A 57,671-nucleotide genomic window follows, 5' to 3' on the forward strand; every position below is an offset into this window, starting at 1 on the left:
GGCACGCCTCCGCCGGCGAACGGCCAGCGCGCACGAACGAACGAACCCGTTCCCGAAACTCCTCGGAATATTTCGGCACCAATCAGCCCTCCCTAATCAGTGCCCAAGTTTTCCACCGCACCCCCATGTAATTTTTTAAAAACAATCCACTTCTAGTTTTTTATGTGAATTCCATCGGTTTTCGAATCCATGGCCGAAGACCCTATTGAAAGAAAAGTTATGAGTGATGAACTATATACATGGTCGGCGTCCCGTCTTGCAAAGGCGATTACCGGCCGCGAGGTTTCGGCGCAGGAGGCTTTGGCGTCCTCTCTCGAGCGTATCGACGAGGTGAATCCCGCGCTCAACGCCGTGGTCGATGTGTACCGCGAGGAGGCTGTGCGGCAAGCCGAGGCCACTGACCAATATCTCGCTGCGGGATTCTCGCTCGGGCCGCTCGGCGGCGTGCCGACGCTCATCAAGGACAATGTCCGCACTGCGGGGCATCCCGCCACTAACGGCATTCCTTCCCGTGCCAATATCCTCTCGCCCGCAGACGACCCCGTGGTCGAGAATATCCGTCGCGGCGGCGCAAACGTCATCGGCCGCACCAACGTGCCGCCGTGGTGCTGGGAGTGGTTCTGCACCAACGAATTGTGGGGCACCACGTTCAATGCCCGCAACCACGACCTGACCCCCGGCGGCTCAAGCGGCGGCGCTGGCTCTGCTGTGGCAGCGGGCATCGTGCCGATCGCGCATGGGAACGACATCGCCGGCTCCGTTCGCTACCCTGCCTACGCCAATGGGATAGTGGGCCTGCGCCCCACTGTCGGTGCCGTGCCCGGGAAGGACTACACGCCTGAGGACCCCGCCCTGTCCGTCCAGCTTTTCGCTGTGCAGGGGCCGCTCGCCCGAACCGTGCAGGACGCGAAGCTTGGGTTTGACGTGATGCGCGGATACTCGTGGCGCGACCCGGTGACGGTGCCGCAAGTCGATCTTCCTGCCGGGGCGCGGCACGTGGGCGTCTATCGCGGCACGGAGATCGTCCCGTTGGCGCCCGAAGTGGGCCAAGCGCTGGACGCCGCGATCGCCGCGCTCGAATCTCGCGGCTATGTGGTGGAGGAGATCAAGACCGACGTCTTCCAGCAGATGTTCGAGCTGGAGATGCTGCTCACGTTCCAGGAGTTTGTGCAGTCCGGCTCGTCGCACATCATCGAAGGCGGCGAGATCATGCGCAAAGGCCTGGAGGGTTGGTCTGCGGTGGTCGAGGACCTGTTCGGCACGGGCTTCCAGCTTGATCTGAAGAGCTACGGCAGGACGCTCGCCAGGCGCGGCACCGTAATCCGCACCTTGCAGGGGCTGTTGGAGCGCACGCCGATCATTCTCACTCCATCTTCGGCGGAAGTGCCGTTCCTGCATGACGAAGACCAGGACACCCCGGTGAGCCGCAAGCATGACATCGTGCTCGCCCAATGGCCGATGTGCGGCACGCCAGTCGTAGGTTTCCCCGGTCTGGTCGTGCCTACGAATGTGGTTGCGAAGGATGTTCCGCTCGGTGTGCACCTCATATCACGCCGTTTTGGCGAGAACGACCTGTTTGCCGCCGGACAGGCGCTGGAGGATGCGTTCGGCCCCGCCAGCGTAAGCTGACCGATAATTAGGATCACCGATCTCTTGCAGTATCTTTTGCTCCCACTGTGGGCTCTGGGTGGTTGACTGGGGCCTACGATGAGGGCGAAAGGCGCATAAGCCGATTGACCAACCATCTAGGGTTAGGAAGAATCCCAATGAGTAGCACTGACAAGGAACGGGCTCTGCTTGTGCTGGTCACCGTGGTCTGGGGCGTCAACTTCGTATCGGCTAGGTTCGGGCTGGAGTCAATGACGCCGTGGGGCTTTCGAGCTGTCACATTCGGAGCGGGCGCACTGATCCTCGTCGCACTCGCTTCGATTCTGCACATCAGTCTGCGCTTGCCTCGCCGCATCGACTACCTGCACCTGCTTGTCGCCGGCACCTTCTCCATCGCGCTCTTCGGCGTGCTGACGGCGGTCTCGCTGCTGCACACGAGCGTCGGACAGACATCGATAGTGGTGTACACGATGCCGATCTGGGTGGCGCTGCTCAGCAGTGTGTTCCTGGGCGAGCGGTTGGGCGCACGCCGATGGGCGGCGGTTGGAATCGGAATCGTGGGTCTCGCCGTGCTCATGCTGCCTGTGATCGAGCAGGGATTCTCGCTCGGAGCCTTCGCTGCGCTCGGCTCGGCGCTGAGCTGGGCGGTTGGCACCGTCTATCTGAAGTGGGCGTGCGTCGCCGCAAAGCCGCTCGCAATCACCGCCTGGCAGCTGCTTGCCGGCACCGCTATATCGATTCTGGCGCTCGGCCTCACCGGTTGGCACATCCTCGTAGCCCCCATGACACCGGCCTCATGGGGCGGTGTCATCTACAACACTCTGGCGGGCACAGTACTGGCGTATCTGATCTGGTTCCAAGTGGTGCAGCGGTTGCCTGCGAGTATCGCGGGGCTTGGCACGCTGTTGGTACCCGTGTTCAGTATGATCGCCGGTGTCGTACTGGTCAGGGAACGGCCTGGGTTCTTCGATCTAGCCGGATTCGCAGCAATCCTCGTTGCTAGCGTGCTCGCACTCGGCGGCGAATCCAATTCAAAGGAAGAATGAGATTTACGAGGCTGATAAGGCGGGTTCGCTTCCAACGAACTCGGACGAATAATCGCGTCTGCGATTGACCGGCATTCGTACGGCGCAGTCACGTTCATACACAATGTGATGTAACGCCTTTGCTCAGTGGGTATCTAGTTCTATCTAATGATTCATAGACGGGAACTCTGCATGTTGAGATAGATTGCAGCGTTCCTCTGGAGCAATTTGCCGCGCGCTGTGGCGATTGAATAGGCCGGTACTATCTATCCGCTAGAAAGACTGGTATTCGGGTCAAATGCAGACGTGGCGTGATGACTTTGAGCTTGGTCATTGATGTCGCTTGAAACCGGCGGCGCATGCATAGTGGAAGTTTGGACGTGGTCGGGGGAGACCAAACACGACTCTGAAACTCGTATCAGTAATTACCGAGACAGTACACCTTCGTTCAGCGTGATAAAGACCATTTTAAGGTAAATTCTATGTTATCGGTTTTGTATCATATAGCGACTGAAAATATAAAGACCTTATATTCCTAGGCATTTGATTTCTTCGGATATGGCAGACAAGACGGGTAGTTTCATATTTCAACCATGCTGAAGCAAAGTGTTACCAACAATGGTCATCTAGATAATCTATCCAATTCGGCCGGACTTAATGGACTAATGGATATTGTCCGCGAACTCCTCGCTGAGGCATAGTCGTTGCAAGATTTCAAATATTCCAGATATGGAAAGAGCTCTTATGACAACGACCAAAGCCGATGAAACCATCAGTCTCAAGGATTACGAAGCATACCTCAGCCCTGCTGTCGCAAAGTCAACAGACCTTGTCGTGGATCACGCCTCTGGTCAATATCTCTGGGATGTGAATGGCAAACGCTACATCGACTGGGTTCAGGGTATTGCCGTGAACGCCCTTGGGCATGTCTATCCCAGTGTGGTGAATGCTGCGAAACAGCAGATCGAAAAGCTCATGACAGCCTCGTTCAATGTGGTGAGCTATCCCAGCACATTGAAACTTGCTAGGAGAATCGCGCAAATCACTCCTGGGAATTTGAACACAGTGATGTTCTCCAACGGCGGGGCTGAGGCGACTGACGGCGCCATTAAATTGGCGCGCGTCGCCACGAGCCGCCCCGCCGTCATTGCATTCAAAGGTTCTTTTCATGGGCGCACAATGGGTGCCATCAGCATCACTGCATCAAATGCAGCTTATCGAAAAGGACTGGAACCGATGATGGGCGGTGTGTACTTTGCGCCTTACCCGTCACGCGATTTGTGCCCAGAGGGATATGACGCCAAGCAGCGCGCAGATTGGTGCCTCGGCGAAATCAAGAAACTTTTCAAATATGTCGTCGTTCCGCAGGAGGTCGCATGCTTCTACGTGGAGCCGCTGCAGGGAGAAGGCGGGTACGTAGTGCCTGATCCGAGTTTCCTTAAAGGGCTTCGTGCGCTCGCTGATGAATACGGCATCATGTTGATCTTCGACGAGATACAGTCCGGCTACGGACGTACCGGGAAAATGTTCGCAGGTGAGCATGCAGGCGTTATCCCTGACATCATGACTCTTGGAAAGGCTATTGCGGGTGGATTGGCCATGAGCGCGGTTGTGTCTACTCCTGAAATCATGGAGAAGTGGCGTCCTGGCATGCACGGCACCACTTTTGGGGCCAACCCCGTGGCGAGCGCGACCGGGCTTGCAGTTCTTGATGAATTCGAGAAGCAGCACATCGTAGAAAACAGCGCTACGGTTGGAGCCTTCTTCAAATCCAAGCTTGTGGAATTACAGACAAAGTTCCCGTTTATTGCCGATGTGCGCGGGTTGGGCATGATGCTCGCCATCGAGTTTGGCACTGTGAACGGAAAGACCGGAGCTGACATTTTCTCAGAAGTCAGTGCAAAAGCTTTGGAGAAAGGACTTCTGCTGCTGGGATGTGGAGCTGACCATGACGCCATTCGGTTTGCCGCGCCTCTGAATTCAACGCAGGAAGACATCGAAGAAGGGCTTGCGATTTTCGAAGAGGTGCTTGCAACGGTATGAGCGACAAATCGTTCTGCTCAGAAATTACATCCTTACCTAGAAAGGAGAGAAAATGCTGAAATACATTTTTAAGCGGTTGCTTTCGGCAGTACCTGTGATTTTCATCGTAGGCATCCTTGCGTTCTTTTTGTCGCGTCTCAGCAAGGGTGACCCCGCTCGGGTCATTGCAGGAACAGATGCCACAGATAGCCAAGTCGCCGCAATTCGACAGCAGATGGGGCTCGATTTGCCGCTTCCTAATCAGTTGTGGGATTGGTTCATAGCTTTGCTTCATGGGAATTTCGGATATTCGTATATTCTCAATCAAAGTGTTTCATCGGCCATTGCATCTCATATTTTTCCCACTCTTTCCGTGGCGATTTTTGGTGAGATTCTGTCGTTGGCTATTGCAATTCCTCTAGGTATATTGGCGGCTGACAAGCAGGGTACCTTTACGGATAAACTGGTGCAGGGATTTGCCACATTGACTACTTCGATGCCAAGTTTTCTCGTTGGCTTGCTGCTCATGCTGTTGTTTGCGACTCGACTGAACCTGTTGCCCGTAAGCGGTTTCGTGAGTCCAACGGAGAGTTTCAGCCAGTACATTCTGCATCTGATTTTGCCTGCTGTTTCGGTTACTACCCTTCAAATTGCCATTGTCGCTCGAATGACACGATCTTCAATGATTGATGCGCTTTCCAGTGATTACATTCGTACTGCTGTCGCAAAAGGATTGCCTCGCTCCCAGCAGCTTTGGCATCATGGTTTTAAGAACGCTGCTATACCGGTGCTTACTGTTGTTGGGCAGTCTTTCGGAGAGCTCATTGCTGGTTCAATTATTGTGGAAACTGTTTTTGACATTCCAGGTTTGGGCCAACTGGTTGTCAACTCAATTTTACGGCGTGATTACCAGATGATTCAGGGAATCCTTATATTCGTTGCAATCGTCTTTATTTTTGTGAATCTTATAACAGACGTTCTGTATGCCGTTATTGATCCTCGTATAAGGCAGGAGAGTTTCTGACATGGTTTCGCAGATAGATAACAAGAATCAGCAGATTGACGATGTATCCGGGGCAGATCATGTTCCGAATTCAGTTGATATTGACGATGAAAACAAAACTGGAAAGAGGCAAAATCAAAATTCGCTGTGGGCTGCGATTAAGAGCTCTCCGTCGGCATTATATGGCGGAATCTTTTTACTGATCATAGTGTTTGCCTGTGTTGTTATCCCGCACGTCATGAAGATGGATCCATTTGCCACAAAGGCGAGTGACATCCTTATGGCACCAAGTTGGCAGCACGTGATGGGTGCCGATAATGTCGGTAGGGACGTATTCGCACGTGTTCTATTTGGCGGTGAGTCATCGTTGCTTGTCGGTGGTTCTGTAGCAGTGGTTTCAGGCGTACTTGGTTTCATCGTCGGCGCTTATTCCGCATTCTTTCCTAAAATCGGTTATTGGCTCATGCGTGTATGCGACGGATTGATGGCTTTCCCGGCCATTCTGTTCGGCATTGCACTGATTGGCGGCTTAGGGCAGAGCATAGGCAATGTTATCCTCGCCCTTTCTATTGTTTTTATTCCGTATGTTGCTCGAGTGGTGCGTTCTGCAACCATGTCGAACATGAATGAAAACTATGTGTCCGTGCTTGTGAGTCTGGGAGCATCAAGCACGCGAATCCTCTGGAGAAACATCGCTCTCAATGTTATTGCACCGTGGATTATCGAGGTCACATTTGTTTTTGCGGATGCCATACTCGTCGAGGCGGCAATGAGCTTTATCGGCACCGGCATTCCTCAACCCAGTCCTAGTTGGGGCAACATGCTCTATGACAGCCGTACGTATATATACCAAGCGTGGTGGCTTACTGTCTTCCCGGGAGTAGCACTGGCTTTGACGGTTTTTGTCATCAATATTTTCGGTGATGGGCTGCGAGAAGTCTTCGATCCGAAGAGGAGGAGGTAGCTGAAATGAGTAATCTACTGGAAATAGATAATTTGAAAGTTGGTTTTAAAAACTCAAGCAGCCAGTGGACGAATGCTGTAGATGGCGTTAGCATCGCTGTCCGGCCAGGAGAAATTCTAGGGATTGTTGGCGAATCGGGATGTGGCAAAAGCGTTACTATGTTTTCCGTGCTGAAGCTGCACGATCAGCGTAATACCCGATATGCGGGGGAAATTCGATTCGAAGATACTGAGCTGCTCACAGTTCCCGAGAAGGATATGCGACAGTTGAGAGGAAAGGATATTGGCTTCATTTTTCAAAACCCAATGTCAAGCCTCAATCCCTTGCTCACTATCGGGCAACAAATACGTGAGACAGTCACATCCCATCGTAAGCATCTGCCAAAGAAAGAGGTTGAAGCACTGTGCATCAAAGCTTTGGATGATGCAGGGGCGGATGACTCAGCCGTATGGATGTCCAAGTATCCCTATCAGCTTTCCGGGGGTATGTTGCAGCGCGTGGTGATAGCTATTGCTCTTGTCAATGAGCCGAAACTTCTCATTGCCGATGAACCTACGACGGCATTGGATGTCACGATACAGGCTCAATTATTGAAGGTACTGTGTCATATCCGTGATGAGCGGGGGATGAGCATTGTCTTGATTACCCATGATATGGGCGTTGTCGCTGAGACATGTGATCGCGTTGCTGTGATGTATCTTGGGCAGATCGTAGAGACGGCATCGGTCGATGAACTCTTTGCCAATCCTAGACACCCTTATACACAAGGCCTTCTTGCGGCCACTCCTCCAATGGTTGGTAAGATACCGGAACGCTTGAATACCATCAGCGGCTCGGTTCCACAGCTAAGTGAAGTGGCTAAGGGCTGTCGCTTTGCATCCCGATGCCCATTTGCCTCGCAAGAGTGCTTGTCAGGCGATATCCCGATGTTCGATGTTGATGAACAGCATCAATCGAGATGCATCAAGTTCAATACTATCCCGGACTTTAGGAAGGTGACAGCATGAAACATGAGACGGAGCCCATTCTCCAAGTCAATAATCTTGTCAAAGATTATGTGAGCAGAGGATTGCTCAATTCGAAAAGTCAGGTGTTTCATGCTGTGAACAACATCTCTCTTGAACTTTATCCGGGGAGTACATATGCGCTTGTCGGAGAGTCTGGCAGCGGCAAAAGCACGACTGGCAAAATCATTTGCGCTTTGGAGAAGGCGACTGCAGGAACGGTAACGCTTCTTGGAGAGAATTACACGAATGACTCTCCAAGTCAGCTGAGGAAAAATATCCGCGGCAACATTCAGATGGTGTTTCAGGATCCGTTTTCAGCGTTAAACCCTAGGAAAACCATCGGGGATGCTGTAATTGAGGCGTTGCAAATCAGAGATATTGGATCTTCTGGTCGGGAGCGTCGAAACATTGCGCGTGACACTTTGCAGCGAGTCGGCCTGTCAGTATGGCATATGGATCGCTATCCGCATCAGTTTTCTGGAGGGCAGCTGCAAAGGGTTAATATCGCCCGGGCTTTGGCAGTGCAACCTAAGATACTGATTCTTGATGAGTCTGTGTCGGCGCTTGACGTCTCGATACAGGCCCAAGTGCTGAACTTGCTGCAGGAAATCAAAGAAGAGTTTTCCCTGAGCTATCTCTTTATCACACATGATTTGAGCGTGGTTCGTTTTATTGCGGATTACGTGGGGGTTTTGTTTAAAGGACAGTTAGTAGAGGAAGGAGAAACCAAGGAAATTTTCGAGCACCCTGAAAACGAGTACACGATACGGCTACTCGACAGTGTGCCACGAACCGATCCACAACAGCGTCATTTGCTGGGGTGACAACATTCTTGTTACGCAAGATAAGGAAAGAAAAAGGAATATCATGAAGCTTTTTAAACGACGTGGAATTGCAGCATTGTCTGCTATTGCAATCACATTAGGGCTTGCAGCGTGTGGGAGCGGGGGTGGATCTTCATCTAGCGCAGCAGCCACTGCGAAAGATGGTGGAACGATTCACATTGCTCTTACGGCAAACGTTACTTCACTGGATCCGCTGATTAATGGTGCCTATGTAGGCAGGGACACCATGCGTAATATCTATGAAGGATTGGTTTCGCTCAAACAGAATGGTGAAGTAGGTCCTGTGCTTGCGAAAAGCTATAGCGTAAGCAAGGATAATAAAACATTCACCTTTAAGATTCGAAACGATGTCAAGTTCCAAAATGGGGAGACGATGAAGGCCGAAGATGTGGTTGCATCTCTGCAGCGCTGGGTCAATGTTTCGCAGTTTGGGCAGACTTGGTTTACTGGTTCGACGGTAACTTCGCCCGATCCAGATACCGTGGTGCTTCAGTCGCCTAAGCCGATGGCCGCAGGTCTTCATCTCATTGCGGATCCAGGAAGAATGGCTGCAATTATGCCTAAATCGGTGATTGATGCGGCAACCCCAACTGGTGTCAAGGAATATATTGGTACTGGTCCGTACAAAGTTAAAGAGTATGTTCAGGATCAGAAAATTGTCTTGACGAAGTGGGCAGGTTATAAGTCGCCTACAGGCAAGCCGGATGGGTATGTTGGCGAAAAGACGCCGCATGCTGACAATCTTGAGTTCGACATCGCCACCGATGGAAACACTCGCTTGGCAGGAACACTGAGCGGACAATATCATGTTGGCTATGCTCTTGCTGACTCGCTGTACAGCCAGATTAAATCTAACAATAGCGTGCATGTCGAAACCGATCCTATGATCGATGCAATGGTTTTCAATAAGAAGCAAGGAGTTTTTGCCAATAACCAAAAGCTGCGTCAAGCTGTGTTGGCTGCAATGGATATGACGGCTGTCGACAAGGCTGCGCATCTTAACAGCGATTTATATACTGTTGACGGCGGTTTGATGCCCAAGGGGAATCCGGCGCGCTCAAACGTGGATCTTGAGAAATATAATCATCCCGACCTCGCCAAGGCTAAGCAATTAGTCAAGGATTCAGGATACAACGGTGAAAAAATTACACTCATGACCACTAAAGACTATCAGTCAATGTATAACGCATCTGTCGAGTTCCAGAATCAGCTCAAGGCACTGGGGCTTAATATTGAATTGAAAGTTGTTGACTGGGGCACTGCAATGCAACAGTTCTTTGTTCCGGATCAGTGGGATATGGCTACTACAAGCTGGAGTGTGCCAGCCGACCCGCTAGGCTTCTCCTTCTTCCAAAAGACCGGTCAGGGATGGAATACCGATCCTGCGTTCTTTGAGATAGCGGATGAAATCAATGCCAGTACTTCTCCTGAGCAGCAGAAAGCCGGCTATGACAAGCTGCAGAAATGGTATCTCGATTATGTGCCTGGAATCATCATCACCCACTATAAGCAGATTAATGCTGTGTCGAATAAGGTCGCAGGATATCAAAATGGTATGCAGGGACCAGCTTACTATTCGATGCAGTTGAAACAGTAGGCTGCTCTTTGATTTACACAAGTTAACCAGTAAATAATATGATGAGGGTAGGTCTCCGGCTAAATTTTTAAAGCCGAAGACCTACCTGCACATTAATTTTTTTGTTCATATGCTTATTTAAATTATATTGAATTACCGTTTGCCATATGAAGATGGACGAAATTGTTTGACGGATCTTCCTATATATGAAACATGATTCGGTCTGGGATTAATCATCATTCAACGAATCGCCCTCGCTAGAAAATTTGATTAGAAAAGGAAACAAATATGTTTACGTTGGATACCATATTTGAAAATGGTCGTTTTCAAACGATGGATGATGATTATCCGTATGCCGGTCGCATCGGAGTCTACGACGGTAAGATAGTGGCGATTGACGATGAACTTGAAGGGCTTGACGCGTCTCACCATGTCGATTTGAGCGGAAGGTACGTTTGCCCGGGGTTCAACGATACTCATTTGCATTTTTCGATGCTTGGAGGAAACCTCAATCAAATTGATATGAGTAAAGAGTCCACTCCTAATTTGGAATGCATGTATGACAAAATTAAACAAGCGGTTAAACAGGCTACCGCGAATGATTGGATCGTTGGATGGGGATTTGATCAGTTTTCCTTAGGGGCATTTCCTGACATCAGGGTACTAGATGCAATTACGGACGGGCACCCTTTGCTAATCACGCATATCTCAAATCATGCCGCTGTTATTAATCATCAGGCTTTTAAAAGAGCGGGGTTCGAGAATCCTGATGACATCGACGAACCAGATCTTGTGATCAAGGAAGACGGAAAGGTCACTGGACTTATTAAAGATAAAATGTCCTTCCGTTTTGTGGGGCTGGCTAGTCGGGCGAGTGAGAGCGTCTTCCTTAAACAGCTTTCATTGGCTGCTCAGTTCTGTCTTGAAAGAGGTGTAACAAGCTTTACGGATGGAGGAACCGGCACGGATTCCAATTGGGAAGGCATTGGGAAAACTCCCTACGATATAGGACTTTATCAGAAGGCCTATGACCAGGACTTGATTGCGTTGCGCTGCACGATGATGCCATATTTTTCTGCGTTGCACGATCTTGGCGAGCTGACCAGCGACATCCAACATGGTTTTGGACTTGACTTGGGTATTCGCACAGGTCTGACTGGAGGGAAGCTCGATATTGGGCCGTTCAAGATCATTCTTGACGGTGCATTTGTAAGCTTGTCTGCATATCTTAATGATCCCTATACTTCCGAGAAGGACAATTATGGAGTATTCAGTTGGGACCCTGAAGAGTTCAGCAAGCAGGTATCCATATTGCATCGTGAAGGATGGCGTATGGCGGTACATGCAATTGGTGATCATGCGGTCGACATCGCTCTAGACGCCATAGAAAAAGCCCAGAAGAACTATCCTCGCAAAGATGTGCGGCATCGCCTTGAACATTGTGGTTTAGCGGATGATGCAACTGTCGAACGTGTGATTCGTGACGGTATTATAGCTAATCCGCAAGGCAGCTTCATGAAAACAAATGGTGATGGATACATATCGGTGCTCGGCAAGGAACGTGCTGACCGTGTGTATCGTATGGGTGCTTTCGTCCATCGCGGTGCGATTATTCCTGGAAGTACTGACGCGCCTTGCGCCCCAGTCGATCCCTTGATTGCCATCGAAGGAATGGTGACACGGGAAACTCCGTCTGGTGTCATCCTCGGAGAGGACGAACGCCTTAGCGTTGATGAGGCGTTAAGCGCATGGACTTACGGCAGTGCGTATGCTTCGCACAAAGAAGATGTGCTTGGAACGATTTCCCATCGAAAGTATGCAGATTTCACCGTTCTCGATGCAGATCCACATGAGGTGGATGTGCATGATCTTCATACCATACCGATTGCTCAGACCATTATTGGCGGAGAAGTCGAATACGATAATCCATCCCTTTGATTTGAGAGCCTACGAGTATGAATGCACCAAAAAAATGCCCGACTGAGCCGTTGAGCGCGGCTGAAGCTAGCGTGTCCAACGACATACTGCCGAATGCCCATGTGCTTGTGGTAGGCGGTACGAAAGGTATCGGAGCCAGCATTGTTCATCGATGCCAACAGCGGGGTGCCAAGGTATTGGTGGTGGGGCGCCATGTGCTGAACGAGTCTGCATCACCTACTGTCCACAGTCTTTCACTGGACATGGGCGAATCCGATGCTGTTCAGCGTATCCGTGATTCAGTATCTCAAACATTGGGTGGATTGGATGTTCTCGTATATTGCGCATCGCCTTTTATTCGTAACAGGATACCGATGTTGACTGATGAACAGTGGGACCAGATGATGACTATCAATGTCACTCGAATGTTCCAACTGGTTCGTGAACTCATACCCATGTTGAAAGAGTCTTCATATCCCCGCATAGTCGTTATCTCTTCAATTACAGGTCCGGTTACAGGTCTTCCTGCAATGAGCCATTATGGTGCTGCAAAGAGTGCTGTTGAAGGTTTTGTCCGTTCTGCAGCATTGGAATTCGCTGAATCTGGATATGCAATTACAATCAACACAGTGCGTCCCGGCTTGATTGGGACTGCGGAGTTGCATCGTAGTTATGGCGATGAACGAATCGAGTCCATGAATGCGCTCATCCCTAGAGGCAGATTGGGAACTCCAGACGAAGTCGCTTCGGCGGTTTGCTACTTGGCGAGTCCAGCGGCTTCCTTCATATCGGGAACCAGCCTTACTGTAGACGGCGCTCAGACACTCGTAGAGAATCCTTTCGCACCATGATTTGTGCGAGCGCATGATGATCCCGCTTTATTATTTCACGTTTTTACGAAAGGCTAACCACCATGAAAGCTGCCGTCTACCACGGTAACCATACGATAAGTCTCGATGAGGTGCTCGAACCGACGATCAAGCATCCGACCGATGCGATTGTCGACATCGAGTACGCCGGGGTGTGCGGCTCGGACTTGTGGACCTACCGCGATCAGGGCGCTGCTGCTCCTAACCGCATCGGCCATGAATTCGTGGGCGCCGTGCGCGAGGTCGGCGGCGGGGTTCGCTCCGTCAGACCCGGCGACTGGGTGATTGTGCCGTTCCGCTACAGTGACGGGACGTGCGGCTACTGCCGCAAAGGCTTGGAAACGAGCTGCGTCAACGGCGGATTCTGGGGGCGCGAGACTGCCGACGCCGGACAAGGCGAGGCGGCCTGCGTGCCCTTCGCTGATGGCACGCTGGTCAAGGCGCTGCCTGACGGTTCGCGGCCCGATGAACGACTGATACCCAGCCTGTTGACACTGAGCGACGTGTTCACCACCGGATATCATGCGGCCGTAAGCGCCCATGTGAGCAAAGGCGACGTGGTGACGGTCGTCGGCGACGGTGCGGTAGGCTTGTGCGCAATCATGGCGGCAAAAATGCTGGGAGCAAGCTGTGTCATCAATGCCGGCAGCTCCCACGCGGACCGCAATGCCTTGGCGCGGTCCTTCGGAGCCGACCAGATCATCACCGCACGCGGCGACGAGGCTGTGGATGCCGTGGCGAAGCTGACCAGCAGCGAAGGCAGCGACGTGGTGCTCGAATGCGTGGGCTCCGCGCAGTCCTTCGACACCGCGCTCCGTATGTGCACGGCTGGCGGAACCGTGGGCTACGTAGGGCTGCCGCACGGCGTGGCCATCGATGCCGGACTGCTGTTCCGTGGCAACATCACAGTTGCAGGCGGCATGTCGCCGGCGCACCATTACATTGCTGACACCATGCCAGCCGTGCTTTCTGGCGAGATCAATCCCGGCATGGTGTACACCAAGCAGTACCCGCTGAGCGATATCGCGCTCGCCTACGACGACATGGACCACCGGCGCACCATCAAGCCGTTGATTCGCGTGCGGTAGGGGGAGAGCCGGCTATGCACGACTTTGTAGGATACGAGATGCTGCGCGTTCCCCACGACGCGGTTTCGACGGCTGAGGCTTCTGAGTTCGCAGAGAACTGGTACGGGTTGCATGATGTGGCGACCCGACGCATCGCAACCGAGCGCGACGACACCTTTGCCATAAGCCTGCATGGTGAAGCAGAGCCGCGATGCATCCTCAAATTCGAGCATCCTGCGGAATCGCAAGACAGTGTGTTGTTGCGCGCCCAGGCTTTGACGCTGCTGCAGGAGACACAGCCGGACATACCTGCCACGCGGCTGATTCCCGCGCGCGGCAGGGAGCTGGTGACTCGTTTCAATCAGAACGACACCGTGCGCTGGGCCACGCTCACGACTTTTCTGCATGGGAATATGGTGTCGACGTTGCCGGGGCCGCTGTCTGAACCGCTGCTTGATGACATCGGCGTGCGGCTCGCGCAGCTGCAGCGTGTGCTCGCGCAACTGCAGTATCACGACGTCCCGGGGCGCGTGCTGTGGGATGTGCGGTTGCTGCCGCAATTAGCCGAGGATCTGCTGCCGATGCTTGAAGATGACGAGAGCCGCAGCCGAGTGACGCAAGCGGTGGATGACTATATGGCTGTCGAGCCCGAGATCGAACGGCTGCCGGCAACCCTATGCCATGGCGATTTTCATCCTGGCAATATGATGGTTGATCCCGATGCGCCGCAGCGCCTGTCTGGCATTCTGGATTTCGGTGATATGCATATGATGCCGCCCATCTGCGATTTGGGCACATGCCTGTTCTACCTCATCGAAGCTGCGTCCTACTACCCGGACGATCCGCTGGAGTCTTGCCGTAGTGCGCTGGAAAGCTACATGCAGGAAGTAGACAGTCGTGCCAGTCATGGCTCCGATTCTGGTTCTGATGGTGGCTATGATGACGATGGCTATAGTGATGGCAACCGTAACGATGGCAACAATAGCGGCTTTGACGTTCAGCAGCTCGATCTTCTTCCCGCGATCATGGAGGCACGAGGTGCCTTGGTGGTGCTCCTGCCGTTGATGGCCGAGCGCTTTTCGGGGGTGGAAGCCGGCCATTATCTTGTCGATCCGCAGCGGCGACTGGACAAGCTTCGATTGGTGCAGAATCTTGGTTGGCCGGCGATGACGGAGCAGCTTGGCATAACGCAAAACGCAATCACACAACATGCAAGCAAGGAGCTTCTATGAGCGCAACACAACTCGATGACGCAATAAACAGTGCAGCAAGTAACGCAAAAACCAAGCAAACCGGCAAAAAGGCGCTCGCCAACGGCTTCGACTTCTCCAAGGGCACGCAGGGGCTCGACGCCGATTCGGCTGTGCTGATCGAGCGGCGCAAGCGGGTGCTGGGCACGCTGGGGCCGTTGTTCTACAATCAGCCGATTCATGTCGTGCGTGGTCAGGGTGCTCATCTGTTTGACGCGCAGGGCAACGACTATCTTGACTGCTACAACAATGTCGCATGTGTGGGCCATGCCAATGCCCACGTGCGTGAGGCAGTGGCCGACCAGCTGACCAGACAGGACACGCATTCGCGCTATCTGCAGGACGAAGTGCTCGATTACGCCGAACGGCTGCTGGGCTACTTTCCGCAGGCGCTCGACCATGTGAGCTTCACCAATTCCGGCTCCGAATCCAACGATCTGGCACTGCGCATGGCCCGCGCCTACACTGGCAATCGCGGCGTGGTGGTTACGGCGAACGCCTATCACGGCATCACCGATCTTGTGGCTTCCATCTCGCCGAGCTTCGGCACTGGCATCCCGCTCGCGCCTTTCTTGGCGACGGTTGAAGTCGTGGACGTGCTCAAAAATCCTGGTCCGGATGCCGAGGAAATACTGCTGGGCAGGTTCGAAGCGGCCTTCCGCCAGCTGCACGATGCAGGATACGGTGTCAGCGCGGTGCTGCTCGACCAGATCTTCTCATCCGACGGCGTGCTGCCCGGTGCTCCCGGCTGGGTAGGCCGGGTCGCACAGGCGACGCATGGGGCAGGCGGACTGCTGATTGCCGACGAAGTCCAGTCCGGCTTCGCCCGCACCGGAGACGCCTTCTGGGGCTTCCGACGGCACCATGCCGATGCCGACATCGTGACTATGGGCAAGCCGATGGGCAACGGCATTCCCACCGGCGCCGTGGTGTACAAGACGCCGATCGGCGATCACTTCGCCGAATGCACGAGGTATTTCAACACTTTCGGTGGCAATCCCGTGTCGATGCGTGCAGCCGGCGCCGTTCTTGACGAGATCGAACAGCGCGAGCTGCTGCTCCATGCCGAAACGATCGGCGACCGCATCGCCGGCGAACTCGGATCGCTGCTCGGCGATACGCCTGGATTCGGCGGCATTCGCCACGCCGGGCTGTTCATCGGCCTCGACATCACATCCCGAGACAGTAGCGGCCTGCCCGATTCCGCCGCCACGCAGCGCATCGTCGACGAACTGTGCTCGCGTAAAGTCCTGATCTCTGCCTCCGGAGCCGACGCCAGCACCCTCAAACTCCGCCCCCCGCTGGTCTTCTCCGACGCCGACGCAGACCGACTGCTCGACGCCATGCAGCAGGTGAAATCCTTGGGCTTGCTGGGGTGATGGAGTGTTGCGAATGCATAGCGCGCGAAACTGATATGGAATCAAATAGCGCATAGAGAAATACGCTTGCCGGTCGCAAACCCTTATGTTTATACTATGTATAAACAAGATGAAATGGAGGCCGAATATGACTACCATGACCGTACGGAAATGGGGCAATAGCCAAGGTGTTAGGCTGAGCAGGACCCTGCTTGCGCAGACGGGTCTGCATGTGGGCGATGAGCTTGACGTTGAGATTCGCAACAATTCCATCGTCATATCTCCTAAGAGGCGGCGTGCTATCCATCCCAAGAATATCGACGCGCTTTTCGCCGGGTATGAAGGGGATTTCAAGTCAACTGAAGATGGCTTCGCCGGGGCCGTAGGCAGGGAGGCACTGTGACGCCGCGCTTTCGCTATGGGGATGTGCTCTGGGTTGATCTGGATCCAGCCGCGGGGCATGAGCAAACTAAAAGAAGGCCGGTTGTAGTCATCAGCAATGATGCGTTCAACCGTCGCAGCGGGTTGACGATGGTTGTCCCGATATCACATACCGACAATCATTACCCGCTTCATATTGAGGTGGGTGCTGTGCCTGATGAACGCATGACTGGTGAGCGAATTCGTGGCTGGGCACAGGCTGAGCAGCTCAAATCACTCGATTTGGAAGCGCGGAATGCTGTAAAAGTTTCGACTTTGGCTGACGATGCACTTACGCAAATCGTCGAAACGATTCTCGGCTGTCTGATACAGCCCGAGATGACGATTGTCAATTATTGATTTGCCCCTATGGCGGGACAAAATCAGGCGATGAATGGCGTTGAGATGAGATTCGTGAATGAAGAACGAAGGGAACGATTAACTATAATGGAGCGTGCAAAATGGATGCAAGCGGCTCGACCGGCTTGGTTATTCGCGACTAAAGAATTTTGCACCGTATGAAACGAGTCACTGCGATGAATAATGTCATATGCCCCAACTTGGGCCTCGATCTTGCCTTCGAGCGCGAGCTGCTTGCGCAGTGGGGGATTGATGATATCAATCTTATTGAGATCAACGATCCCAGACCGCTCGATGCGCATGTCAACGAATACCAGGCTTCCGGCGCGCTGCTGACGTATGAGCCTGCCACTGCTGATGTTCTCGCGCGGTGCCCGAGCCTGCGGATCATTTCCTTGGAAAGCATCGGCTACGACACGGTCGACATTCCCGCCGCCACCGCGCACGGCGTGCAGGTGACCAACGTGCCGGGGTACTGCCTAGAAGATGTGGCGTTGCATACGCTTGCGATGGCGCTTGATCTTACGCGGCAGATTACTTTCCAGGATCGGCAGGTGCGCGAAGGGCATTGGGACGCGCTGTCTGGGTATCCGATGCGTCGCATTGGCGGCCTCGTCTTCGGTCTGGTGTTCTTCGGCGGCATCGCCATGCGGCTGGCCGATATGCTCAGGCCCTTGGGATTCGATGTGCTGGTCTACGCGCCGCACGCCAGTGACGAGCTGCTGGCCGAACATGGATGCCGAAGGGCCGATGCGCTTGACGATCTGCTTGCCGAATCCGACTACGTATCGTTGCATTGTCCGCTTATAACCGGCGTCACCGATAATCTCATTGGCTCTCGCGAGCTCGACATCATGAAGGACAGCGCGTTCCTTATCAATACTGCGCGCGGCGGGGTCATCAATCAGCAGGCTCTCGTCGAAGCGCTAAGGCGACATGCGATTCGCGCGGCCGCACTCGATGTGGTCGAGGGCGAAGGAGCGGGTGTGGGCGAACTCGCTGAAATCGACAACTGCATTCTCACGCCGCATTCCGCCTTCCTGAGCGAGGATTCGTTCAACGAGTTGCGTGAGCGGGCGCTGAAGCACCTCGTGCAGGCATTGTCCAAACATTCGGACGGGCACGTTGACGATCTGGTGAACTGATGTGTTCCGGCTGACGAGGCCCATATCGGAAAACGTACGCTGAGCACGAGTTATCGTACGTTTTCCGATACGATCTTCATTGCGATGCGTGAAAACGTACGCTGCGAAAATGAAACACGGCAACACCGTCTGTAATCCCCATTCACAGCACGCCAAATGCGATGGAACCGGGCACATCTGGCGCCGAGGTGTCGCTTGGTGCGTGGTCTTGGGTACGATGGTGACTTGCATTGTAGTCAGGAAACTTAAGGATAAGAGAGATACATGCCCAGGATGTTCGGCACCGATGGTGTGCGAGGTTTGGCAAATAGGGTTCTGACGGCGCGGCTGGCGCTTGACTTGGGCGATGCAGCGGTGCGCGTCCTCGGCGATCCCGACACCAGAGACGACCGGCCGGAAGGACGGCGTCGTGCGCTGGTCGGCCGCGACACGCGCGTTTCCGGCGATTTTCTCGCCTCGGCCCTGTCGGCTGGCATGAGCGCCGGCGGTTTCGACGTGATTGACGCCGGCATCATTCCCACCCCTGGCGTGGCGTTCCTCACCTCGGTGCTCAACGTCGAAATGGGCGCGGTGATCTCGGCCTCGCACAACCCGATGCCCGACAATGGCATCAAGTTCTTCGCGCGTGGCGGCTTCAAACTCGCCGACACCAAGGAAGACGAGATCGAGGCGCTGCTCGGGCAGGACTGGAACAGGCCGACCGGGGCTGGCGTTGGCCGCGTGAGCCATGACACCGCCACCGCCACCAACCTGTATATCGACCATCTGGTGGACACCATAGCGCCTATCGGCCCGGACAAAACGCAGCCCAAGCCGCTCAAGGGCCTGAAAATCGTGGCCGACTGCGCCAATGGCGCTGCTTCGGTCGTCGCGCCGGAAGCTCTGAGAAGGGCCGGCGCTGAGGTCATGGTCATCAACGCCTCGCCGGATGGCTACAACATCAATAAGAACGCCGGCTCGACCCATCCTGAGCAGTTGCAGGCCATGGTCAAGGCCTCGGATGCGGTGATGGGCGTCGCCTTCGACGGGGACGCCGACCGGTGCCTTGCCGTGGACGAAAACGGTGACATGGTCAATGGCGATCAGATCATGGGCATTCTCGCGCGCGCCAAGAAGCACGCGGGCAAGCTCAACCATGACACCCTGGTCGTCACCGTGATGAGCAATCTGGGGCTGAAGCTCGCCTTGGCCGATATGGGCATTGCAACCGTGCAGACCGGCGTCGGCGACCGCTACGTGCTCGAAGAAATGCTGCGCGGTGATTATTCGCTCGGCGGCGAGCAGTCTGGCCATGTTATCAACCGCGCATTCGCCACGACTGGCGACGGCACGCTCACCGCACTGACACTGTGCAACGAAGTGGCTTCCTCTGGGCGCAGCCTGCGCCAGTTGGCCGCTGACTTCCCGCAGCTGCCGCAGCAATTGGTCAACGTGCCCAATGTGGACAAGGGCGCGGTCTCCGGCAACGCCGCAGTGCAGGCTGCTGTCGAGCGCGAATCGAAGCTGCTGGGCGACACTGGGCGCGTGCTGCTGCGGCCCAGCGGCACCGAGCCGCTCGTGCGCGTGATGGCCGAAGCCGGGACGCAAGCTCAAGCCGACGAGGTCTGCGCACGTCTCGCTGCAGTGGTCGCCGAAGAACTAGCGTTGTGATGTTCGGGCGCAACGCGAAAGTCGACGTCGAACTCAACCGTGACGTCGAAGGGCTCCTGCACGAGGCAGGCAAAGACCGCATCCTGCCCATCGTGCAAATGGGGGAGCCGGTGCTGCGCCAGCCGTCCGAACAATACGCGGGCCAGCTAAGCAAGCGCACGCTTGCCAAATTGCTCGACACCATGCGCGAGACCATGCTGGAAGCGCCCGGAGTCGGGCTGGCTGCGCCGCAGATCGGGCTGGGACTAGCCATCGCCGTAATCGAAGACCACCTGCGCGACGACGAGGACGATCCGCGCGAAATCGGCGAACTGCCGTTCCGGGTCATCATCAACCCGTCGTATGAGCCGGTCGGAGCCGAAACGCGCAGCTTCTACGAGGGCTGCCTGAGCTTCTCCGGCTATCAGGCCGTGCGTCGGCGTTGGCTCGACATCACCGCGCGCTGGCAGGACGAGGGCGGCAAGCGCCACGAAGAACGCATGCATGGCTGGCCGGCCCGCATCTTCCAGCACGAAACCGACCATCTGAGCGGCGAAGTGTACATCGACAAGGCCGAAATCCGTTCCTTAAGCAGCGACGACAACCTCAGCGACTTCTGGGCCGAGGATCCGGTGCCGACCGAGGCCGCCGAAGAGCTTGGGTTTACGATTTAGCGAAGTTTTTTTTGGGGGGGGGCTTGGCCTCTCTCGTACATCACAACACAAGGCCTACTGCCCCTTTTGGGCCTCTGGCTCAGGATAACCGTTACGAAAAGGGCATCGGAGAAGAGGCTCTGCCCCTTTCGTGACGCTCGTTGCGGTTTGGCGTCACAAAAGGGGCATTATCCCTGGAATCCAACGATGAGAGCGGGGCACCATCCGACCTTTAATCCTTAACCCTCCGCCTCAAGCAGCGCATGCAATGCCTGCGCGAGCTTGGCTCTGGCGGGGTAGTGCTCCACGAGCTTGCGTGCAATGGCTTGCGCTTCGTTCATGCTGAACACCGACGCATACTTCATCAGCGACTTGGCGATATGCTGATACGCGGCCTGCCGTGCCGGCATTTCGCCCTCGTAGCTGCCGTCCATGCCGATAGGACCTAGGATGATGTGTTTCGCTGTCTCTGGTTTTGCTAGTGCAATGGTTTTCGCCAGCTTCGTGCGAGACTTGGGGAACTGGCGTGCGTAGCGCCAGGCTCGTTCGCCGAGCTTTTCGCTGATGAGCAGATGCTCATAGGCCATATTGCGCGTGAAATGCTCGCGGCCATCGTCATATTCCTCAAGAATCAGCTCGACCTGACGAGGCCAATTGTCCCCGCTCACTGCACGCAGTCGTGAGACGTTGAAAATCTCGTCGGAATCGAAAGCCTCAACCACGCGCTCGCGATAGAGCTCGCACAGCTCCTCGCGCCGCCCCAAAGCCTGCAAAGCGGCCTCGTGTATGGACTCCCACTCGTAGGGTGCCGCATCGGAGGGGATGATCATAAGCTGCTGGTTCGGGTCGTCGCGCATCACTGACTCGCTGAAGTCCAGCAGCTCATGCCAGCGCTCCTGCGCGATGAGCCGGGCGGCATAGGAATCCGCGAAAGGCTCCATGTCGTGATGCTCGGCGAGGAAGCGGTCTGCGGCCTCGCCTTCGCCGCTCAAGCGCAGCAGATCGTGGCGCAGGAAGAGCATTGTCTGCTCGAAATGCATATGCACCAGTTCGATCGGGTAATCCACCAGATCGCCGTCCGCATTCTCCATCAGCCCGCTGTCCAGATCGGTCTGCACATCCGTTTTGGCCTGGTGCAGCATGCGGTCCATCGCGCCCGACGCCTTGTCCAGCGCATCATAAGCCAGTACGCGCGTGTCGTCCCAGCGAGCGAAGGGCAGCGCGCAGGAAAGCAGCTCGACCATCTGCGTGGGGTTGAGACGGAAATCCTCGCTGCAAACCACATCGAGTATCGCCTGCAGCGACGCGGTGCCAGCGATCGGATCGGCACTGCGCGCCAAGGACTCGAAATAGACGCGAATATCCTGAATCAGCCGTTTGAGGAAGACGAAGCCCTCGTCTTCACGATCAGCGATGCTGCCGATGAATTCCGCTGTGATTTCAAGCGCCGCCGCAAGATTCGCGGCCGCGTCCTGCCAATGGTCGCTCATCATCGCATTGCCCGCCACGGCCTGCACGCCGGACAAGGCCCGCGTTTCGATATGGAAGGTGGGCAGTGCGGCCTGACGCATCGCATACCCTTCCGGCGTGAGCTGCGTATCGGGCACGGATGCCGCGAGACTCTGGAAGTACCAGTCAATCGGCGCTCTCATGATGCTGCGCGCCTGATCGAGTGGCGCTACCGGTCCGGACAGTCGCGTGGCGTCGCATTCGGCTGCGAGATCGTCAAGGACTTCGTTCCACAGAAACGTGGGGCTGTCATCCTCGGTTCCGAGCGGCCAGCCGGTGGCGATGAAATCGCGCAGGATGTCGACCTCATCATGGGGTAGCATGCCGGTATCGCCTTTGGCGTCTGTGTTGGCGGAGGTATTGGGGGAGTGCCCATAATCGGCGTCGTGACGTGCGTTCCCGCGCTCGAGGGCACTGCCGCTCGGATGCGCCTGCGAAGCGTGATGCCGTTTGCTGTCGTCGGTACGGTCAGCATCGTGGCCGTCGCTGAATTCGGAAGGGTGGTATGTCATGATCGGTCATTCCTCCGTTCCGGTGGCTGATTGCCGATAATTGATTCCGTCCCTACCAGCCTACCGAATCCGCGTATCGTCCTGTATCGCTCCGGGCGCACTGCACGGAGTGTCACTGTGTAATGGAATAACACCGTGTAAAAGCACTATGTGGGAATCCACGTGAAAAGACTGACAGATAAGACCGCGGAATGCTTCAATCTATTCGAAGGGATACTTCAAACCCCACTGACTGCGAATCCGGTCCATGAGCCGCATGATGCGCATCGTGTCGGCGTAGGGCATTTCGGGGCATTCGCCTTTGCCATCGAGAATCGTGTTGGCGGCGGAGGCCACCTGATACTCGTAGCCGGTCAGCTGCTCGGGAACGTCGTGACGCTTGACGAGTCTGTGGTTGGGGTCATAAACGTCAATCGACGCCACGTTGTTGACGTTCTCGCACACGAGATATCCCTTGGTGCCCCAGACGGAGGCGCTGCGGTCAGAGACGGAGACCATCGAGCTGTCGGCGATGCCTATTGTGCCGTCCTGATAGATGATGGTGGTGGAGCTTTGCGCGTCGACGCCGCTTTCGTGGCGAATCATGGCGGTGTTGATTCGCTTGATCGGGCGCGGCCCCATGACCATATCGATGAAATTCAGCGGATATACGCCGACGTCGAGCAGCGCGCCGCCAGCCAGCGCCGGGTCGATCATGCGCGCCTTGCCGGACACTACATAGCCCAGATTCGCGCTCACTGTGCGGACTTCGCCAATCGCGCCCGAAGCTATGATGTCGTCGATGATGCCACGCGAGGGCATATACCGCGTCCAGATGGCCTCGGTGCACAGCAGCTCGATTTCGTGTGCGACATCCAGCAGTTCCTGCGCCTGCGAGGCGTTGGCGGTGAAAGATTTCTCAACCAGCACATTCTTGCCGGCTTTGAGACATTGGATTCCCTGCTCGGCATGCAGGCTGTGCGGCGTGGCGATATACACCAGATCGACTTCCGGGTCGGCCAGCAGCTCCTCGTATGAACCGTAGGAAACCGGGATATCGTATTGCTTGGCGAAGGTCGCCGCCCGCTCGCCATCCCTCGCGGCGACCGCATAAGGCGCGACGAGATTGGCATATCGGGGGTCTTCGGTCATGGCGTTGAGCGTTTCGGCCATATGATGCGCGATGCGCCCGGCACCGAGTATCGCGACATTCACCTTCAGGCCGTCTCGTTCGGCCTCGGTGCGCTTGCCATTGAGTCTGCTCATCATTCCTCCTTGAATAGTAGGGTCGTGATTCCATTCTAGGAATTTCGCTTTACGTTTTGATCCTGCGAGAGATAATGGGTGTCGTGAATGAAGCTGAGGAATCCATCGTGCAAGGCGAGACGCCAGATAGCGGGGGAGCGTTGTCATCAACTGAGGAAGTTGAAGCGATAAAGGCGGTTTCACCATCGCAATCGGCCAGCTTGTCAAAGCCTAGATCGGCCAAGCGCAAGAAGAATCGCAAGAAAAGCCTTAAGAAGGAACGCAAACCGAGGGAGCGTGCAGAAAAGTACGCACGAGGCACGCGCAGCTACACGATGTCGCATATCCACGGCAAGGATACAGCCATCGAAGTGGAGGTGCGCCGTTACCTGTTCTCGCGCGGATTGCGTTTCCGCAAAAACGACAAGCGCTACCCGGGCCATCCCGATGTGGTGCTGCCAAAATGGCATGTGATCGTTTTCGTAAACGGGTGCTTCTGGCACGCCCATGAGCACTGCGCCAAGCACACGATGCCCAAATCCAACGTGGAATATTGGAGCGCTAAACTGCTGCGCAATCGCGAGCGTGACCACGAACAGCATGCGAAGCTTGCTGCGATGGGCTGGCGCGTAATCGATGTCTGGGAGTGCGAGCTTGAGAAAAACGTACGCGAGGAGAGGCTTACACGGCTGTACGACGAGATAACGGAAGAAGCTACTACTCAGCTTCCAGCCGACTGATTTCGACGCGCAGCTTGTGCAGCTTGGCGTAGAGTTCGTTGCGCTGCGCCGGTTGCTTGGCCCGGGCGTGATCCTTGACGAGTTTGGCTTCGTCGGCGCGTAAGGATGCGAGGCTGTCGCGGTTTGCTATGCGTGCATCGAGGTCGTGGGCGTCAGTGCTGCCGAGGACGATTTGGGCGCTGAGACTTTCCCATACTTCATCGAGCGTGGTGCCGGCAATCGCGAGTTTGGCCTTGCTGCTTGGCTGATAGTCGCTGACGAATACCCTGTTGGTCCGGGGGCGCCCCGCCTTGCCGGGCATCGCGTGCTGCACCGCGAAAGCGCAGGATTCGCCATGGGACGCTGCGGATTGTGATTCTTGGTCTTCACCGCCATCAGACTGTGACTCTTGTGGCTGCGACTCCTGGGCTTCCGCTGGCACCTCGTCGCTCACGCAGACAAACACGATGCCAGAACGCCGCATCCCAGCGATATGCTCGATGACTTCTACCGGAGCATTTGCGCCCCGATGCTGAATCCCGATGACCATGACCTCTGCAGGCCCTCTGCCCTCTGGGGCCGCAGCGACGCCGATGGTATTCGGCCGCAGCAGAGCCAGTATGGTGATGCCCTCGACGTCGTTGGCGAAACGCTGCTTGAGCTTGGCTGAAACTGGCGTCCTTGCGGTGAACATCTGCTTGGGCAGCGTGCCCTTCGCCTCGGGAATGGCGCAGGAAACGGGCAGCCCAAGAGAGAGCGCCGAAACGGAACCACAATGTGCCACGGTCATCAGCGGCCTTCTTTCCAAGCTGTCTCACCGGTTTCAACCCGCGCCGGTCTTATTGCCCCATCGTATACGCGATCACAGCCCGCGCGATTCCCTTGGCGCGTCCCCAACGGTGGAAGAGCCCTACTGAGAACTAATTAATGCGCGCTAATAGGTCCTTGATACGCTGCTATGTTTCGTCCTGCTTGACTTTGTGCACGGTTCTACCAACCTTGTCAAATATCTTTGTCCACCGTTTTCACAACGTCGCCGACCTCTTGCAAATGCCGTTGCATAGCTTCTTCGGCACCTTGTGCGTCGCCTTTTCGGATACAGTTGAAAATTCTGACATGGCCGTCAAGCGACAGTTTGCGTCTGGACATGGTCTCGTGCGTCTTGCCACGTGTCTCCTCTGTGGCTTCGTTTACGAATTCCAGCAGTGCCGCAACCAGAGGGTTTCCAGTGCTTTTGGCGATGGCGAGATGGAATTCCATATCCATTTTGAGAGATTCGCGTGGTTGCATCCTTGGACTCGACCGTTCAAGGATGGTGCTCAGCGTAATCAAATCGGACGCCCCGGCCTTGCGTGCGGCCAAAGCAGCCACATGAGGCTCGACCATATTGCGCAATTCGATGATGTTGTCCCACTCAGGAAGCACTTCGCTGAACTTTGCCTCGATGGCCTTGGTTGTTTCGTCGGAGCCGAGCACAATCGTGCCAGCTCCCCATCGCGTGGCGACATGATTCTTCTCGGCCAAGATTGCGATTGCGTCGCGCAGGGTATTGCGGGATACATGGAAACCTGCAGCAAGTGTGCGCTCGCTGGGCAACCTCGAGCCTATTGGGTAATCTCCCTGCCATATACGTTGTTCGAGCAAGGCGGCGATTTCCGCAGACTTTCCCATGCCTGTCTTTAGGAAAACGTCGCCTCCTGCGTTGCCGGTCTCTTTCATGGCTGTCCCCTCCAATCAATCCATCATTATGCACTGACTGGAAAGTATAACCCAATTGGTTCAGACCACTTTGGCGAGAAACTCCCGCGTTCGTGCATTTGTCGGATTATCTAGCACCGCTGCGGGTGATCCCTGCTCTACGATATGACCGTCGGCCATAACCACAATCCGGTCCGCCACTTGGCGGGCGAACGCGATTTCATGGGTGACGATGACCATAGTCGTATTGCCTTCGGCGACGAGATTCTGCATAACTCCCAGAACTTCGCCGGTCATTTCAGGATCCAATGCGCTTGTCGGCTCGTCGAACAGCATAAGCGCAGGATGCATCGCCAAAGCACGCGCGATGGCCACACGCTGCTGCTGGCCGCCAGACAAGGAACGCGGATGCTGATCCATGCGGTCGCCAAGGCCAACCTTGTCGAGCAGCTGGGATGCCTCCGCTATGCTCTGTTCTTTGGGCCGCTTCATGATGCGAACCGGTGTGTGCCAAACGTTTTCCAGCGCCGTCATATGGGGGAACAAGTTGAAATGCTGGAACACGAAACCGATGTTGCGCCGCTGCTCAGCAAGATGCTTGTTGTCCTTGGTGTAGGCACCTGATTTCGTGCGCTTGTATCCCATGCGGTGTCCGTCGACATACATCTCTCCTGATTCGAAAGAATTCAGCAGATTGATGGTGCGTAGGAAGGATGTTTTCCCGGCACCCGAAGGACCCAGCAGCACCACGACCTCGCCTTTTTTCACGTCGAGCGAGACATCACGTAGAATAACATTGTTGCCGCGAGCCATAGAAATATTGCGTGCGCTGACGATGGTGTCGCCGTCAGGCAGCTTGCTGTCGGAAATCATCGTTACGCCTCTTTCGATTCAGATAATTCAGAACGTTTCACTGCAAGACCCGGCGCGTTTGTTGCGGACTTGCGTGAAAATACTGACAAGATAGAGGAGAAGGCCTTGTGCAGCATGCTTTGCGCGGGGATGCCGAGTTGTCTGCTCAAATGGCACTCTATTTCGTTCTGCACAATCGTCCAGACCGTGGTGAGCAGCAGATAGTAAACACCGGTGACCAAGAAGATTTCGAAGGTCTTGAAGGTCGCCGAGCTGACGGATTGTGTGACCAGGAACAACTCACTCACGCCAATAATGCTCAGCAGTGACGTGTTCTTCATCAGGGTGTTGAACTGGTTACCTAGCGGGGGGATCATGGTACGCACGGCCTGCGGCAGAATGATGTAGCGCATCGAGGAGAAGCCGGTGTGGCCCAGCGCCTTCGATGCCTCGGCTTGCCCTTCGGGAACGGCGGTTATCGCGGAGCGGATAATCTCCGAGACATACGCGCCGTTGTTCATCGTGAGTCCCACGATCGCAGCGCTGACTGAACCTGCCACGACTAAACCGAGGGCATGCACGTCCTGGAACTTGTAGATATTCGCCGCCGCGAGGCCCAGATAAATCACTACGAGAACTACCAACAGCGGTATACCTTGCATAATCCACACATACACAGCGGAAATTGTGCTCAGAACCCGGCTGTGGGACAGACGCATCAATGCAAGCACTAGACCGAGCACCACGCCAAGGGCCATCGCGAGGATGGAGATGACCACCGTCATCCCCAAGCCGGCAAGATACACCGGCGAGGGATGAAAGAGGCTTTGCCAGAGAAAGGCCCAATCAAAACGCATATTGTGATTCCTCTCGACTAGAACTTGTAGGCCAGGCTGGACATGTTCCACTTCTTGAGAATTGCGTTATAGTCGCCGGACTTGTTCATCGATGCAAACGATGCCTTGATGGCGTCGCCGAGCTTCGTGTTGCCCTTGGTGACAGCGGCACCGACTGTGATCGAGCCGAATTCCTTGCCGACCATTTCGAAGGCATCAGGCTGCTTCGACTGGTAATACAAGACCACTGGCGTCTCTCCGACGTAGGCATCCACTTGGCCGTTGACCAGCTGCTGCACGGCTGCGGTGGTCTGATCGGTCTGCACTACCGTGAGTTTGGACTTATTATCTGCAGTGCACTGCTTGGCCTGCGCTTCGGCCTGCAGCGTCGCTGTTTTGCCGACCGCGGCACTGACTTTCAGTCCGCACAGACTGTCATCCATACCGGTTACATTCTTTGGGTTGCCCTTTTTCACGGCGACTTCGGAGCCGGACATGAGATAAGGAATCATGTCAACGACTTTTTCGCGTTCCGGTTTGATATAGAGCGAAGACATGATGGTGTCGCATTTGCCCGCTTGCAATGCAGGAATTATTGAGGCGAAAGCGATATCTTGGAACTTGACTTGAAGACCAAGATCCTTGGCGATCCATTTCGCCATCTCGACTTCCGCGCCAACTGGGTTGTTGGCGGAATCATTGAAATAGGTTGGTGGATTGCCAGTGCTGAATGCAGCGCACACGGTGAGTACGCCGTTGGTCTGAATTGCCGGTGTCGAGACTTTCGCCTTTGCCGTACTTGAGGAAGAGGCTTCGGATGTTGACGAAGAGGAGCCGCAGCCCGCGACGAGTGTCAGCATAGTTGCGGCGGCGAGGATAGATCCCGCGATTGCCTTGAAATGGCTTTTCATGTTTTTCTCCCTTTACTGGTTCAATGAATGGACCACGGTCAGGGTGACATATCTATGTTTACAACAATGTTATGGAATGTTTCGAGAAGTTTTCGGGCAAGTGGTGCAATAAATATACCAATGAACCAATTTATGAGGTCGCGATTTTGCGCTGCTTCATCCTTGGAGCTTTGAAAAAGGGGATTTGAGAAGTGGGAGTTAAACGAAACAGGGACGCGGAGTGTGCGGGAAGTCGAGAAGAATCCAGGGACAAAAAAGTGGGGGAGGAGATAAATCTCCTCCCCCACAGGAACTGCATTGTTGCGGAAGAGCAAACGTCATGCCGCAAGCAGCTCCATGTTTCAGGCGGTCACAGCCGCTGCGGCACCTGCGTGCTCGGCTTCGGCCTCAGCCGAAGCACCCGCATTCTGCGCAATCCCGAGCTTGTCGTCGTGCTTGCGCCACCACGCCGAGAGCACGGAGCCGGAGATGTTGTGCCACACGCTGAAGAAGGTGGAGGGGATCGCTGTAATCGGGGCGGCGGCGAAGGAGGTCAGGGCCAGAGTGGCGCCCAAGCCGGAATCCTGCATGCCCACTTCGAAGGTGATTGCCTTCTGCTGCGCGTATCCGAAGCCCTTCGGATAGACCTTGTACATGAGTCGGGAGAAGCCATAACCGAGACTGTAACCGCATAGATTGTGCAGTATGACTACCGGAATCGCGAGCATGGTGGCGGCGCTGAAGAGCTTGGCCTGGTTTGCGGCGACCACGACGCCGATAATCAGCAGAATTGCGACTTGCGAGACGATGGGCAGTGCAACCGTGACCTTTGCGATTTTCTCCTTGAAGATCATATGGCAGATCACGCCCAGTGCAATCGGCAGCAGCACGACGGTCAGCGCGTTGATGAGCAGCGACTGCCACGGGATCGCGACGTACTTCGAGGCGAGCAGCTGCATGAGCAGTGGAATCATGAAGGGGGCGAGCAGCGTGGACAGCAAGCCGATGGAAACGTCGAGCGCGACATCGCCGCGTGACAGGAAGCTCATCACATTCGACGACGTGCCAGATGGGCAGCAGCCGACGAGGATGACGCCTACGGCCAGCGGTCCTTCAAGGCGGAAAATCCAGCACAGCAGCACGGCGACAAGCGGCATGATCACGTAATGGGCGACCGTGCCGACGATGACCATCAGCGGCTGCTTGAAAATGCGCGCAAAGTCCTCAAGCGACAGCGTCAGCCCCATGCCGAACAGCACGATGCCGAGCAGATATCCGGTGTAGCTTTTTGCCCACACACTGGTGGCGGGCACGAAATAATTGAATGCAGCCCATGCGATCACGATAAGCGTGAACCATGTGGTCAGCCAGTCGGCGACCTTCTTCACTGTTCCCATTTCTTGACATTCCTCTCTTGTGACATGTGTCACAAGGACATATCCTAAGGGCAGCCATGCCATTATGCCCGCGCGTCTCATGTTGTGAACGTTATGCGGGGCGATATTTGGGAAGGCATAAAAGAAAATAGGGTATGGGGCCGGGGGAGAAATTAGGGTGCCAGTTCCCAATCGTCTTCGCCCAGAAGCTTGGATTAGGTTTTCAGTGCGGTTTCTCATGAGTGCGCACTGTGTAATCATCGGAGTCCTTGGCTGCCGCTGTAGTGATTTGTCGACGCGCGATTCGTTCCTGTGCCTCGCGGTAGATTTCTCTGATCTTGTTTTCCAGGTCGGCTTTTGGCGGGAGAGCTGTCCAATATTCTGCGACAACGATGCCGTCCTTGTGCATCTCTAGAAGTTCGATCTGCTCGCGATTCGCTTCTGTGCATAGAATCAGACCAATCGGCGGCTCCTCGCCGGATTCACGCTCATTTTTGTCGAGCCACTTCAAATAGAAGTCCATTTGACCCTTGTAACTCGGCTTGAATTTCCCGATTTTCAATTCCACGGCAATCAGTCGTTTCAACGGGCGTGAGTAGAAGAGCAGATCGAGGTAGTAGTCATCACCGTCAAAGGTCATTCGTTTCTGTCGAGCCACAAATGTCCAACCACGCCCAGCTTCCAGCAGCACGGGTTCAAGTGCTCGAACGATTGCCTCTTCAAGATCCCGTTCAAGATAGGTGTCTTTGAGTCCGAGCATGTCCAGCAGCATCGGATCGCGGAACGTATCCAGAGGCACGTCCGACCCATCGGGAATCTGCGCGTCAGCTATCTTCCGACGTTCAAAAGCCTTACGGCTGATAGCATGACGTAGCTCGCGAACGCTGAGCTTGCGTTCAATGGTTTCCCGCTCATAAAAATTTCTTGCCTCGTCATCCGAAATTGGAAGTAATTCACGGAAGTGGGTCCAACTGATTTGTTGCGCCAGTGACGCAACAAATCGGGAATCTGGATAAACTTGGGAAAACCGAACCATTCTGTACAAATTTGTTCGGTCGAAGCCACGTCCAAATTTTGATGTCAATTGTTGCGCCAGTGACGCAACAAGTTCTGTAGCATGCTCTGCCCGACTCTCGTTAAGCACCTCGACATCAATCATTCGTCCGATGTGCCAATTCATCAAGGTGAGGGCAGCATTGGCTTGCCTGGCCACGATTGATTGAGTCTGTTCAATCAAGGACGATACGCGATCGACCAGGGCACCGTCTCTAAGAGGAACCTTCAAACCCGATATCTCTATTGACTGTAATTTCGTATCAACACTCGATGAGGGAACTGCGTGTTTTCGACTTTCTTTGCTGTTCGACAAGACACCTGCCGTATGCCGATTCTTGCTCTTTGAGTCATTCATCTCTATTCACTCCTCTTCATTGAAGTCGTATCCTTCTGGATAGAGATTTAGCCCGCTTCTAGCAGATGTTGAGACGAGCCAAACGATTGAGTAGAAGATTACCAGCAGGGGTGCGACGCCAATCCGTCTTTGCCGGATATACGAAACCCTTACATAGTTGTGGGCTGTAAGGGTTTGAAACTTTGTGCCCGAGAACGGATTCGAACCGTCGACACCCGCTTTAGGAGAGCGGTGCTCTATCCACTGAGCTACCCGGGCAACGAGCATCCATTGTACACGGAATTGCGACGGCTGAGACGGCCGGGCATCTGGGTTGCTGGATAATATGGGTGTATCTGCGTTAGGTGAGGCGTTAAATCTATGGGGCCTCAAGTAACTTCTCCCGAAAATGGCGGTTTCCGACTGCTCTATACTCGGCTCATCAGGAAATAGCGCCTCACATAACGTGGATAGACCTCCGCGAGGGTGGATTAACGCCTCACATAACGCCGATAGCGGCGTGCAACGGGAAATTGCATGCGCCACAATGCAAAAACGCAAAATATAACAACGAATGCGGCCGCACATGGCACCGCGAGTTCAGCTAGTTGTGGCGTGCTGGGTCACATCTGAACCCAGCACGCCACAACGCACGATGCCTTCAGAATGCTAGGCTCCTTCGCGCATGTCGCGACGCGAGTAGCTCCACGCGCCAACTACGGTCATGACGATCACGGCCGCCGTGACTGCGAGGAACGGCGCGGGCTTGAAGGAGTCCACGGGCATGCGTGGCATCCAGTTCAAGGGCGAGGTCTTTGTCACCCACTTCGGCAGATCAGGCATGTTGCCGAAATAACTCAGCAGAATCGCGTACGTGAGATACCCGTATGCCACCTTGCCGAGCTGCGGGGCGAGGCCGAGCAGCAGCGCCGCGAGCGAGACGAAAATCAGCATCACCGGAAGCTGGTTGAATCCTGCCGCGAGAAAATCGCCTATGCCGATCGACATATGCCCGGACGTGGAGGAAATGGCCGTAGCGCCGAGCGACTCGGCGGTGAGCAGCGTGCCCAGCACGGCGCAGATGAAGGCCAGTGCGATATTCGTCCAGAACAGTCGGCTGCGCGTGACCTGTGTGGACATGACTTGGCTCAAGTGCAGCCGCGTCTCCTCGGCGTAGAGCTTGTTGACGATGACGATTGGCAGTATGGCGGCCAAGCCGCTGAGCACAATGAGAATCGTGCTCGTGAAGGATGCCTCAAGCGACGTTCCCGAATCCACGAACATCATTTTCATGAGCTGGTTGCTGTCCAGAAACGTACGCATATCGCCGTAAATCGAGCCGTATACAGCGCCCAGGCAGGCGAAGGCCACCAGCCAGGCGATGATGATGCCACGATTGAGCCGCAGCAGCATCCCATGCACCGACAACAGCCCTCGCCGCGCATGCGAGCGACCGAGCCGTTCGGGGATATAACTCGCCGTCATATCGCGGCCGTTTTCCAGCAGCGCGGCGACGGCGAATAGCACTACGGAATACCCTAGCGCGATCAAGAGCACCCACCACCGGTTCTGCGTCATAGGGTAGGCGAGGTAGGTCGACCCCAGCGGATTGACAAGGGAAAGCGTCTCGTTGTGCCCATCGCTTGCGGCCCTGAGAATATACAGCACGCCGAGCACGCCAAGCGACGCGCCGCTCGCGCCCGAGGCGGTCGGCATGATCTGCGCGAATACCAATACGATCGCAGCGCCGAGTATTCCTGCGATGCTGAGCGAGAACCCGAAAAGCATGCTGCTTGCAAAGCTAATTGAGGCTTCGCGGAAGCTCGCCATGACTACGCCGGTGAACGCTCCGAGCACGATATTGATGCCGATGGTTTCGATGACGACCGCTAGCGAGCTCGCCTGTCGGCCCACGGGGAAGGCACGAATCATCTCGCTCAGGCCGAGATCCTCCTCATGCCGGGTGTGGCCCACGACGTGCAGAATGGAGACGACCATAGCCATGATGCTGCAGAACAGCAGCATCTCCTGGGCGTACATCGCGCCGACCGTGTAATCGGCGGCGTTCGTGATGGGCGTGGGGCCGACCAGCGCGATCATCGCCGGATTGCCCATGGTGATGAACATGCCGACATGGCCGTTGCCTTGCGCGACCTTCTCGAAGGCCTGCACATAGACGCTGCAGAACAGGCCGAGGCCCAGCACCCAGACGAGGATCTTCTTCCAGTCGCGGCGCAGGTACTGCACGAGCAAAGTCGCGCATGATTCGAATTGCTGTTTCATCGTGAACCTCCTTTCAGGCCGCGTAGTGGCGCATGAAGAGGTCTTCGAGCGTGGGCGGCACTGCCTCGAACTTCGTGATGCCGAGTTTGGTGGCATGCCGGAGCACATCATTGGTGGCGGCATTGTCGAGCGAGAACGTGGCTGATACGCCCTTGCGCACGAAATCGTGCACGCCTTCGAGATGCTCCAGCGTCCCAAGGTCGCCGACTGCCGAGATGGTCACCGTGGATCTGGTCAGGTGGCGCAGCTGGTCGAGCGTGCCGCTGTCGACGATGACGCCCTTGCTGATGATGACGACCCTATCGGCCAGGCGTTCGACCTCGCTCAGGATGTGCGAGGAGAGCAGCACAGACTTGCCTTGCGCCTTGATGGACGCGATTTCCTCCTGGAACACCGATTCCATCAGCGGATCGAGGCCCGAAGTTGGCTCGTCGAGAATATAGAGGTCGGAATCCACGGACAGCGCCGCTATCAGTCCGACCTTCTGCCGATTGCCCTTCGAATAGCCTTTGGCCTTCTTGCGCGGGTCGAGTTCGAAACGCTCGGTAAGCTCATTGCGCCGGGCCGCGCTGCCGCCGCCGTGCAGCTTCATGAACAGGTCGATGATCTCGCCGCCCGACAGGTTGCCCCACAGCGACACGTCGCCGGGTACGTAGGAAAGCCGACGGTGGATTTCCTGCGAATGGCTCCACACGTCCTTGCCGAAAATCGTCGCGCTGCCGCCGTCGCGCCGCAGAATGCCGAGCAGCGTGCGGATGGTGGTCGACTTGCCCGCGCCGTTCGGCCCGATGAAGCCGACGACTTCGCCTTCGCCGACATTGAATGACACACCGTCCAGCGCGTGGACGCTGCCGAATGATTTGCGCAGCTGCTCTATTGCAATGACACTGCCCATAAGGAACTCCTTTTATCAGGCCATTGCTGGCTGTCCGTCGTCGGTACATAGAATATACCAACGAATACAGAATATTATAGACTTATTTTCATAGAAAGTATAAAACTATGCGATTCTTGGGAGCGTTGCAGATTTGCGAGGGTTGCTTCGCGTTAAATCTCCTCGCCGCGAACGTGTCGCAACAGCCGTTATAGACTGTAAACACTAGGGTCTGCCTCGTATGCGCGATGTGCATGGCAACACGCATGACATCGCGTATGGGCAGAGCCGAAACAGAAGGGATCGATATGAATGGCTTCGAGCGCCGCACCTTGGCCAAAAAGGAGCAGGTGCTCGACGCCGCATTCGACCTCATGAACGCTGACTCGAGCGAAAGCGCGGAGACCTTAAGCATCGCGGAGGTCGCGGCACGCTCTCACGTTTCGCGAGCTACCATATTCAACTATTTCGGCTCCAAGCAAGGGCTGATTTCGGCGGTGTTTGACCGTTTCCTTAGTCAGCTCGGTGAAGAGGCGGAGCAGATCATCACGCAGGATATGCCGTTCGTGCAGCTGATGAGGGCGTTGACCCGTTGCGAGCTGGATCATCTGCACAGCGTGAGCCCTCAGTTTTATGACAATCTCATGCGTTGGTACGCCGAGGATGAAGGGCCGGGCATGCAGGAGTTGCGGGCGAGATACACCAAGGAATCCTTCGACGTCATGCTTGCCATGTTTGCCAAGGGGCGCAAGGAAGGCAGCATCGACCTGAAATATTCCGACGAATTCCTGCTGCTCTACCTGCGCATGATGAGCCAGGGCGCGTTGGATCCGAGCGTCAGGGACGCGATTGTTCCTTACAGCGAGCAGTTTGTGGAGATGTTTATCAAAGGTGTGGCGCCTTCGCCGTGTTCCGCCACTGATGACGGTCATTCACAATCAGACAGCGGCAGTGCCGTCGATGATTCTGTCTCTGTTTCTGCTGCTGACTCTGACTCTGCTTCCTAGATTCTTCGAGATGTGTTGGCGGATACTCTAAGTTGCGGCATTCCTCGATTGCCTTGATGCGACGTTGACGCGAGTTCCGTTTCGCAGAGGAGAGGTATGATGAGGTCAATAACACGGCGGCAGCAAACCAACGATGGAGTAGTGCTACGGCAGTGCAGCACCGCGCGGCAAGGAGGCAGGCATGGGGTGGCTGATAGGTCTCGGAGTGGCTGTGGCGATCGGCGTGAGCGGGTTCCTCGGCGTCCAGAGCGGCTTGGACCGCAAGGCGAAGAAAATGGCGAAGGGCAGTGACGAGGATCGCCAGCTCGCAGCCGAGCTGCGCGATGTATCGCGCAAAATCGATCAGGGTAAGTACCTCTACCCCTGAGTTGGCTGCGCTGGTTGCCGCAGTTGGGATTTCGCCCGGGGCTTGTGCATTCACAGCTTGCTGGATTAGTGTGTGAACGTTCATAAGGGAGGAATTCATGGCCGCAGCCGCTTCGCAACCGTACGTCCATAAGGGTCGGCATCGGATTCTTGGTGCCTTCGCGGGGCTTTTCGCGTTCGTCGCGCTGCTCGGCGCCATCGCGCGGATGCTGCCGGAAAGTTTGCAATCATTGCCGTACGTGCCTGTAGTGGTGTCGGTTACGCCGTGGTTCACGCTACTGGCAGCGCTGGCGTTGATGCTGGCGCTCGTCGCGAGGTGCTGGGGCGTAGCTCTGCTGGCGCTGGTGCTCATCGGCGTGCAGATATGGTGGCAGACTCCTTTCTTCCGGCCCGGAGAAGGCCTGCCCGCTGGGGCCAATAATGCCGTGTCCTCGGTAAGGCCCAACACGGACGACGCCTATGCGCGCGTGATGACGATGAATGTATATAAAGGACATGCCGATGCGCGAACCATCGTCAATCTCGTGCGCGACCAGCATATCGAAGTGCTTGCTTTGCAGGAGACGACCGACGCGTTCATCGCAGCATTGAAGGCAGCCGGACTCGGCGATTATCTGCCATATTCGCAGGTTTCCTCCTCCGACGGCGTCTACGGCAACGGCTTATGGTCGGCCTCGCCCCTAGGCAATCCGGTGGATGACGAGGTCGATTCGAGCGCGTCCTTCATGCCGGGCGGAACGGTGCAGTTCAACGGCTCCAAGACGGCAATACGCTTCGTGAGCGTGCACACGACCTCGCCGAAACCGGGAATGTGGGAGCAGTGGCGACGCTCGCAGGACGAGCTGGGCATGATGCGCACCAGAACCGATGCGCACTATGTATTCATGGGCGATTTCAACGCGACCACCGACCACACGGCTTTCAGAAACTTCCTCGGCACCCGCTTCCGCGACGCCGCGCAGGAGGCCGGACACGGTTTCACCTTCACCTGGCCGCAGAACCGGCCGCACATCCCAGCCTTCGCTGGCATCGACCACGTGGTGCTCGACCAAGGCATAACCGCCGGTCAGGTCACCGTCGCACACGTCCCGGGTTCAGACCACGCCGCGCTCCTAGCCACGATTGCGGTTCGGTGAGCCATTAAGCTTGCGAGGGGTACTCAATCCAAATTGGACTGGGCCGAGCCGTTAAGCGGACAGGCCTGTGGCTTGTCCGTAGCCGAGGTGGGCAGGCGTTTGAGCCTGCGAATGGTACTCAATCCAAATTGGACTGGGCCGAACCGTTAAGCGGAGAACCCTGTGGGTTCTCCGTAGGTGAGGTGAGCAGGCGCTAAGCCTGCGAATGGTACTCAGTCCAAGTTGGACTGAGTACCAGCCATCTCCGCCGAGGACTCCTGCTCGGCTTGGGCGGCGCCCAACTTTGCGCGGACTTCGCCCAGCAGTGACTGGGCGCGCTTGGCGAGCGCTTCGCCCAGCTCCCATTGGCGCATTGACTGATCGAGGTTGAGGCCGCCGGCTTCCAGCGCCTGCACGGCCTGAATCAGTTGGTCGCGTGCCTCCTCGTAGGGCATGGCGGCGATGGCGTCGCGTTCCTTGTCGCTCAGGCTTGAGGCCGGAGCGGTTGGGGTGGAGGTTTCTTCGTCCGTGTTCTTGGTGTTGTCGTTGCTGGCTGCTGCTGTGCTCATCATTGCTCCTTGATTGCTTATATGTTTTGGTATGTCTGATATTCGTGTCGAAATCTATTTCGATTTGCTTTGCTGCTGATCTCCGACCGCAGTGGCCTGACTCACCACGACGCCATGCTTGAGCGTAAGCGTCAGCTCGTCGCCGATGTGCACATCCCGCGCATCGTCGACCACGCGCCCGTCTTCGCCCTGCACCACGGCATACCCGCGATTCAGCGTAGATTGCGGGCTGAGCGCAGTCAGACTGGCGTGCAGCTTTTCGACGGTCAGGCTGGCGTCGTCGACGATGCGCGTGAGCCCACGCTCCATGCGCTGCCGAGCGTCGTCAAGGAAGCGCTGGTGTGGTTCGAGCATGGTGAGCGGATGGGTCAGACTCGGTCGGTTCGCATAGCCGTCGATGAGACGGATTTCGTTGTCGACGCGCGCACTGACCCGCATATGCATCTGCATGCGGGCGGACTCGATGAGCTGCCATTGCTCGCGCACATCAGGCACCACGCGCTTGGCCGCGTCGGTCGGCGTCGACGCGCGCAAATCGGACGCCAAGTCAATCAGCGTCCAATCGTCTTCGTGGCCGACGGCGGAGACCAGCGGAGTCTGACACGCTGCAGCAGCACGTACTACGCCCTCATCGGAGAAGCCGATGAGATCCTCGAAACTGCCGCCGCCTCGGGCGACGATAATCACGTCAACCTGCGGGTCCTGATCAAGCATTTGGATTGCATTGATTACGTCACTCGGGCACTGTGCCCCCTGCACGTGCGCATGCACGATCTTGAACTGTACTATGGGCCAGCGCAGATTCACGTTCGTGATCACATCGCCTTCGGCTCGCGCCTGCGGGGCGCATATCAGCCCGATACACGCTGGAAACTCCGGCAGCGGCACCTTATTCTCGGCGTCGAACAGGCCTTCGCCCTTGAGCTTTTTGCGCAGCTCATCAATCTGGGCCTTCAAGTCACCCGTGCCGACGCGGCGGATATCATCAGCCACGAAACTCAGGCGAGTGGCTTTCATCCAGATGTCTGGCTTACCGTGGATTACCACACGATCGCCCTGATGAAATTCGCGTGCCTTGGACACGAAGGTCCTGAATCCCATAACCGGCAGGGATATCTCCTCGAAGTTGTCGCGCAGGGTGATATAGCCGGAAGTGGGCCGACGCATGTTGATCTCGACAATCTGCCCCTCTACCCAAGCCTCGGGCCAGCGGGCCACGGAATCGTGGAACTTCTGGCTGAGTATATTGACCGGCCACGGGTTTTCGGCGGTCGTGTCGCGAGCCAGCCGCGGCAATTGGTCGGGGGATTTCGGGCCTTCGCCTGCGGGAGGCATGCCTTGCTGCGGCGCGGCGGAGCGCGTCAGTGAACCATAGCCGTATGCAGAACTCATGCCCTCTACAGTCCTATAGAGAACGGACATCGCGGCACGCAGGGGTATGGTTCGCTGTCGCCGAACGCGGGTATATTGACCGACGTGCCGAGGAGCGGGCAGTGGGCTGGCAGGCAGTATTCGCGACACGCTGGCGACGCGCCGACGCGCCAAACCACAATGATGTAATTTGGCGCAATAAAGCCAAAAAGCACTATATGTAGGTAGATAACATCGCAGATTTACTAGATGTTGTGGTGCATGCTTGCTATAGTGTAATTACTTACATAAATGTAGTTTTGCGCGGCCCAAGGTGGGCTACGGGGAGGAATTCAGATGGGAACGCAGGTTCTGGACGCTGTCGGCACACTCAGCACACAAGGTGCAATCGCCACCGTGCTCGTGGAGAAGCGCGATGGGCGCGTTGTCGAATTCGATCCGATCAACATCATCGGCGCGGTCAAATCCGCTTTTTCGGACTTGGACAAGGAAGTCGGTCCTGAGGAGGATCAGCTCATCCGTGACCTCGCCAATCAGGTCGAGGGAGAGATCCAAGGCCGCTACAATGGCCCGGCCAAAATCGAAGACATCCAGAACTTGGTCGAGCACGGCCTCATCGAAGACCATCTGTACGACGTGGCGCGCACCTACACGAGCTATCGCCTGAACAAGGATATCGAGCGTGCCAAGGCCACCGACATCAACGAGGCGGTCAGCCGGCTGGTGAACCGCGACGAATCGCTGGTGCGTGAGAACGCGAACAAGGATTCGAACGTCTACGCCACTCAGCGTGATCTGCTGGCCGGTGCGGTCTCCAAGGCCTCGGCGTTCTCGATGCTGCCCGACGCGGTTTCGAACGCCCATATGAAGGGCGACATCCACTTCCATGACGCTGACTATTCGCCGTTCACCTCGATGAACAACTGCTCGCTGCCCGACTTCGGCGACATGCTGGCGCACGGTTTCGCGCTGGGCAACGCCATGATGGACTCGCCCAAGTCCATCGGCACCGCCTCGACGCAGATTACGCAGATCATCAAGGACATCGCCGGGGCACAGTACGGCGGCCAGACCGTCAACCGCGCCGACGAGATGCTTGAGCCCTACGCCCGCAAGGATTACGACAAGAATCTCAAAGCTGCGCACGCGATGATTCCGGATATCATGCCGGTTGAGGCGGTCCGTGCCCAGATTGCGGGATTGAAGGCCCAGGAGCCCGACAACCTGCATTTCGAGAACCGCGAGCCGCTGCCGGCTGACGTTCCCTTCGACACGAATGCCGACGAACTTGAGCAGCTGCGCGAGGTCTACGCGAAGATCATGACCCGCAAGGCCATCTACGACGCCATGCAGACCATGGAATACCAGATCAACTCCAACCGTGTCTCGAACGGCCAGACCCCCTTCGTCACCGTTGGTTTCGGACTGGGCACCACATGGTTCGCCCGCGAAATCCAGCGCGCGATGCTGCTTAACCGCATCCGAGGCCTGGGCAAGGACCGCCACACCGCGATCTTCCCCAAGCTCGTGTTCACCATCAAGCACGGCATCAACGCCGGCAAAGGCGACCCGAACTACGACATGAAGCAGCTTGCATTGGAGTGCTCCACCAAGCGCATGTACCCCGATGTGGTCTTCTACGAGAACATCGTCAAAATCACCGGCTCCTTCAAGGCGCCGATGGGCTGCCGCTCCTTCCTGCAAGGCTGGATCAACCCCAAGACCGGCGAGGACGAAGAGGACGGGCGCATGAACCTCGGCGTCGTCACCGTGAATGTGCCGCGCATCGCGCTGGAATCGCACGGCGACAAGGACCGCTTCTGGAAGCTCTTCGCCGAGCGCATGGAAATCGCCCACCAGGCGCTGCAATTCCGCATCATGCGCTGCAAGCAGGCCACGCCGGTCAACGCGCCGACTCTGTTCCGCTACGGCGCCTTCGGTCGCCTCGGCGCGAACGACAATGTCGACCAGCTCTTCAACAACAGCCGCTCCACGGTGTCGCTGGGCTACATCGGCCTGTACGAAGCGACCTCCGTGTTCTACGGCAAAGACTGGATGCGCGACCACGGCTGGGACCCCCAGGGCAAGGAATTCGCCCTGTCCATCGTCAAGCGCATGACCCAGCTGTGCAAGCAGTGGGAGGCCGAAGAGGGATACCACTACTCGGTGTACTCCACCCCGGCCGAATCGCTGACCGACCGCTTCAACCGTATGGACCGTGAAAAGTTCGGCAAGGTCGAAGGCGTCACTGATCACGACTTCTATACCAACTCTTTCCATTACCCGGTATGGCTCTCGCCCACCCCGATGGAAAAGCTCGACTACGAGAAGGACTTCCCGTACTACGCAGCCGGTGGCTTCATCAACTACTGCGAATTCCCCTGCCTGCAAGCCAACCCCAAGGCGCTGGAAGCGGTATGGGACTACGCCTACAACATCGGCATCGGATACCTGGGCACCAATACCCCGATCGACCACTGCTTCGAATGCGGCTTCGAAGGCGACTTCGAGCCAACCGAAGAAGGCTTCAAATGCCCCGAATGCGGCAACGCCGACCCGGACAAGTGCAACGTCACCAAGCGCACCTGCGGCTACCTCGGCAATCCGGTTCAGCGGCCTATGGTGCACGGGCGTCACGAGGAGATCGCGCATCGCGTTAAGCATATGTCGGGCGAGACGGGGCATGTGACGTTGAAGGATGGCGAGGAGCGCGAATGGTTCGAAGAAGCTAAATAGTTATTGGACTCCCGCTGTTGAGATCTAGGGCTATGTTCCCTGACACGCTCCAAGGCCGCTCGGCCGGTCATACGGTCAGGGAACATAGCCCTAGATCTCAACAGCTAGCAACGTGCAATAACACTGAAAAAGAGCGGATGAGTTTCAGCTCTCTTATGTGAGGCAGTTTTCGTGGTGCTTATGCGCTTTGCCTTGTGTTTGTGGGTGTAAAAGGAGATCAGCATGGTTGCACAGGGTGCTTTGCATGATTTTGCTCGGACTGATCCGAATCGCGGGCCGTCCGTGCCTACGGCGTTGAGCAATAATCCTCGGGCGGGGCAGTGGCGTAGCGACCGGATGAGCCATAATATGGTCGCTGATTATAAGCGTTTTCTGATGACCGATGGCGAGGGGATTCGTTGCTCGCTGTATGTTTCTGGGTGCCCATTTCATTGCGTGGAATGCTATAACTCGTCCATCTGGGATTTCCGGGCGGGCATTGAATACACGGTTGAACTTGAGGACAAGATTGTCGAGGATATCGGACAAAACTTCGTGCAGGGTATCACGTTCCTCGGCGGCGAGCCGCTGCTTAACACGGGCATTCTCATACCGCTGGCCAAACGGCTGCGCAAAGAATTCGGCCACGACAAAGACATTTGGTGCTGGACAGGGTACACATGGGAGGAGCTGATGCGGCCGGGGGAGAGCGAGGACAAGCTCGAACTGCTGCATCTGGTTGATATCTTGGTCGACGGACGCTATATCAAGACACTGCACGACTCATTGCTGCAATTTAGAGGTTCCAGCAACCAGCGCATTATTGATGTTTCGCAGTCCTTCGCGCAAGGCAAACCAGTGATCTGGGCCAAGCTGCACGACCAGGAGCGTTTCATCCCCGAAGTCTACGGCAAGGACCGCGTCAGCGGCGAGGGCGACGCCAGCTGATTTGGTAATACAAGGTGTTCTATGGCAGTCTTAATTGGCATAGAAGGTTGTGGTTTTCCTCCCAATGGTGGAGGGAAGGATAACGAAAATGGCTAGGCTTACTCCGCAAGAAGAACGGTTTTACGACGATTTAGACAAAAAAGTTGAAACAGGAGAATATCATCCCCGTGGACGTGTCACGCACAATTCGGACGCCGGTGCACGATTCCTTATGGAGGCAACGGGCGCGGAAAATGTCGAAGATGCGCAGCGCATAGCGTTGGGCCGTCCACGTCTTGATGCATGACATGGTGAATCACCGGTTGTGAAATTCCGGCTTCCGGAATCCCTAAAGGAAGGAATGATGCGTCAGGCGAAAAGGTCTGGGATGTCAGTGTCGGAAGTTTAGCGGATAGCTGGCGAGCATTATCTCAACGAGCTTCAATCCGCCTGAGTTAGCCATGTTGGCGAGATTCTGCTCGGCTGCTAGTTGTTGTGCGTATTCGCTGATTGATTCGATATCATGCATGGGCTGCTAGCTCCTCGTAATCGACAAGATTAAGGTTTCGTCTGGTCGCTTTGAGATTTTGGTAGGCGAGTTGTTTTGTCGCCATAGGAACGCCCCTGCCTGTGACGTGGGTGAGGCCCGGAAGAATCTGCGCGGGACTGAGTTTCGTATGCGTGAGCTCGGCTACGCCGTAAGGTGTGTGATACTCGCCGGATTTTCCGGTCGTCGCATACGTGCGGCGGTCGATAAGATTCTGGCTGATAACGCCGAATTCGCTCAGAGCGCTTTCGTAGCTTTCATATGTGATTTCGCCGCGTCGCAGATTTCGGGCGATGAGGTCGAGGGTGTTCCCGTCAGCGTGTCGGCTGAGCGCATACACATAGACGCCGTGCGCTGCGCGTTCGAGGATACCGGCCTGCACGAGACGGCTGATCGTGGCATCAAAGGTGTGCTGCGGCTCCTGAATGATCTTCCGCAGGTCGCGTTTGAGATACACGTATCTTCCCGTGTTGTCCCATTGGTTGAGCAGCTTGAGCGCCTGCGTTGTCTTCATGACTATAAGTGTACACTATTACTATATTTATATAGTATTTCCGTATACCTAATATACAATAATGTTTCATATGCTAAAATGGTTTTATTGCTTGATATTACAAGGAAACTGAGGTCGTGAACCGTGAGACTTACCAAGTTCGAGAAGCGTATTGCCCCCATCGCCAAGCGGTGGCATGGGGTCATCCCCACATGGGAACTTGCCGAGCATGGTATCGACGGCGGGCAGTTCAGGAACTGGGCGAATCACAATCCCGATGTCGACCATGATTCCTACGGCATGTATACATGGTGGGACACGCCGGGCGAACAATGGGATTACACGCATATCGCCCGGGCGCTGGCCGCAGCGGGACCGGGCGCTGCGCTGTGGGGGCCGACCGTCGTTGATCTCATGAATTTGGGAACATGGCAGTCGCAGACTCTGTATATTGCCGTAGCGGGAAGAAGAAAATCGGAGAACGGTATCGTTTACGTGCATGACACGGGTTTTCCCAGAATCAAACTGCTTGGTATGCCTGCCCAGAATCCTGCTGCCGCACTCGAATCCTCTCAGCCCTATTTAGACTGGGACAAGTGGGAGGAGGCGGTGGATGCTGCTAGAGAACGTGGAATCCTTGAGAAGGAGCCGGTCTGATGAGACTCGATTCTGACGGACGACCGTCGTCTCGCAAGAATCTTATGAAGCTCATGCAGAGACATCAACAAGGGATGAGCCAACGGCAAAAGACCGTCTACATGCAAACTATCCGCAATGCAGTGTTCATGCAGTTTATGTCAGGTGATGATTTCATCAAGGGCGGTGCAGGCATACAGATTCGATATCCACTCGAAGAAGCCCGTATGTCAAAAGATGTGGACGCTACGTTCAACGACAGCGAGGATGCTTTCGAACTCAGATTAGCCAAACGACTCAAAGAGGGGTGGGAAGGATTCACTGGGGAGATTATTTCCAAGGAGCATGGGCCTAGGACGTTGATGCCTGAAGGCTCTCGGATGACTCCCATGCGGGTGAAATTGTACTATCGAGAACAGCCATTCGCCAGCATCGACCTAGAGATAGTGCCCGATTTGAGTGGTTGCGCCTAGGCAGCTGAAGAGCGAATGGATTCTGGACTGAAGATGATGCTTTCTGATCTCGGCTTTCAACATATTGCCAAGCCACGGGTCATGAATGCGACGTCTCAGGTGGCGGAAAAACTTCATGCGATAAGTCGGCCGGGCAGGATCCGAGGGCGTGACCTCGCAGATATCGCGGTGATTGCTGAGCATGAAGCCATCGATTACGAAGAGTTGCGTCAAGTGGCGAGACGCATTGAGAACGTGCAAGGGCAGCATCTGATACATATGCTCGTTGAAGATGAGCGCGAATCATATCGTGAATCCTTCGAATATACGGACACGCGGAAAACATTTGATGAATGCTGGACGATTACGCAGAGGCTGCTCGAACAGGTCGATGAGCGGCAGAAGGACAAATGGCTGTTATAAAAGACGAGCGGGTGCTTCGAATGGCTGGTGCGTTTCGTGATGCTTCGTCTGCGAGTTGTCTGCGAAACCCGCATATGCGTGACCTACGTGTGGACGAATCGCTTGGCGGGAACACGCCCTAGGGCTGACTGGGAGACGGACTAAGGTGTGGAACTAGAGATCGGGGCGGAGGGCGAAGTGGTGCCGTCAAGTCCCTGAACGTTCCGAGGTATTGGAGATGCATATGGCGGATGCGACGAACGTGACAGCGACGCGCAGGCGGGCAGCGAAACCGCTGCGAGTCGGCTTGGATATCGGGTCGACAACCGTCAAGGCCGTCGTGCTCGATGACAGCGACAGTTTAAGCGATGTGTTGTTCTCCGATTATCGCCGCCATCATGCCAATGTTCGCGCCACTGTTGCGGGCCTGCTGCAGGACATTCGTGCCGAACTCGAGCGCCGCGGCCGGGGCGACGACCTGATTCGCCTGGCGATCACTGGTTCGGGCGGGCTGGGTCTTGCCGACCATATGCATGTGTCCTTCGTACAGGAGGTCATCGCGGAAACGCGGGCCATCGATCAGGAGTATCCGCAGGCTGATGTCATCATCGAGCTGGGCGGCGAGGACGCGAAAATCACGTACCTGAAGCCTACGCCAGAGCAGCGCATGAACGGCTCGTGCGCAGGCGGCACGGGTGCATTCATCGACCAGATGTCGACGCTGCTTGACACTGACGCCTCAGGTCTGAACGAGTTGGCCAAGCAGTACCAGACCTTGTATCCTATTGCCTCACGCTGCGGCGTCTTCGCCAAATCCGATTTGCAGCCGCTCATCAACGACGGTGCAGCGAAGCCTGATCTGGCGGCGTCGATTTTCACCGCTGTAGCGACCCAGACCATCGCCGGGTTGGCTGCAGGGCGCCCGATTCACGGCACCGTAGTATTTCTGGGCGGCCCGCTGTTCTTCATGTCCGAGCTGCGCGAAGCCTTCGGACGTGCGCTTGAGGGCAAGGTCAGCGAATTCGTCACGCCGACCGACGCACACTTGTATGTCGCCTTCGGAGCGGCGCTGCTCGCCGGCGAGGACGATCAGCTCGACCCAAGCCAGCATTTCGAACCGCGAAGCTGCGTCGAAATACTCGACCAACTGGCGGCCCTTGAGAACTTGCCGAGCGATACGCCCACGATGCCGCCGCTCTTCGGCACCGAAGCGGATCGCGAGGATTTCAACGCCCGCCACCATCGCGAGCATGTGCATATCGGCACGCTCGAAGGTGCGCAAGGCCCGCATTTCCTTGGCATTGACGCCGGATCGACCACCATCAAGGCCACGCTGGTCAACGACGACCGCGAAATCGTATGGTCCTCGTATGCGACGAATGACGGCAGCCCGCTGACCGCCGCCGTCGAGATCGTCAAAAAGATTCAGGCCGAGCTGCCTGATAGCGCTTATATCGCCCGCAGCTGCGCCACTGGCTACGGCGAAGGGCTCATCACCACTGGTCTGCATCTGGACGAGGGCGTGGTCGAAACGATGGCGCACTATCGCGGCGCGGAAATGGTGAGTCCGGGCGTCACCGCCGTCATCGACATCGGCGGCCAGGATATGAAATATTTGGCCATCACCGACGGCGTAGTGGATTCCATCGCCGTCAACGAGGCATGCTCCTCCGGCTGTGGCTCGTTCCTGCAGACCTTCGCGCAGTCGATGGGATTGAGCATCGAAGACTTCACGCAGGCCGCACTGCATTCCGACCATCCGGTCGACTTGGGCTCGCGCTGCACGGTATTCATGAACTCCTCCGTCAAGCAGGCGCAGAAGGAAGGCGCGTCGATGGAGAACATCGCCGCCGGACTGTGCTACTCTGTCGTGCGCAACGCGCTGTACAAGGTCATCAAGCTGCGCGACTCCGGCGAACTGGGCGACACCATCGTGGTGCAGGGCGGCACATTCCTGAACGACGCGGTGCTGCGCGCCTTCGAAATGCTCACCGAACGCGAGGTGACCCGGCCGAATATCGCAGGGCTGATGGGTGCGTACGGCGCCGCGCTGACCGCGCGCATGCACTATGTTGATGCGGCCGATGATGATGTCGTTGCACACACAACTCGCCCCGAGCACACGCTTTCATCCATCCTCTCCGGCGAGGCGCTCGACAAGCTGTCGATGACCTCCGAACGCGACGTGTGCAAGCTGTGCCAGAACCGCTGCAAGCTCACGATTACGACCTTCCAGGACGGCTCGCGCTACGTGACCGGCAACCGCTGCGAGCGCGGCGGCGACGCCAAGAAGCAGCGCTCCGACCGGCCGAACTTATATGACTACAAATACAAGCGCTGCTTCGCCTACCGTCGACTCACCGACAAGAAGGCCTATCGCGGCTCCATCGGTATCCCGCGCGTGCTGAACATGTACGAGAACTATCCCTTCTGGTTCACGCTGCTCACTTCGCTCGGCTTCAAAGTCATGATTTCGGGCCGTTCGACCCATGAACTGTTCGAAAGCGGCATCGAATCGATCGCCTCCGAGAACATCTGCTACCCGGCCAAGCTGGTGCACGGGCATATCAAGTGGTTGCTGGGCAAGCACGTCGACACGATTTTCTACCCCTGCGTCTCCTACGAGGAGGAGCTGGTCGAGAACGCCGACAACCATTACAACTGCCCGATCGTGGCCAATTATCCGGTTGTGATCGAGGCGAATATGCCCGAATTGCGCGACTCCGGCGTGCGCTACATGCGCCCTTACTTCAACCTCGCCAACCACGAGCTTATGGTCGATCGCATTCTCGAGGAATTCGCCTGGGCCGATGTCAGCCGCGAGGAAGTCGAGCAGGCCGTCACGTCGGCCTACGCGGAGGACAAGATATTCAAGAATGACGTGCAGACCGAGGGTCTGCGCGCGCTGGCGTATATGAAGGAGCATGACTGCCGGGGCATCGTGCTTGCCGGCCGGCCGTACCACATCGACCCGGAGATCAACCACGGCATCCCCGAAACCATCTGCGCACTAGGCATGGTGGTGCTCTCCGAGGACTCCGTCTGCGAGCTGCACCCGGGCGACGACCTGCGATTGAGCGAGTATTTGAGCGAAGGCGAGGACGACCCGCGCAAGAAGGACGCCGCAGGATTCATCCACTCCGGCGATCGCAAGGTCACCGCGATGCCGCTGCGCGTCACCAACCAGTGGGCCTACCACTCGCGACTGTACTCGGCGGCCAATTTCGTCGCCTCCTATCCGGGGCTTGAGCTGGTGCAGCTCAACTCCTTCGGCTGCGGCATCGACGCCATCACCACCGATCAGGTCAGCGAAATACTTGCTGACAAATCCGACGTGTACACGCAGCTCAAAATCGACGAGGTCAGCAATCTGGGCGCGGCGAAGATCCGCTTGCGCTCGCTCAAGGCCGCCGTCGAAGAGCGCGAGGCGAACAAGACGCATCTCACGCTGCCCGGCAAGCGTGATGAGGCGGCGCTGACCGCCTTGAACGACGACATCGCCCAGGCGCAGGCCAAGGTCAATCAGGCGCAGCAGCAGTTAGAGGCCGCGAAGTCCGCACTGCTCGCCGTACAGAACCAGTATGGCCAAGCCTGCGATGTGGCGCAGTCTGCCACGGCGTCGGCACCGTCGCTCGCATCGGAGCCGAACGAGACGGCAGCATTCCGCAAGACCGGTTCGCAGGCACCTACGCCGGGCCGTCAGATCATGCTTGACGCGGTGATGGCCGCGAACCCCAAGCTCACCGAAGCCATGCGAGCCGCTGCACGCCGGGCGAATGAGACGGCTGCGCAGACCGACGATTCTGCTGCTGACCGTTCCACACCCGCAGCCGCAACCAAATCACCCAGGCACGGCGGCGTTTCAGGTCACAACAATGTTTCAGGTCACAACGCTGCCACGATGTCGCGCTACGCGAACAAGATCCCCTTCGGCAAGTCGATGAAGAAGGACTACACCATCGTGGGCCCGCAGATGAGTCCGGTCCATATGTCATTGCTGGAAGCTGCGATCCGCTCAGGCGGCTACCATTTCGACTTGCTCACAACCGCGAGCCATAAGGATGTCGAACTCGGACTCAAATACGTCAACAATGACGCCTGCTACCCGGCCATCATGGTGGTCGGCCAGCTCGTCGACGCCATCGTGCAGGGCAAATACGATCCCGACAAGGTCGCACTGGCCATCACGCAGACCGGCGGCATGTGCCGCGCGACGAACTATTTCGGCTTGATCCGCAAGGCGCTGGTCGATTCAGGCTATCCGCAGATACCCGTCATCGCGCTGAGCACGCAAGGCATCGAAGACAATCCAGGCTTTAACGTGACTCCCGTGCTCGTGCACCGGGCCATCAAGGCGCTGATCATCGGCGACCTGCTGATGAAGTGCCTGTACCGTGTGCGGCCATACGAGGCTGAGCCGGGCAGCGCGAACAAGCTCTACGAACTTTGGGACGCCATCGCGCGCGAAACCATCGAGCATCACGGGTTCTCGGACACTGCCAAACGCGAATTCGGCAAGCGCTATCTGCCCTATCAGACCCTGCTGAAACAGATCGTGACGAGTTTCGACGCGCTGCCATTGAACCGCAAGCCGCGCAAGCCCCGCGTCGGAGTCGTCGGCGAGATTCTGGTCAAATATCATCCCGATGCCAACAACCACCTGGTCGACGTGATCGAATCGCAGGACTGCGAGGCGGTCGTGCCGGGCATCATGGAGTTCATGACCACCAACCCGTATATCACCGATTGGAAGGAGCACCATCTCGGCATGGGCGGCAATCAGACGCTTTATGCGGTGATGCGCTGGGGTCTGGATCGGTACTTGAATCCCGTGCGCCGGGCGATTGATCTGGCCCATGGCAAATTCAGCCAAGACACGCCGATGCCCGAGCTGGTCGAGATGGCCGGCGAGGTGACCTCGATCGGCGTGCAGGCGGGGGAGGGCTGGCTGCTGACCGCTGAGATCCTCGAACTCATCAAATCCGGCTGCCCCAATGTCGTCTGCGCGCAACCCTTCGCCTGCCTGCCCAACCATGTGACCGGCCGCGGCATGTTCGGCAAGATCCGCCGCCTGCACCCCGAGGCCAACATCGTCTCCATCGACTACGACCCGGGCGCGTCGCAGGCCAACCAGCTCAACCGCATCAAGCTCATGATCGCAGCAGCGAAGAAGAACCATCAGAAGCTGACCTCAGCCGATTGATCGGTCTGATACAGGTAAACTGATGATCTGGTGTTTTTGATCCGCTTCGCCTTGGCCGCACAGCAACTCGCGAAGGCTGACGCCAGTCGCCTTCACTTGTTGTTCCGGCTATGCAGCGTCCCTGAGAGAAAGATTTCGATGACTATGCCAACTGCACCTTCACTGCGCCGCATGGTGCCACGGGACCCGTCCGAGCAGCACCGCGCGTCCAGCCCGCTTGAGCTGTTCTTCGATCTGGTGTTTGTCGTCGCGGTCTCCTTCTCCTCGCAGACCCTGCATCATATGGAGGCGGACGGGCAGCTCGGCGCTGGGGTCCTGGGCTATCTCATGGTCTTCTTCGCGATCTGGTGGGCGTGGATGAACTTCACGTGGTTCGCCACCGCATTCGACACCGACGACTGGCTCTACCGGCTCATGACCATCGTCCAAATGGCCGGTGCGCTGGTGCTCGCGTCCGGCACAGCGCCGGCGATGGAGCGCCACGATTTCACTATCGTCACCATCGGCTACGTCATCATGCGTTTGGCTCTTGTCGCGCAATGGCTGCGGGCCGCCATCAGCAATGCCGGGCTTCCTAGGCTGCGTGCCACGGCTCTGCGCTACGTCGGCGGCGTCACGGTGGTGCAGAGCCTGTGGGTCGCACGCTTGTTCCTGCCTGAGCAGGCTGGCTTCGCCGCCTTCTTCATACTTGTGGCGGGGGAGATCGCTGTGCCCATCTGGGCCGAGTCGCGCACACCCACGACGTGGAACGCGCACCATGTCGCGGAGCGCTACGGGCTGTTCACTTTGATTCTTCTCGGCGAATCAGTCCTCGCCTCGGCCAATTCGATGCTCGCCGCCATCGAGGAAGGCCATGATATTCCCAGCCTTATCGCCATCGCGGTGGCAGGGCTGATCATCGCCGCAGGCATGTGGTGGCTGTACTTCGCTCACGAGCATCACGAGCATTTTTCCGGCCTGCGCTCTTCGCTGTCCTTCGGTTACTTCCATTATGTGATCTTCGCCGCAGCGGGCGCGTTCTCGGCTGGCATCGAAGTCGCCATTGGCAGCGCGGCCGAGCACGGCGCCATCCCGTCTTTCGCAGCCGCCACGCTCACCATTCCCGTCGCGTTGTTCATGATCTGCGTGTGGGCCATAAGCCTGCGGCATGTGCTGCGCCCCGCAGCCTCCGGCGCAGTGCTCGTGGGCGTCGTCATCGTCCTGGCCGCTACGGCCTTGCCTGGCGTGGAATCGGTGCTGGTCTGTGCGGCTGGCATCGTCGTCGCCGTAATTGCCACTGAAATCCACCGTCACCATGAGGTCAACGCCTAGCTTCGTTATCGATTTTTCGTATAGCGTGACGCCCATGTCTCGCAGGTTGGGCGGATACGATGGCGCACATGAATACACCACGCATCAGCTACGCGCATCTTGTCACGACGGTCAACCCCAGGCATGTCGCGAGCCTGCTGCAATTCTTCGAGCACGGTGCCAAGCCGGAGCGCAAGGACGGCTACGGCGTCGAGATCGAACACCTGCCGGTGCGCAACGGCACCGACAACGCGGTGAACTATTACGAGCCCAACGGCATCGAGACGCTGCTGAACCGTCTGCGGCCGTACTACGACGCCGACGAGGAATGCTGGGAGAACGGCCGATTGGTGGGTCTGGGGCGCGCGGGCATCAGCATTTCGCTGGAACCGGGCGGGCAGGTCGAATGCTCGATCGGTGTGCTGCGCCGGCCCGAAGAGCTGCTCACCACATACGGGCTGTTCCGTAGGCAGATCGATCCCATTCTCGACGAGCTGGGCTTCCGGCTGGTCAATTACGGCTATCAGCCCAAAACCAGCTACGCTGACGTGCCGGTGAATCCGAAAAGCCGCTACGATGCGATGACTGAATACTTGGGCCGCGTTGGCAAGTTCGGCCCGTGCATGATGCGCTGCTCGGCCTCGACCCAGGTCAGCATCGACTATCAGAGCGAGTATGATGCCATCGAGAAGCTGCGCATCGGCACTGCCGTCGGCCCGATTCTGGCGTGGTTCTTCCGCAACACGCCGTATTTTGAAGGCCGGACGAATCCCTACCCACTGCTGCGCCAGCTGATGTGGGACGCGCTGGATCCGCAGCGCACCGGTCTCATCCCCGGGTTGTACGACCCGCGTTTCGGCTGGGAGGACTACGCGGTGGACGTGCTTTCCACGCCGCTCATGTTCGCCGACCTGACCCATACGCCGGAGGCACAGGGCCTGCCCGACGCGCAGAAGCACCGGGTCGCCTTCCGTGACAACGCTGGCGAGATATACCCCGACCGCGAGCTCAATGCGTACGAGATCAATCACGTGCTCTCCACGCATTTCAACGATGTGCGGCTCAAGAACTTCATCGAGCTGCGGCACTGGGATTCGCTGCCCATCGACCGAGCCGAGCGGCTCACGGAGATCGTCGGCTCGCTGTTCTACGACGACGCGAACCGCGAACGACTCGAATCGTACTTCGATGGCATCAATGAATTCGATGTCATCGCGGCCAAAACCGGTCTGCAGGCCCACGGCGCGCAAAGCACGCCATACGGCCAGCCCTTGGAATTCTGGCAGGAGTTCCTTGGCCTTGAAGGTTTGCTTGCAGACGAGCCCGGCGATCCGAAGCACCCCGACGTATTCCAGGCGTAGGATGGCGCGTCGGCGTCGGTGCCAGCGTATCCACAGTTGCAATCAGTCACGGTCAGTCATGACCACAGTCATCGAATACGGACCATCGAATACCGCTGGACATGGCCAGTGCGCTATCTTCCGATACCAAGTAGTATGCCCGAGCGACGGCCGGCGACGCTCAAGCCTGAGGAATAGCTGAAGGCAAATATCCATCCGTCAGAGGATGATGTTCACAGTTGAATATCGCTCTGGCTGCGGCCCAATTCTCGCCGTGATCCCGGCTGAACCGGATTGCTCACAGGCAGGTCATCCCCAGTTCCAGGCGTGTGACAGTCGATGCGCAGCGTCATCGATGAGAGGCAAGGAGACGGCTAGGTGGCACAGACAGTGACGGCGAAGCAAGCGCAGCAAACCCAGGAGTTGGAACGATCACAGCAGCAGTCGCAGCGGCCGCAGCATCTGATTCGCACCCTGCTTGGCAGCCTGCGCGAATACCGTAAGCACAGTTTGCTTGGCCCCTTGTTCGTGGTTGTCGAAGGCATCCTTGAGATTCTCATTCCGACGCTGATGGCGCTGCTCATCGACGAAGGCATCACTGCCGGCTCCATGCCCGCCATCTGGCGCTTCGGTCTGATTCTGGTGGCTTGCTCTGCGGTCTCGCTGTTTTCGGGGTATATGTCCGGCAGGTACGCGGCGATCGCCTCGGCGGGCTTCGCGAAGAACATCCGAGCGGATCTGTTCGCGAAAGTGCAGTCCTTCAGCTTCAGCAACATCGACCGCTTCTCGACCGGCTCGATTATCACCCGGCTCACCACCGACGTGACGAATCTGCAGAACGCCTATCAGATGGTGGTGCGGCTGGGCGTGCGCGCGCCGGTGATGATCATCATCGCATGGATCTTCACCTTCCGCATCAATGTCAGGATCTCAATGGTGTTCCTCGCCACCATACCGATTCTCGCGGTGGTGGCCATCGGCCTGGTGTTGGTGGTCCACCCGATCTTCGAGCGCGTGTTCCACACCTACGACCGGCTGAACAACGTGGTCGACGAGAACATCCAAGGCATTCGCGTGGTCAAGTCGTACAACCGCGAAGACCATGAGATGGGCAAATTCGGCAGGATCTCGCAGCTGATCTTCAAGGATTTCAGCCTTGCGGACAAGATTCTGAGCTTCAGCATGCCCGCCATGCAGCTGTGCATGTACGTGCTGATGATCATGATTTCCTGGATCGGCGCACAGCAGATCGTGGCCTCAGGCAACAATTCCGCGCTCGGCCTGACCACGGGCGATCTCACCGCGCTGGTGACCTACGCGATGCAGATCCTCATGTCGATTATGATGCTCACGATGGTGTTCGTCATGGTCATCATCTCCCAATCCTCCGCAGAGCGCATCAGCGAAGTCATCAACGAGGAGAGCACGGTGCGCGACCCCGCGTCTCCTGCCGGAAGCGTCGCCGACGGCTCGATCGACTTCGACCATGTGATGTTTCGCTATTCCAGCGTTTCCGAGAAACCGGTGCTGAACGACATCAGCCTCACGATCGCCTCCGGGCAAACGGTCGGCATCGTGGGCGGCACGGGTTCATCGAAATCGAGCCTCGTGCAGCTGATTCCACGGCTTTACGACGTGACGGGCGGTTCGCTCAAAGTCGGCGGGCGCGATGTACGCGAATATTCGCTGGAAGCGCTGCGCGACCAGGTGGCTATGGTCCTGCAGAAGAACGTGCTGTTCAGCGGGACCATCGCCCAGAATCTGCGCTGGGGCAACCCCAACGCCACCGACGAGGAGCTGGTTCACGCCTGCCAACTCGCGCAGGCGGATGGCTTCATCAACGAATTCCCGGACAAATACGATACCTACATCGAACAGGGCGGCTCAAATGTCTCCGGTGGGCAGCGGCAGCGGCTGTGCATCGCGAGGGCGCTGCTCAAGCATCCGAAGATTCTGATTCTCGACGATTCCACCAGCGCGGTGGACACCAAGACGGACCAGCTGATTCGCAATGCCATGCACAGCGAGATTCCTGACACCACGAAGATCATCATCGCCCAGCGCGTGGCCTCCGTGCAGGAGTCCGATCTGATCGTGGTGCTTGAGGCGGGCGAGATCCTTGCGATCGGAACGCATGACGAACTGCTCGAAAGCTGCGAGGAGTACCGTTCCATCTACGAATCACAGACCAAGAACCGTGCGGCCGAGCCTGCACAGGTGGCCACCGAGCAATTCACCGCTGGGCAATTCACTATTGAGGAAGTAGGTGCACGATGAGCGAATCCACCTCATCCACAGACCGCAAACCTGTCTCGCGCCGTGCGAACATGAAGACCGTCAAGCGCATTTTCGGCTACATCTTCCATTACCGCTGGCGCGTCATCGCCATCGTAGTGTGCATTCTTGTCGGTTCCGCGGCGCAGGCAGGGTCCGCCCTGTTCCTGCAGTCGCTGATCGACTCGTACATTCTTCCCCTGGTCGGCGAATCCAACCCGGACTGGGGACCGTTGATCCGTGCGCTGACCGTGATGGCGATGCTCTATGCCGTTGGCACGCTTGGCACCTGGCTGTGGAGCTGGCTGGTCGTCAAAGTGGAGCAGGGCACGCTCAAAACCATTCGCGATCAGATGTTCGCCCACCAGCAGCAGTTGCCGATTCGCTTCTTCGACACCCATGAGCACGGCGACGTCATGAGCCGCTACACCAACGACACCGACACCCTGCGCCAGGCGATCTCGCAGTCCTTCCCGCAGATGTTCTCATCCGCCGTCTCGGCCTTGGCGGCGTTGCTCGCCATGCTGTGGCTGTCCGTGCCGTTCACCGTGTTCACCATTGTGTTCACTGCGCTGCTGATTGTGGTGATCCGTGTGCTGGTCGGGCGAAGCGGGCTGTATTTCGTGCGCCAGCAGCGTTCATTGGGCGCGGTCAACGGCTTCGTCGAGGAGTCCGTGAACGGGCTGAAGGTCATCAAGGTCTTTAACCATGAGCGCTCCACCGCGCACACCTTCAACGCAAAGAACGAAGAGCTGTTCAACGCGTCGGCCGCCGCCAACACCTACGGCAACATCCTCATGCCGATCGTCGGCAATATGGGTTATCTGCTCTACGTGCTGCTGGCGATCGTCGGAGGCATCACCGCCATCGCAGGCTGGCCGAACCTGGGGCTCACCGGTCCGAGCGCGTTCACGCTGGGCACCATCATCTCGGTGCTCACGCTGTCGAGGGCGTTCATCAATCCGATCGGCCAGGTCTCCATGCAGTTCAACATGGTCATGATGGCGCTCGCCGGCGCTTCGCGCATTTTCGCGCTGATGGACGAGCCAGTCGAAGGCGACGACGGCACGGTGCGCCTCGTGCGCGTCGAACTCGGCGAGGATGGCCGCACGATGACCGAAGTCGACCACGAAAGCAAGCACTGGGCCTGGAAGCGCGCCGCGGACGATGATGGCACGCGCTCGCTGGCTGCTGCAGTCAAGCTGCAAGGCTCGGCTCGCGAAGTGGCGCTGAAAGCCAAGGAGGGCGCTATTACTTCGCCCGACGGCCAGTACACGCTGCTGCGCGGCGATGTGCGCTTCACCGATGTCACCTTCGGCTATGATCCGAGCAAGCCGGTGCTGCACGACATCACATGGTTCGCCGAGCCGGGCCAGAAGATCGCGCTGGTAGGTGCCACTGGTGCTGGAAAAACTACCGTGACCAACCTCATCAACCGGTTCTACGACATCCAGGAGGGGCAGATCCTCTACGACGGCATTGATGTGAAAAACATCCGCAAGCCCGATCTGCGCAGCTCGCTGGGCATCGTATTGCAGGACGTGAACCTCTTCACCGGCACGGTCATGGACAACATCCGCTACGGCCGGCTCGACGCCAGCGACGAGGAATGCATCGCCGCCGCGAAGCTGACCAACGCGGACGGCTTCATCCGCATGCTGCCCAAGGGCTACCAGACCGTGTTGGAAGGCGACGGATCGGGTCTGTCGCAAGGCCAGCGTCAGCTGATTTCCATCGCGCGAGCAGCCGCCGCAGACCCGCCCGCCATGATCCTGGACGAGGCCACATCCTCCATCGATACCCGCACCGAGGAAGTCGTGCAGGCCGGCATGGACGCGCTGATGAACGGCCGCACCGTGTTCGTCATCGCGCACCGGCTTTCCACCGTGCGCAACTCCGACGTGATCATGGTGCTCGATCACGGACGCATCATCGAGCGCGGTTCGCATGAGGAATTGATTGCGAAGAAGGGGGAATACTATCAACTGTATACGGGTGCGGTGGAGTTGGAATAGGGGGAGTAAAGGAGAAATAGGACTTGCTTTTGGCAAGCGTTTTCTTTTTCCTCGGGCCTTTGGCAGGC

47 protein-coding genes, 1 tRNA gene and 2 pseudogenes are annotated in these 57,671 nt (G+C 56.9%); 34 read left to right on the plus strand and 16 right to left on the minus strand.

All coding sequences use genetic code 11. The features are described from left to right. Nucleotides 1-219: 219 nt before the first annotated feature. The 18 genes from DDF78_RS05075 to DDF78_RS05160 all read left to right on the plus strand — a co-directional run bounded on the left by DDF78_RS05075 (nucleotide 220) and on the right by DDF78_RS05160 (nucleotide 20,739). Entirely contained in the window at nucleotides 220-1,629 is a 1,410-nt protein-coding gene (locus DDF78_RS05075) for an amidase (protein ID WP_162000724.1), read from the plus strand. 137 nt (nucleotides 1,630-1,766) lie between these two features. Further along, nucleotides 1,767-2,654, plus strand: a complete 888-nt coding sequence (locus DDF78_RS05080) for a DMT family transporter (protein ID WP_152580829.1) — start codon at nucleotides 1,767-1,769, stop codon at nucleotides 2,652-2,654. A 723-nt stretch (nucleotides 2,655-3,377) separates the two neighbouring features. Next, a complete protein-coding gene (locus tag DDF78_RS05085) occupies nucleotides 3,378-4,676 on the plus strand; it encodes an aspartate aminotransferase family protein (protein ID WP_202613220.1) in 1,299 nt (432 codons plus the stop codon). Nucleotides 4,677-4,728: 52 nt separating this feature from the next. Next, on the plus strand, nucleotides 4,729-5,679 hold the full coding sequence (locus tag DDF78_RS05090; protein WP_152580828.1) for an ABC transporter permease: 951 nt from the start codon (nucleotides 4,729-4,731) through the stop codon (nucleotides 5,677-5,679). 1 nt (nucleotide 5,680) lies between these two features. After that, entirely contained in the window at nucleotides 5,681-6,622 is a 942-nt protein-coding gene (locus DDF78_RS05095; RefSeq protein WP_152580827.1) for an ABC transporter permease, read from the plus strand. Nucleotides 6,623-6,627: 5 nt separating this feature from the next. Further along, a complete protein-coding gene (locus DDF78_RS05100) occupies nucleotides 6,628-7,629 on the plus strand; it encodes an ABC transporter ATP-binding protein (protein ID WP_152580826.1) in 1,002 nt (333 codons plus the stop codon). Continuing rightward, entirely contained in the window at nucleotides 7,626-8,453 is an 828-nt protein-coding gene (locus DDF78_RS05105; protein ID WP_152580855.1) for an ATP-binding cassette domain-containing protein, read from the plus strand. Before DDF78_RS05100 ends, DDF78_RS05105 begins: the two co-directional genes overlap by 4 nt. A 43-nt stretch (nucleotides 8,454-8,496) precedes the next feature. Beyond that, the gene (locus DDF78_RS05110) at nucleotides 8,497-10,071 is read left to right on the plus strand and encodes an ABC transporter substrate-binding protein (RefSeq protein ID WP_152580825.1); all 1,575 of its coding nucleotides are present in this window, start codon (nucleotides 8,497-8,499) and stop codon (nucleotides 10,069-10,071) included. A 267-nt stretch (nucleotides 10,072-10,338) separates the two neighbouring features. Continuing rightward, on the plus strand, nucleotides 10,339-11,988 hold the full coding sequence (locus DDF78_RS05115) for an amidohydrolase (protein WP_152580824.1): 1,650 nt from the start codon (nucleotides 10,339-10,341) through the stop codon (nucleotides 11,986-11,988). 17 nt (nucleotides 11,989-12,005) lie between these two features. Continuing rightward, nucleotides 12,006-12,818, plus strand: coding sequence for an SDR family NAD(P)-dependent oxidoreductase (locus DDF78_RS05120; RefSeq protein ID WP_152580823.1), 813 nt, complete (start codon nucleotides 12,006-12,008; stop codon nucleotides 12,816-12,818). A gap of 62 nt (nucleotides 12,819-12,880) precedes the next feature. After that, on the plus strand, nucleotides 12,881-13,924 hold the full coding sequence (locus tag DDF78_RS05125) for a zinc-binding dehydrogenase (RefSeq protein ID WP_152580822.1): 1,044 nt from the start codon (nucleotides 12,881-12,883) through the stop codon (nucleotides 13,922-13,924). Between the two features lie 38 nt (nucleotides 13,925-13,962). Beyond that, nucleotides 13,963-15,135: a phosphotransferase gene (locus DDF78_RS05130; protein WP_162000722.1), complete on the plus strand. Its 1,173-nt coding sequence runs from the start codon at nucleotides 13,963-13,965 to the stop codon at nucleotides 15,133-15,135. Then, complete coding sequence (locus DDF78_RS05135) at nucleotides 15,132-16,532, plus strand: aspartate aminotransferase family protein (RefSeq protein ID WP_152580820.1); 1,401 nt, start codon at nucleotides 15,132-15,134, stop codon at nucleotides 16,530-16,532. Before DDF78_RS05130 ends, DDF78_RS05135 begins: the two co-directional genes overlap by 4 nt. A gap of 127 nt (nucleotides 16,533-16,659) precedes the next feature. Beyond that, nucleotides 16,660-16,914 carry an AbrB/MazE/SpoVT family DNA-binding domain-containing protein gene (locus tag DDF78_RS05140; protein ID WP_162000721.1) on the plus strand — a complete coding sequence of 85 codons (255 nt, stop codon included), beginning with the start codon at nucleotides 16,660-16,662 and terminating at the stop codon, nucleotides 16,912-16,914. Continuing rightward, a complete protein-coding gene (locus DDF78_RS05145) occupies nucleotides 16,911-17,291 on the plus strand; it encodes a type II toxin-antitoxin system PemK/MazF family toxin (protein ID WP_152580818.1) in 381 nt (126 codons plus the stop codon). Before DDF78_RS05140 ends, DDF78_RS05145 begins: the two co-directional genes overlap by 4 nt. Before the next feature lie 158 nt (nucleotides 17,292-17,449). Then, entirely contained in the window at nucleotides 17,450-18,436 is a 987-nt protein-coding gene (locus DDF78_RS05150) for a C-terminal binding protein (protein ID WP_152580817.1), read from the plus strand. Nucleotides 18,437-18,700: 264 nt separating this feature from the next. Continuing rightward, nucleotides 18,701-20,086, plus strand: coding sequence for a phosphoglucosamine mutase (gene glmM / locus DDF78_RS05155; RefSeq protein ID WP_152580816.1), 1,386 nt, complete (start codon nucleotides 18,701-18,703; stop codon nucleotides 20,084-20,086). After that, nucleotides 20,086-20,739 carry a peptide deformylase gene (locus DDF78_RS05160; protein ID WP_152580815.1) on the plus strand — a complete coding sequence of 218 codons (654 nt, stop codon included), beginning with the start codon at nucleotides 20,086-20,088 and terminating at the stop codon, nucleotides 20,737-20,739. Before glmM ends, DDF78_RS05160 begins: the two co-directional genes overlap by 1 nt. Nucleotides 20,740-20,957: 218 nt before the next feature. Here the strand turns inward: DDF78_RS05160 and DDF78_RS05165 are convergent, their stop codons facing one another. Next, nucleotides 20,958-22,739: a hypothetical protein gene (locus DDF78_RS05165; protein WP_152580814.1), complete on the minus strand. Its 1,782-nt coding sequence runs from the start codon at nucleotides 22,737-22,739 to the stop codon at nucleotides 20,958-20,960. Between the two features lie 201 nt (nucleotides 22,740-22,940). Continuing rightward, the gene (locus DDF78_RS05170; RefSeq protein ID WP_152580813.1) at nucleotides 22,941-23,984 is read right to left on the minus strand and encodes a Gfo/Idh/MocA family protein; all 1,044 of its coding nucleotides are present in this window, start codon (nucleotides 23,982-23,984) and stop codon (nucleotides 22,941-22,943) included. A 200-nt stretch (nucleotides 23,985-24,184) separates the two neighbouring features. Between DDF78_RS05170 and DDF78_RS12105 the strand changes: the two genes are divergently transcribed. Continuing rightward, entirely contained in the window at nucleotides 24,185-24,703 is a 519-nt protein-coding gene (locus DDF78_RS12105; RefSeq protein WP_272869820.1) for a very short patch repair endonuclease, read from the plus strand. Here DDF78_RS12105 and DDF78_RS05180 read toward each other — a convergent pair. The 10 genes from DDF78_RS05180 to DDF78_RS05225 all read right to left on the minus strand — a co-directional run bounded on the left by DDF78_RS05180 (nucleotide 24,681) and on the right by DDF78_RS05225 (nucleotide 34,902). After that, nucleotides 24,681-25,472 carry a DUF4391 domain-containing protein gene (locus DDF78_RS05180; RefSeq protein WP_152580812.1) on the minus strand — a complete coding sequence of 264 codons (792 nt, stop codon included), beginning with the start codon at nucleotides 25,470-25,472 and terminating at the stop codon, nucleotides 24,681-24,683. The two genes, DDF78_RS12105 and DDF78_RS05180, sit on opposite strands and share 23 nt — an antisense overlap. A gap of 212 nt (nucleotides 25,473-25,684) precedes the next feature. After that, nucleotides 25,685-26,401: a FadR/GntR family transcriptional regulator gene (locus DDF78_RS05185; RefSeq protein ID WP_152580811.1), complete on the minus strand. Its 717-nt coding sequence runs from the start codon at nucleotides 26,399-26,401 to the stop codon at nucleotides 25,685-25,687. Nucleotides 26,402-26,461: 60 nt separating this feature from the next. Beyond that, the gene (locus tag DDF78_RS05190) at nucleotides 26,462-27,253 is read right to left on the minus strand and encodes an amino acid ABC transporter ATP-binding protein (RefSeq protein ID WP_162000720.1); all 792 of its coding nucleotides are present in this window, start codon (nucleotides 27,251-27,253) and stop codon (nucleotides 26,462-26,464) included. A 2-nt stretch (nucleotides 27,254-27,255) separates the two neighbouring features. Then, entirely contained in the window at nucleotides 27,256-28,089 is an 834-nt protein-coding gene (locus DDF78_RS05195) for an amino acid ABC transporter permease (RefSeq protein ID WP_152580810.1), read from the minus strand. 17 nt (nucleotides 28,090-28,106) lie between these two features. After that, nucleotides 28,107-28,979, minus strand: a complete 873-nt coding sequence (locus DDF78_RS05200; RefSeq protein WP_152580809.1) for an ABC transporter substrate-binding protein — start codon at nucleotides 28,977-28,979, stop codon at nucleotides 28,107-28,109. A gap of 341 nt (nucleotides 28,980-29,320) precedes the next feature. Beyond that, complete coding sequence (locus DDF78_RS05205) at nucleotides 29,321-30,355, minus strand: bile acid:sodium symporter family protein (RefSeq protein WP_152580808.1); 1,035 nt, start codon at nucleotides 30,353-30,355, stop codon at nucleotides 29,321-29,323. 202 nt (nucleotides 30,356-30,557) lie between these two features. After that, nucleotides 30,558-31,745 carry a PDDEXK nuclease domain-containing protein gene (locus DDF78_RS05210; protein WP_152580807.1) on the minus strand — a complete coding sequence of 396 codons (1,188 nt, stop codon included), beginning with the start codon at nucleotides 31,743-31,745 and terminating at the stop codon, nucleotides 30,558-30,560. Between the two features lie 185 nt (nucleotides 31,746-31,930). Further along, nucleotides 31,931-32,003, minus strand: a tRNA-Arg gene (locus DDF78_RS05215). A 390-nt stretch (nucleotides 32,004-32,393) separates the two neighbouring features. Then, a complete protein-coding gene (locus tag DDF78_RS05220) occupies nucleotides 32,394-34,007 on the minus strand; it encodes an ABC transporter permease (RefSeq protein ID WP_152580806.1) in 1,614 nt (537 codons plus the stop codon). Between the two features lie 13 nt (nucleotides 34,008-34,020). Continuing rightward, nucleotides 34,021-34,902 (minus strand): ABC transporter ATP-binding protein, encoded by an 882-nt coding sequence (locus DDF78_RS05225; RefSeq protein ID WP_152580805.1) that lies wholly within the window; start codon nucleotides 34,900-34,902, stop codon nucleotides 34,021-34,023. 287 nt (nucleotides 34,903-35,189) lie between these two features. On the opposite strand from DDF78_RS05225, the gene DDF78_RS05230 reads away from it, so the two are divergent. The 3 genes from DDF78_RS05230 to DDF78_RS05240 all read left to right on the plus strand — a co-directional run bounded on the left by DDF78_RS05230 (nucleotide 35,190) and on the right by DDF78_RS05240 (nucleotide 37,390). Next, nucleotides 35,190-35,888 (plus strand): TetR/AcrR family transcriptional regulator, encoded by a 699-nt coding sequence (locus tag DDF78_RS05230; RefSeq protein ID WP_162000719.1) that lies wholly within the window; start codon nucleotides 35,190-35,192, stop codon nucleotides 35,886-35,888. A gap of 181 nt (nucleotides 35,889-36,069) precedes the next feature. Further along, nucleotides 36,070-36,255 (plus strand): hypothetical protein, encoded by a 186-nt coding sequence (locus tag DDF78_RS05235; RefSeq protein ID WP_152580803.1) that lies wholly within the window; start codon nucleotides 36,070-36,072, stop codon nucleotides 36,253-36,255. 97 nt (nucleotides 36,256-36,352) lie between these two features. Then, nucleotides 36,353-37,390 carry an endonuclease/exonuclease/phosphatase family protein gene (locus DDF78_RS05240; protein WP_152580802.1) on the plus strand — a complete coding sequence of 346 codons (1,038 nt, stop codon included), beginning with the start codon at nucleotides 36,353-36,355 and terminating at the stop codon, nucleotides 37,388-37,390. Nucleotides 37,391-37,602: 212 nt separating this feature from the next. Here DDF78_RS05240 and xseB read toward each other — a convergent pair whose 3' ends face one another. Next, nucleotides 37,603-37,941, minus strand: coding sequence for an exodeoxyribonuclease VII small subunit (gene xseB / locus DDF78_RS05245; protein ID WP_237564685.1), 339 nt, complete (start codon nucleotides 37,939-37,941; stop codon nucleotides 37,603-37,605). A gap of 51 nt (nucleotides 37,942-37,992) precedes the next feature. Next, nucleotides 37,993-39,273, minus strand: a complete 1,281-nt coding sequence (gene xseA, locus DDF78_RS05250) for an exodeoxyribonuclease VII large subunit (RefSeq protein WP_237564568.1) — start codon at nucleotides 39,271-39,273, stop codon at nucleotides 37,993-37,995. A 372-nt stretch (nucleotides 39,274-39,645) separates the two neighbouring features. On the opposite strand from xseA, the gene nrdD reads away from it, so the two are divergent. From nrdD to DDF78_RS05265, 3 genes are all read left to right on the plus strand, one after another. After that, a complete protein-coding gene (gene nrdD / locus DDF78_RS05255; RefSeq protein ID WP_152580799.1) occupies nucleotides 39,646-42,045 on the plus strand; it encodes an anaerobic ribonucleoside-triphosphate reductase in 2,400 nt (799 codons plus the stop codon). 222 nt (nucleotides 42,046-42,267) lie between these two features. Beyond that, nucleotides 42,268-42,972, plus strand: a complete 705-nt coding sequence (gene nrdG / locus DDF78_RS05260; protein ID WP_152580798.1) for an anaerobic ribonucleoside-triphosphate reductase activating protein — start codon at nucleotides 42,268-42,270, stop codon at nucleotides 42,970-42,972. A gap of 88 nt (nucleotides 42,973-43,060) precedes the next feature. Beyond that, nucleotides 43,061-43,258 (plus strand): hypothetical protein, encoded by a 198-nt coding sequence (locus tag DDF78_RS05265; protein WP_152580797.1) that lies wholly within the window; start codon nucleotides 43,061-43,063, stop codon nucleotides 43,256-43,258. Nucleotides 43,259-43,342: 84 nt separating this feature from the next. Here the strand turns inward: DDF78_RS05265 and DDF78_RS11715 are convergent, their stop codons facing one another. Next, nucleotides 43,343-43,480 carry a hypothetical protein gene (locus tag DDF78_RS11715; protein WP_154677513.1) on the minus strand — a complete coding sequence of 46 codons (138 nt, stop codon included), beginning with the start codon at nucleotides 43,478-43,480 and terminating at the stop codon, nucleotides 43,343-43,345. Next, nucleotides 43,473-44,012 (minus strand): type IV toxin-antitoxin system AbiEi family antitoxin, encoded by a 540-nt coding sequence (gene abiEi / locus DDF78_RS05270; protein ID WP_152580796.1) that lies wholly within the window; start codon nucleotides 44,010-44,012, stop codon nucleotides 43,473-43,475. Before abiEi ends, DDF78_RS11715 begins: the two co-directional genes overlap by 8 nt. Before the next feature lie 123 nt (nucleotides 44,013-44,135). Here abiEi and DDF78_RS05275 point away from each other — a divergent pair, with 123 nt between their 5' ends. From DDF78_RS05275 to DDF78_RS05310, 9 genes and pseudogenes are all read left to right on the plus strand, one after another. Beyond that, nucleotides 44,136-44,648 carry a hypothetical protein gene (locus tag DDF78_RS05275; RefSeq protein ID WP_152580795.1) on the plus strand — a complete coding sequence of 171 codons (513 nt, stop codon included), beginning with the start codon at nucleotides 44,136-44,138 and terminating at the stop codon, nucleotides 44,646-44,648. Further along, the gene (locus DDF78_RS05280; RefSeq protein WP_152580794.1) at nucleotides 44,648-45,100 is read left to right on the plus strand and encodes a nucleotidyl transferase AbiEii/AbiGii toxin family protein; all 453 of its coding nucleotides are present in this window, start codon (nucleotides 44,648-44,650) and stop codon (nucleotides 45,098-45,100) included. Before DDF78_RS05275 ends, DDF78_RS05280 begins: the two co-directional genes overlap by 1 nt. Before the next feature lie 15 nt (nucleotides 45,101-45,115). Next, nucleotides 45,116-45,502 (plus strand): nucleotidyl transferase AbiEii/AbiGii toxin family protein, encoded by a 387-nt coding sequence (locus DDF78_RS05285; protein ID WP_152580793.1) that lies wholly within the window; start codon nucleotides 45,116-45,118, stop codon nucleotides 45,500-45,502. Between the two features lie 223 nt (nucleotides 45,503-45,725). After that, nucleotides 45,726-48,914, plus strand: a pseudogene (locus tag DDF78_RS12415) (acyl-CoA dehydratase activase-related protein); the annotation flags it as partial. A 228-nt stretch (nucleotides 48,915-49,142) separates the two neighbouring features. After that, nucleotides 49,143-50,684 (plus strand): annotated as a pseudogene (locus DDF78_RS12420) (activase); the annotation flags it as partial. Between the two features lie 138 nt (nucleotides 50,685-50,822). Beyond that, nucleotides 50,823-51,995 (plus strand): low temperature requirement protein A, encoded by a 1,173-nt coding sequence (locus DDF78_RS05295; RefSeq protein WP_202613221.1) that lies wholly within the window; start codon nucleotides 50,823-50,825, stop codon nucleotides 51,993-51,995. 68 nt (nucleotides 51,996-52,063) lie between these two features. Continuing rightward, complete coding sequence (locus DDF78_RS05300) at nucleotides 52,064-53,335, plus strand: glutamate-cysteine ligase family protein (protein ID WP_152580791.1); 1,272 nt, start codon at nucleotides 52,064-52,066, stop codon at nucleotides 53,333-53,335. Nucleotides 53,336-53,737: 402 nt separating this feature from the next. Then, nucleotides 53,738-55,591, plus strand: coding sequence for an ABC transporter ATP-binding protein (locus tag DDF78_RS05305; RefSeq protein ID WP_152580851.1), 1,854 nt, complete (start codon nucleotides 53,738-53,740; stop codon nucleotides 55,589-55,591). Continuing rightward, nucleotides 55,588-57,603, plus strand: coding sequence for an ABC transporter ATP-binding protein (locus tag DDF78_RS05310; RefSeq protein ID WP_152580790.1), 2,016 nt, complete (start codon nucleotides 55,588-55,590; stop codon nucleotides 57,601-57,603). The genes DDF78_RS05305 and DDF78_RS05310 overlap by 4 nt, the downstream gene beginning before the upstream one ends. The last annotated feature ends 68 nt before the right edge of the window (nucleotides 57,604-57,671 follow it).

It is taken from the genome of Bifidobacterium tibiigranuli (assembly GCF_009371885.1).
Taxonomy (GTDB): domain Bacteria; phylum Actinomycetota; class Actinomycetes; order Actinomycetales; family Bifidobacteriaceae; genus Bifidobacterium; species Bifidobacterium tibiigranuli.

Excerpts from the sequence above, each read along its gene's own strand:
- DDF78_RS05150 (WP_152580817.1), top strand. The coding sequence starts at position 17,450 with ATGAAACGAGTCACTGCGATGAATAATGTCATATGCCCCAACTTGGGC.
- DDF78_RS05280 (WP_152580794.1), top strand. The coding sequence starts at position 44,648 with ATGAGACTCGATTCTGACGGACGACCGTCGTCTCGCAAGAATCTTATG.
- DDF78_RS05225 (WP_152580805.1), bottom strand. The coding sequence starts at position 34,902 with ATGGGCAGTGTCATTGCAATAGAGCAGCTGCGCAAATCATTCGGCAGC.
- DDF78_RS05165 (WP_152580814.1), bottom strand. The coding sequence starts at position 22,739 with ATGACATACCACCCTTCCGAATTCAGCGACGGCCACGATGCTGACCGT.
- DDF78_RS05120 (WP_152580823.1), top strand. The coding sequence starts at position 12,006 with ATGAATGCACCAAAAAAATGCCCGACTGAGCCGTTGAGCGCGGCTGAA.
- glmM (WP_152580816.1), top strand. The coding sequence starts at position 18,701 with ATGCCCAGGATGTTCGGCACCGATGGTGTGCGAGGTTTGGCAAATAGG.
- DDF78_RS05285 (WP_152580793.1), top strand. The coding sequence starts at position 45,116 with ATGGATTCTGGACTGAAGATGATGCTTTCTGATCTCGGCTTTCAACAT.
- DDF78_RS05100 (WP_152580826.1), top strand. The coding sequence starts at position 6,628 with ATGAGTAATCTACTGGAAATAGATAATTTGAAAGTTGGTTTTAAAAAC.
- DDF78_RS05130 (WP_162000722.1), top strand. The coding sequence starts at position 13,963 with ATGCTGCGCGTTCCCCACGACGCGGTTTCGACGGCTGAGGCTTCTGAG.
- DDF78_RS05310 (WP_152580790.1), top strand. The coding sequence starts at position 55,588 with ATGAGCGAATCCACCTCATCCACAGACCGCAAACCTGTCTCGCGCCGT.
- DDF78_RS05140 (WP_162000721.1), top strand. The coding sequence starts at position 16,660 with ATGACTACCATGACCGTACGGAAATGGGGCAATAGCCAAGGTGTTAGG.
- DDF78_RS05300 (WP_152580791.1), top strand. The coding sequence starts at position 52,064 with ATGAATACACCACGCATCAGCTACGCGCATCTTGTCACGACGGTCAAC.
- DDF78_RS05110 (WP_152580825.1), top strand. The coding sequence starts at position 8,497 with ATGAAGCTTTTTAAACGACGTGGAATTGCAGCATTGTCTGCTATTGCA.
- DDF78_RS05095 (WP_152580827.1), top strand. The coding sequence starts at position 5,681 with ATGGTTTCGCAGATAGATAACAAGAATCAGCAGATTGACGATGTATCC.
- DDF78_RS05265 (WP_152580797.1), top strand. The coding sequence starts at position 43,061 with ATGGCTAGGCTTACTCCGCAAGAAGAACGGTTTTACGACGATTTAGAC.
- DDF78_RS05170 (WP_152580813.1), bottom strand. The coding sequence starts at position 23,984 with ATGAGCAGACTCAATGGCAAGCGCACCGAGGCCGAACGAGACGGCCTG.
- DDF78_RS05190 (WP_162000720.1), bottom strand. The coding sequence starts at position 27,253 with ATGATTTCCGACAGCAAGCTGCCTGACGGCGACACCATCGTCAGCGCA.
- DDF78_RS05180 (WP_152580812.1), bottom strand. The coding sequence starts at position 25,472 with ATGACCGTGGCACATTGTGGTTCCGTTTCGGCGCTCTCTCTTGGGCTG.
- DDF78_RS05075 (WP_162000724.1), top strand. The coding sequence starts at position 220 with ATGAGTGATGAACTATATACATGGTCGGCGTCCCGTCTTGCAAAGGCG.
- DDF78_RS05185 (WP_152580811.1), bottom strand. The coding sequence starts at position 26,401 with ATGAAAGAGACCGGCAACGCAGGAGGCGACGTTTTCCTAAAGACAGGC.
- DDF78_RS05235 (WP_152580803.1), top strand. The coding sequence starts at position 36,070 with ATGGGGTGGCTGATAGGTCTCGGAGTGGCTGTGGCGATCGGCGTGAGC.
- nrdG (WP_152580798.1), top strand. The coding sequence starts at position 42,268 with ATGGTTGCACAGGGTGCTTTGCATGATTTTGCTCGGACTGATCCGAAT.
- DDF78_RS05230 (WP_162000719.1), top strand. The coding sequence starts at position 35,190 with ATGAATGGCTTCGAGCGCCGCACCTTGGCCAAAAAGGAGCAGGTGCTC.
- nrdD (WP_152580799.1), top strand. The coding sequence starts at position 39,646 with ATGGGAACGCAGGTTCTGGACGCTGTCGGCACACTCAGCACACAAGGT.
- DDF78_RS05125 (WP_152580822.1), top strand. The coding sequence starts at position 12,881 with ATGAAAGCTGCCGTCTACCACGGTAACCATACGATAAGTCTCGATGAG.
- DDF78_RS05210 (WP_152580807.1), bottom strand. The coding sequence starts at position 31,745 with ATGAATGACTCAAAGAGCAAGAATCGGCATACGGCAGGTGTCTTGTCG.
- DDF78_RS05205 (WP_152580808.1), bottom strand. The coding sequence starts at position 30,355 with ATGGGAACAGTGAAGAAGGTCGCCGACTGGCTGACCACATGGTTCACG.
- DDF78_RS05090 (WP_152580828.1), top strand. The coding sequence starts at position 4,729 with ATGCTGAAATACATTTTTAAGCGGTTGCTTTCGGCAGTACCTGTGATT.
- DDF78_RS05295 (WP_202613221.1), top strand. The coding sequence starts at position 50,823 with ATGACTATGCCAACTGCACCTTCACTGCGCCGCATGGTGCCACGGGAC.
- DDF78_RS05080 (WP_152580829.1), top strand. The coding sequence starts at position 1,767 with ATGAGTAGCACTGACAAGGAACGGGCTCTGCTTGTGCTGGTCACCGTG.
- DDF78_RS11715 (WP_154677513.1), bottom strand. The coding sequence starts at position 43,480 with ATGCATGATATCGAATCAATCAGCGAATACGCACAACAACTAGCAGCC.
- DDF78_RS05195 (WP_152580810.1), bottom strand. The coding sequence starts at position 28,089 with ATGCGTTTTGATTGGGCCTTTCTCTGGCAAAGCCTCTTTCATCCCTCG.
- DDF78_RS05085 (WP_202613220.1), top strand. The coding sequence starts at position 3,378 with ATGACAACGACCAAAGCCGATGAAACCATCAGTCTCAAGGATTACGAA.
- DDF78_RS05220 (WP_152580806.1), bottom strand. The coding sequence starts at position 34,007 with ATGAAACAGCAATTCGAATCATGCGCGACTTTGCTCGTGCAGTACCTG.
- DDF78_RS05200 (WP_152580809.1), bottom strand. The coding sequence starts at position 28,979 with ATGAAAAGCCATTTCAAGGCAATCGCGGGATCTATCCTCGCCGCCGCA.
- abiEi (WP_152580796.1), bottom strand. The coding sequence starts at position 44,012 with ATGAAGACAACGCAGGCGCTCAAGCTGCTCAACCAATGGGACAACACG.
- xseB (WP_237564685.1), bottom strand. The coding sequence starts at position 37,941 with ATGATGAGCACAGCAGCAGCCAGCAACGACAACACCAAGAACACGGAC.
- DDF78_RS05240 (WP_152580802.1), top strand. The coding sequence starts at position 36,353 with ATGGCCGCAGCCGCTTCGCAACCGTACGTCCATAAGGGTCGGCATCGG.
- DDF78_RS05160 (WP_152580815.1), top strand. The coding sequence starts at position 20,086 with ATGTTCGGGCGCAACGCGAAAGTCGACGTCGAACTCAACCGTGACGTC.
- DDF78_RS05105 (WP_152580855.1), top strand. The coding sequence starts at position 7,626 with ATGAAACATGAGACGGAGCCCATTCTCCAAGTCAATAATCTTGTCAAA.
- DDF78_RS05115 (WP_152580824.1), top strand. The coding sequence starts at position 10,339 with ATGTTTACGTTGGATACCATATTTGAAAATGGTCGTTTTCAAACGATG.
- xseA (WP_237564568.1), bottom strand. The coding sequence starts at position 39,273 with ATGCCTCCCGCAGGCGAAGGCCCGAAATCCCCCGACCAATTGCCGCGG.
- DDF78_RS05135 (WP_152580820.1), top strand. The coding sequence starts at position 15,132 with ATGAGCGCAACACAACTCGATGACGCAATAAACAGTGCAGCAAGTAAC.